Genomic DNA, 55,258 nt, shown 5'->3' with positions numbered 1-55,258 from the left:
GGGCGCAGCGCGACGGCCCGCGCCAGCAGCTCGCCGACCCAGGGGTGGCGCCCGGCGTCGTGCACCACCATCACCAGCGGCCGGCTCTCGTCACCCAGGTCGGGCAGCTCGGGTGCCTCCACGGTGACGACGTGGCCGACGGTGCCGGGCAGCAACTCGGCGAAGGCGCCGATGAGACCGGTGAGCGTGCCCGGCTCGACCGCCTCGCTCAGCCGGGGGGCGATGTCGACGACCAACGGCGGCCCGGAGAGCACGGCCGCAGCGGCCGTGGAGGTCACGCGGATGGCCGCTCGAGCGGTTCGCAGGCCGAGCTCCTCGCCCTCGCCCCCCGCGTCCCTGGCGGCGATGCCCGCCGCCCGCGCCCGCGCGGCGGCGTCCGAGGCGTACCAGCCGGACAGGGCGAGGACGCGGGAGGCGGCCTCGGCCAGCCGGTCCTCGCCGAGCCTGCCCTCCCGTACGGCGTCCACGATGGCGTCGCGCAGCTCGTGGACGTTCTCGCCCCCGGGGGAGGAGATGCCCGCGCAGATCGCGTCGGCTCCGGCCGCCAGGGCGCGGACCGCGATCTCCCCTGGCGGATGGAGGGCCGCGACGGCGCGCATCTCGATGGCGTCGGTGACGATCATGCCGGTGAATCCCATCTCCTCGCGGAGCAGGCCGGTGACGATCCTCCGGCTCAACGTCGCGGGATTCTCCGGGTCGAGGGCGGGGATCAGCAGGTGCCCGCACATGACGGCCCTCACCCCCGCGGCCACCGCCGTGCGGAAGGGCGGAAGATCGCGCTCGGCGAGGAGACGCGGGGAGGCGTGCAGGGTCGGCAGGGCGTGGTGGGAGTCGGTGTGGGTGTCGCCGTGGCCGGGGAAGTGCTTGGCGCAGGCGGCGACCCCGGTCCCCTGAAGCCCGGAGATCCAGGCCGCGGTGTGCCGGGAGACCAGCTCCGCATCGGCTCCGAAGGAGCGGACGCCGATCACCGGATTGACCGGGTTGGCGTTGACGTCCGCCACCGGGGCGTAGTCGAGGGTGATGTCGGCCGAGGCGAGGAGGCGGCCGATCTCCTGGGCGACGAGCCGGGTCGCCTCGACGTCGTCGCCCACGCCCAGTGCCCGGTTGCCCGGCCACGAGCTGCCCCGCGAGGCCTGCAGGCGGGTGACGGACCCGCCCTCCTCGTCCACCGCGATCACCGTGGCGGGGTTCTCCGCGCGCAGCCGGGCGACCAGATCGGCGGTGTGGCCGAGGCCGGTGAGGTTGCGGGCGAACAGCACGGTTCCGCCGAGGCCCTCCTCGCCGAGCGCGCGCAGCAGCCACCCGGGCGGCTCGGTGCCATCGAACCCCGGCTGGAGGACGGTCATGGCCAGCCGGGCCAGGTCGGGGCTGCGATGGGGCATGCGGTCACCTTGATCGAGGTAGGCGTCGGGTGGCGGATGGGCGGAGGAAGGTGTCTCAAGGCAGGCTACACAGCAATGATGATTTCCTTCATTTCCAACGCCCCAAAAGTAGTTTTCTGTCATCCGTGCGCGCTCCCGCGTCCCACCAGGGCGGAAGGGAGGGCTCGGTGGCCCCGGGGTCGTGTTCGCCGCCGGAATCGTCAAGATCGCGAATGAGGTGGCCGGTGTTCTCGCTATCCCGTATACCCTGTAGGAATAGTGGGTTATGCTGGACCGCGTGTCAGGTTACCCATCGGTCGCCGTCGTGGGCGGCGGCGCGAGCGGCACGCTGGCGGCGGTCCACCTGCTCCGCGAGGCGCGGGCACGGAACACGCCGCTGGAGGTCGTGCTGATCGACCAGTACGGGCGGTACGCGCTGGGACAGGCGTACTCGACCACCGATCCGCACCACCTCCTCAACGCCTGCGCGAACAAGATGAGCGGGCTGGACGACGACCCCGGCCATTTCCTGCGCTGGGCCCTCGACGACGGGCTGGACGTCTCCGACTCCGACTACCTGCCCAGACAGACGTACGGGCGCTACCTTCGCGACCTGCTGGCCGACGCCGAGGAGTGGCCCGTCCGTGTGGTGCGCAGGGTGAAGGGCACGGTGAGCGCCCTGACCAGGGAGCGGGGGGTGCGGGTCCACCTGGCGGACGGCGGCGGGATCGACGCCGAGGCCGTCGTCCTCGCCCTGGGCAACCGCGCGCAGTCCGCCAGGCCGCCGATCGTGGACGAGAAAAGCCCCGGCTACGTCGCCGACCCGTGGGCGCCGGACGCGCTCTCGGAGATCCGCGACGGCGCGCCGGTGCTCGTGCTGGGGACCGGGCTGACCATGGTGGACGTGGCGGTCAGCGTGACCCGGGCACACCCGGAGACCGTGGTCTACGCGGTGTCGCGGCACGCGCTGCTGCCGCGCCCGCACCCCCGGCCCGTGCCGCCACCGGTCCCGACGCCGGTCCCGGACGGGCCGCTGAGGATCGGTGACCTGCTCCGCGCCGTGCGTCTGGCCGTACGGGACAACGGGGGCGACTGGTACGGCGTGGTCGACGGCCTGCGGCCACAGGCCCAGAGACTGTGGGCCCGGCTCACCCCTGACGACCAGAGGCGGTTCCTGGGCCTGGCCGCCCGCCACTGGGAGGTTCACCGCCACCGGATCCCTCCCCCCACGGCCGCCAGGATCGCCGACCTCAGAGCCGGCGGTCGCCTTCACCTGCTCCGCGGCCGGCTGGTCCGGGCCACCTCCGGCCCTCGCGGGCTGCGCGCCCAGGTGAGCACCGACGGCGCCGTCCGCGAACTCGACGTCGGCTGGCTGGTCAACGCCACAGGGCCCGGCGCCGACATCGCCGGTGATCCCCTCCTCGCCCGCCTCGTCGCCGACGGCGTGGTCCGGCCGGACCGGCTGCGGCTCGGGTTGGACGCCGATCCCGGCGGCGCGGTCCTGGACGCGTCGGGAGACCCGGATGACAGGATCTTCACGCTCGGCCCCCTGCTGCGCGGAAGCCTGTACGAGACGACGGCGATCCCGGAGATCCGCGCCCAGGCGGCGGCCCTCGCACCGCGTCTGGTGGCGGCGATCGCCCCCGCCACCCGGCGCGCCGCGTCGGCCGGTTAGCCCCGCCCCCCGCGGGTGCCGCGTCGTGGCGGGTCGGCGGTCACGGCTGATCCGGCGTGGCGGGCCCACCTCCAGGGGTGATCGGTGGCACGTGCGCGGCACAGGACGGGCGGGATGCCGGCATCCGGCCCCAGGGAACGCCGGCGACGACGGCTCGTGCCCCGGTGCGGTCGGCGAACTTGACCTTCAGCGTGGTTGAGGTCCGATGCTGTGAGGAACTTCCACGGAAAGAGGATTCCGATGAGTGAGGATCTGGTCGACTTCTGGTTCGATCCCGGCTGCCCCTGGGCCTGGATCACCTCCCGCTGGATTCTGGAGGTGCGCGAGGTGCGCCCCATCAGGATCAACTGGCGGGAGATGAGCCTGGCGGTGCTCAACGAGAAGCAGGACATGCCCCAGGAGTACCGCGAGATCGTCGAGCTCGGCCGGGGCACCATACGGGTGTTCGCGGCGGCACGCGCGGCGGCCGGGGACGCCGCCGTCGGTGAGCTCTACACCGCGCTCGGCACCCGCTACCACGGCGAGGACGGCCTGTTCCGGCGCACCCGCGACACGACGCCCGACGGCGGTCTCGCGAGTCTGCGGGCCGCGATGGAGTCGCTGGAGCCGGTGATCGCCGCCGCGCTGGCCGACGCCGGGCTGCCCTCAGAACTGCTCGCCGCGAGGAGCGACGACACCTGGGACGAGGCGATCCACGCCTCGCACTCCCTGGTGCCGGCGGGGGAGCGGAACCAGGCGCTGATCGGCGTCCCGACCATCTCGGTGAACGGGCACGCAGGCCAGTTCGGCCCCGTCGTCAGCGAGGTCCCGACCGGCGAGCGGGCCGGGCGGCTCTGGGACGCGTTCAGGGTGCTCGCCACCGAGGAGGCGTTCTTCGAGCTCAAGCGGGTCACCGACCGGGCGGCTCCCCGCACCTACCCGGGGGCTCCATAGCGCGGGACAGGCCTTTCCTCCAGCGCCCTCGCCGCCCTTGACAGAGAAATAACCTGCTTTTTCGCGAAGGATACGCTTGATCATGTTCGTCCCCCTGCACTGAGGGCAGGCCCCGAGTGTGATGGAGTGTGAGGTTCGCCGGCACCGCCGTCGCCGCGCTGGTTCGCGGAAGCGTGATCGCCGTTCCGGGGTTCGTGAGCGGGGCGGCTCGACCCGTACCACGAGCGGACCTCCCTCTTCGCGTCACGGTGATGTCGAGTAGCGGTTTGTGTCGGTGAGTTCGAGGGAGCGCCCCGCTGACGGCCGCGACCGCGTGACCGAGGGCGGAACCTCTCTCACTCGTAACGTCGCCTTACGGCGACAGGATGGGGCCGGGAATGAGGATCGTTGGGATCGCGGGAAGCCTTCGCCCGGGGGCGTACGTCTGGAGGCTCCTGGAGGCGGCGGCACGGGAACTGCCCGCGACGGTGGACTTCGAGATCTGGCGGGGCCTGGAGCAGGTGCCGCCCTTCGAGGAGGGCGGGCTCCCGCGGCCGGTGTCCGATCTGTGGCACCGCCTCTCCGCCGCGGACGGCGTGCTGATCACCGCGCCGGCGCACAGTGCGCTCCCGGCGCAGCTGGGACACACGCTCGACTGGATCGTCTCCGCGCGGGGTGGCGCGGTCCTGATGGGCAAGCCGGTGGGTGTGGTGACCGCCTGCCCGCGCGCCCACGAGGGAATGTGGACGCAGATCCAGCTGCGCAGGGCGCTCGGCGCGGCGGGCGCGGTGGTCCGGGGCGCGGAACTGGCCGTCTCCACGACCCCCGTCCCGTTCGACGCCGACGGCAGGCTCGCCGACCAGGACTACCGGGCCCGGCTTCGCGACGTGCTGGACGAGGTCTGCTCCCTCTCCCTCGCCGAGACCGGTTCTTTCGGCAGGTCCGCCGTGTGAGGTCCGCCTGACCGCTCGCCGGGCCCTGCCGGGAGCCGGGACCGGTCCCCGGGATCCGCCGTACGGCTCAGATCCTCCGGGCGCCCCTCGGCCCGGGGGGCGCCCCGCCGGAAGGCGAGCGCCCGGTCGCGCCGCACAGGGACGAGGAAGGGAGGCAGCCGTGGGGAGATCCGGCCAGGAGGTGGCGCTGCGGGCTCTCGGCGCGGCGCTCGACGTGCACGCGCCGACGGCCAGACACGGCGTCAGGACGTTTCCCGAGGGCACGCCGTTCCTGTGGCTGACCGTTCCCGGTGCGGGAGGCGCCACCGTCTTCCTCGACGAGCGCCAATGGATCTGCCTGAGCGAGCCCGAGCGCGGCGGGGTGACCGTCCAGCTCGTCGCCGGCGGGGTCGACGACGATCCCGCCCTCGTCGTGGGCCGCATCATGGCCGTCATGACGCCGGTGCCCCGGCCTCCCGGCGGCCGTCTGTCACGCGCGCTGAAGGTGGGGCTGCTCGGTATCGCCGGGGGTGTGGGAGTGGGACTGCTGGCCGCGCTGCTCATGGCGATCCTCGTGGCGGGTAACGGCTACACCTCACAGGAGACGATCCGCGCGGTGTACGTCCTGGCCGTGTTGATCGGTGTCGCGACCGGGTTGTGGGTGTCCCTGCGCTGGTGGCGGATGGGGCGGGACCCGCGTGATCGGGGCTCCGGTGGGCAGGAGCCGTAGGGACGACCACGTGGAGGAACGACATGGCCCAGCTGCTGGCGATCTACAACGAGAGCGCGGGGAGCGCCGACGAGAAGGCCAGGACCGCCGCACTCGAAACGCTGCGCGGCGGTGGCGCCGACGTGATCGAGGCGCCCGCAGGGAAGAAGGACCTGGACGAGATGCTCGACTCCTGTCCGGGCAGGGACGTGGTCGTGCTGGGCGGCGACGGCACGTTGCACGTGGTGGTCGCCGCCCTGCACCGGCGCGGCGAACTGGAGGCCCGCACGGTGGGGCTCGTCCCGCTGGGCACCGGCAACGACTTCGCTCGCGGCCTGGGCGTCCCGCTGGACCCGCCGGTCGCCGCCCGCGTCGTGCTCGCGGGCCGGCCCCAGCCACTCGACCTGCTGGTGGACGACGAGGACGGGGTCGTCGTCAACATGGTCCACCTCGGCATCGGCGCCGAGGCGTCCGAGGACGCGACGCCGCTCAAGCCGGTGCTCGGGCGGCTCGCCTACGCGGCGGGAGCGCTGCTCGCCGGTGTGCGAAGCCCCGGCTGGCGGCTGCGCGTCACGGTGGACGGCCGCTCCGTCGGCGATGGGCGCCGGGTGCTCATGGTGGGGATCGGCAACGGCCTCACCATCGGCGGCGGCACCCCGCTGGCTCCCCGGGCCAGGCCTGACGACGGCATGGCCGACGTCGTCGTCTCGCTGACGACCGGACCGCTGGACAGGCTCGCCTACGCCCTCCGGCTTCGCAGGGGAACCCATCCCGGCCTGCGCGACGTGATCACCATCCGTGGCAGGGAGGTGACCGTGGAGGGCGACTCCGTCCCGGTGAACGCCGACGGCGAGCTGACGGGACGGATCACCCGGCGCCGTTGGACGGTCCTGCCCGCCGCCTGGCGCATGTTCACCTGAGGCCGCGCCCGCTTTCGTCCAAGGACACCCGCCGGGAGCGGGCCGCCCGGCGGGTGCCTGCCCTCGGGCGCACCCGCCGGGCGTGCGTCGTCGCCGTCAGCCCAGGGAAGCCGAGACCAGGTCGCGCGCCTCCTGCTGCACCCGCTTCAGGTGCTCGGGGCCCTTGAAGGACTCGGCGTAGATCTTGTACACGTCCTCGGTGCCCGAGGGGCGGGCGGCGAACCAGGCGTTCTCGGTGGAGACCTTGAGCCCGCCGAGGGCCGCGCCGTTGCCGGGGGTCGAGGTCAGCACCTGGGTGATCTCCTCGCCGGCGAGGCTGCCCGCGGTGACCTGTTCGGCCGAGAGCCTGGCGAGCACCGCCTTCTCCTCCCGGGTCGCGGGGGCGTCGACGCGGGCGTAGGCGGGGTCGCCGAACCTGGACACCAGGTCGCCGTAGTGCTCGCTCGGTGAACGGCCCGTGGTCGCGATGATCTCCGAGGCGAGCAGCGCCAGAATGAGGCCGTCCTTGTCGGTGGTCCACACCGAGCCGTCGCGTCGCAGGAACGACGCCCCGGCGCTCTCCTCGCCACCGAAGCCCAGCGAGCCGTCCAGCAGGCCCGGCACGAACCACTTGAACCCGACGGGGACCTCCATCAGCGGCCTGCCCAGGTCGGCGGCCACCCGGTCGATCATGCCGCTGCTCACCAGCGTCTTGCCGACCCCGGCACCGGCGGGCCAGCCTGGCCGGTGGGAGTAGAGGTAGGAGATCGCCACGGCGAGGTAGTGGTTGGGGTTCATCAGCCCCCCGTCGGGCGTGACGATGCCGTGCCGGTCGGCGTCGGCGTCGTTGCCCGTGGAGACGTCGAAGGCGTCACGGTTGGCGATGAGCGAGGCCATCGCGTACGGCGACGAGCAGTCCATCCGGATCTTGCCGTCCCAGTCCAGCGTCATGAACCGCCACGTCGGGTCGGTGAGCGGGTTGATCACCGTCAGGTCCAGCCGGTGCCGCTCGGCGATCTCCCCCCAGTACGCGACGCTCGCCCCGCCCAGCGGGTCGGCGCCGACGCGCACCCCCGCCTCCCGGACAGCGTCGAGATCCAGCACCGAGGGCAGGTCGTCCACGTAGTGGCCGAGGAAGTCGTACCGGCCGGTCGTGTCGGCGGCCAGCGCCCGGGTGTACGGGACCCGCCTGACCTCCTTCAGCCCGTCGGCGATCAGCGCGTTGGCCCTGTCCTGGATCCAGGAGGTGGCGTCGGTGTCGGCGGGGCCGCCGTGCGGCGGGTTGTACTTGAAGCCGCCGTCGCCGGGCGGGTTGTGCGAGGGGGTCACCACCACGCCGTCGGCACGCGCCGAGGAACGTCCCCGGTTGTGGGCCAGGATCGCGTGGGAGACCGCGGGGGTCGGGGTGTAGCCGTCCCGGCTGTCGATCATGACTGTCACCCCGTTGGCCGCGAAGACCTCCAGCGCCGACACACTGGCCGGTTCCGACAGCGCGTGGCTGTCGGCGCCCAGGAACAGCGGGCCGTCGACCCCCTGCGCGGCCCGGTACTCCACGATGGCCTGGCTGGTCGCGAGGATGTGGTCCTCGTTGAAGGCGACGTTCAGCGAGGAGCCCCGGTGTCCCGACGTCCCGAACGCCACCCGCTGGCCGATCTCACCCGGGTCGGGATGCAGGGCGTAGTAAGAGGTCACCAGGCGGGCCACGTCGACCAGATCGGACGGCCTGGCGGGCTGTCCCGCGTGTTCGTGCGTCATCGCAGTCTCCTCACATCACACCTGGGCTAACCGTATCTGCCCTTAAATCGGATAAGGCTGCACAACTCATGAGGGCTTGGGGTGAACCGGTGGCTCTGTGCTCCCCGCATACCGTTGACAACGTTGTCATTGCCGTCGTACCTTCAGCCTGTTTGCCCGGTCACTTGGGAAAAGTACCCTTTGTGTCATCGATCACCGGAGGATCCCCTTGCACAGCCGCGCGGTGGCACCGATGGTCATCTGCCCTCCAGCCGCGCTCCGGCATGCCGGGCGGGCCGGCCGGTGACCGCTCTCGCGATCGACATCGGAGGCACCAAGTTCGCCGCGGCGCTGGTCAGGCCGGACGGGACCGTGACACGCAGGGTGGAGGTGCCGGTCGGCCGGGACCCCGAGGCGACACTGGTCTCGCTCGTCCACGACATCCGTGGTACCCGGGACATCCGCCCCGCAGACACCGCCGGTGGCGTCGACGACACCGGCGCCGGGGATCCGGTCGGGATCGGGATCGGCTCCGCGGGCCCCCTCGACGCCGTCGCCGGTACGGTCAGCCCGGTCAACATCCCCGCCTGGCGAGGCTTCCCCCTGGTCGGTGCGGTGAGCGAGCTCCTTCCCGGCCTTCCCGTCGCGCTCGCGGGGGACGCGCAGTGCATGGCACTGGGGGAGTGGTGGCGGGGCGGGCACTCGCGCTCCCGCGCCCTGCTGGGCATCGTGGTGTCCACCGGTGTGGGCGGGGGCCTCGTCCTCGACGGGACGCCGTACGTGGGACCCACAGGAAACGCCGGACACATCGGGCACATCATCGTGGACCGCGACGGAGAGCTCTGCCCCTGCGGGGCGACCGGTTGCCTGGAGACGATCGCGAGCGGCCCGAGCATGGTCCGCTGGGCGCTGGCGAACGGCTGGAGCGCTCCCGGCGCGCATCCGGACGCCCGCGCGCTCTCGGCCGACGCCGCGCGCGGGGTGCCCGCCGCCCAGCTGGCCTTCCAGCGGGCCGCCGACGCGCTGGCCGTGGCGATCCTCACCACGGCGGCGCTCTTCGACATCGACGACGTCGTCATCGGGGGCGGCGTGTCCGGGTCGGGAGAGACCCTGCTCGCCCCGCTGCGCCAGGCGGTCGCCAAACGGGCGGGCCTCGCCTTCCTGCGCCGCCTGACCGTCGAACGGACCTCCCTGGAACGCGACGCCGGCCTGTACGGCGCCGCGGCCCTGGTACTCCCCGTCGCGGGGTAGGAAGCCGCGTTCTCTCCTTCGCCCGCAGGCGAAGGTGTCCTCCACGCCTAAGGAGAACTGATGAGCTCACTCGCCGTCCAGCTGTACTCCGTACGCGAACAGGCGGCCGTCGATCGCCGCGCCGTGCTGCGCCGCATCGCCGGCATGGGGTACGACGCGGTCGAGCCGTTCGACGCGCATCTCGATCCGGGAGGTCTTCGCGAGGATCTGGAGGAGGCCGGGCTCTCGGTGTGCAGCGTTCACGCCCCGCTCCTCGACGAGCGGCGCGCGTCCTCGCTCGCCGGGGCCGTCGCGGTCGGCGCGCGGACCGTCATCGTGCCCGCCGCCCCCGCCGAGTGGTTCGCCGACAGGGAGGGGGTCGAGCTGGCGGCGAGGAACATCGGCGAGGCGGCCCGTGAGGCCGCCGACCACGGGCTACGGCTCGGATACCACAACCACTGGTGGGAACTGGAGCAACGGGTGGACGGCCGTCCCGCGCTGGAGGTGCTGGCGGAACTGCTGGACCCCTCGGTGCTGCTGGAGGTCGACCTCTACTGGGCGGCGACCGGCGGGGTCGACCCCTCGGGGCTGCTGACCCGGCTGGGCGAGCGGGTGAGCCACCTGCACGTCAAGGACGGCCCCGCCACCCAGGAGGGCCCGATGACCGCGGTCGGCGCCGGCCAGGTGCCCATCGTGGACGCGCTGAACACCGCGCCGGACGCGGTGCGGATCGTGGAGCTCGACCACTGCGCCACCGACATGCTCCAGGCGCTGGACGACAGTCACGTCTACCTGACCGGTCTCGTCGCCGCCGGGCGGGTGAGCGCATGACCGGCCCGCTCGGGGTGGCGATCGTCGGGTGCGGCAACATCAGCCACCAGTACCTGGGTAACCTCACCTCCTTCCCCGGCGTGCGCGTGGTGGCGTGCGCCGACCTGGACCTGGCCCGCGCCGAGGAGGTCGCCGCGCGCTACGGCGTGCCGGTGGCGACCTCCCCGCAGGAAGCGATCTCGCACCCCGACGTGGAACTGGTGGTCAACCTCACGATCCCGGCCGCGCATGCCGAGGTGGCGCTCGCCGCCGTCCTGGCCGGGCGACACGTCTACAACGAGAAGCCGTTCACCGTGGACAGGGAGTCCGGCGCGCGGCTCGTCGAGGCCGCCACCGCGGCGGGGGTGCTCCTGGGCAGCGCCCCCGACACCTTCCTGGGCGCGGGGCTGCAGACCGCGGCCAGGCTCGTCTCCGAGGGGGCCATCGGCACCCCGCTCACCGCCCTCACCCTGTTCCAGACACCGGGTCCCGAGGTCTGGCACCCAAACCCCGAGTTCTTCTTCCAGCCCGGGGCCGGGCCGTTGTTCGACATGGGTCCCTACTACCTGACGACCCTGGTGACCCTCTTCGGCCCGGTGGCGCGGGTGGCCGCGGTCAGCCGCAGGGCGAGGGACGAGCGGGTCGTCGGCTCCGGCCCCAAGGCGGGGACGCGTGTTCCCGTGGCGGTGCCCACCCACACGACCGCGCTCCTGGAGTTCGCCGCGGGGCAGGCCGCCACGCTCGTCTTCAGCTTCGACTCGCCGCTGGGCCGCACCGGGTTCGTCGAGATCACCGGTACCGAGGCGACCATGGAGGTGCCCGATCCCAACACCTTCGGCGGTGAGGTCCGGCTGCGCCGGGCCGCCGACGAGGAGTGGACGCCGGTTCCCATCAAGGGCACCGAGGCCGGTCGCGGCCTGGGCGTGCTCGACATGGCCCAGGCCATCCGCGAGGGAAGGCCGCACCGGACCACCGGCGAGCTCGGCCTGCACGTCCTCGACACGATGATCGCCATCGCGGAGTCCGCGGAGCGGGGCGAGTTCGTGGAGGTCGGCAGCACCTGCCCGGTGCCCGTACCGCTGCCCGAGGGATGGGACCCGGCCGCGATCCGTTTCGACTGACGGCCGCAGGGCGGGGGCGGGCCGTCTCGCGGCCCGCCCCCGCGCGCGACTCGCCCGGGAAACGGCCCTCAGGGGCGACGGCGACGACGGTTCGCCCTCGCATGACGCGCCCGAGCCGCTGCCGGACACCTGGGGCACGGCAGCGACTCAGGCGCGTCGCTGCCGGGGCTCCAGGTGTCCGGTCCGGTCGGCGGGAAGGGGGCCGTCAGGACAGGGCTCGGAGTCAGGGCGCCTGGTCGGCGGGGCCGACGGCCCTGGGGACCGGCTCGGAGGAATCCCGGGAGAGCTCACCGGGGGACTCCTCCAGGCGGGCGCGAAGGCGGGCGCGGATCTCTTCCGGGGTGTACGCCTGCCGGCGGCGCTCGGCCCGCGCGATCACGACCCCCGTGGCCGCGACGCCCGCCACACCCGCCAGACCGAGTATCTTCCACCATCGCATGTGCCTACGCTATCGGAATGTCCGGCAAGAGCATCAGCCTCGATGAGGCCGTCAACCTGACCCGCACCGGCGACGTGTGGCTGTTCCGCGGTCGAACGGTGCCCGATCGAGCGATCCAGACCATGACGAACAGCCCCGTCAACCACGTCGGCATGTCGGTCGTCATCGACGACATGCCGCCCCTGATGTGGCACGCCGAACTGGGTCGCTCCCTGCCCGACCTGTGGTCGGGAACCCACCAGCGCGGCGTCCAGCTGCACGACCTGCGCGAGGCGGTGACGGTCTGGGCCACCAGATACGGCCAGCGCGGCTGGCTGAGGCAGCTGGAGCCGCAGGCACCCCGCGAGATGGAGGACGCCGTCCTGCGCACCGTCGCCCGGCTGGACGGCACGCCCTTCCCTTCGACGGCCAGGCTCGCCGGCCGCTGGATGAAGGGGCGGGTGCCCAAGATCTTCAAGCGGGGCGCCGAGGAGAGCGCCCTGGAGAGCGCCTACTGCGCGGAGGTCGTCGCGGTCACCTACGAGGCCATGGGACTGCTGCCCGGAGGGCGGCGGCCGAACTGGTACGACCCCGGCCGTTTCTGGAGCGGTGACGACCTGGAACTGACCGGAGGTTTCCGGCTCGGGGGAGAGATCACCGTGAAGCTGGGGTAGGTCGTACGACGAACGGATCGGCGGGCGCAACCCCCGGCACCCGCCGCTCGAAGACAAGGATGGCGGATTCCCTCACCCGAGGGGTTCCACGGACCCCTGAGGTTTCGTGCCGCCGTCGCCTTGAGGGGGTGCGTCATGCCGGACACGGTGGTGATCGTCGGTGCGGGTCTCGCCGGTCTGGCATGCGCCCTGCGGCTGCGTTCGGCGGGGATGGAGGTCCGCGTCGTCGAGGCGGCGGACGAGGCGGGCGGCCGGGTGCGCACCGACGTCGTGGACGGCTTCCGGCTGGACCGCGGCTTCCAGGTCTTCAACACCGCCTACCCGGAGGCCGCGCGGGTCCTCGACGTCGGGGCTCTGGACCTGCGCCCGATCCCGTCCGGCCTGATCTCCTTCGAGAGGGGGCGGCGGGAGCGGTTCATGCTGCCCTGGCGCCATCCGGGCCAGGCGCTCAGCGGGCTCCTCGCCGACGTGGGCTCCCCGCGTGACAAGGCGGCCCTGGCGGCGCTGACCGCACGGGACCTCCTGCTGCCGGTGAGCCGGTTGCGCGACGGGCGCGAACGCACCACGCGCGAGGAACTGCGGCACTGGGGCGTCTCACCGAGGATGGTCGAGAAACTGATCCGCCCGTTCCTTTCCGGTGTCGTCCTGGAGCGGGAACTGGAGACCTCCAGCCGTTTCTTCCACCTCATCTGGCGCGCCTTCGCCCGGGGAACGGTCGGGGTGCCCGCGCTCGGCATGGGAGAGATCACCCGACAGCTCGCCGGACGCCTTCCTCCGGGGGCGCTCGCGCTGGAGACCCCGGTCCTCGCCGTGACCGAGGAGGGGGTGGAGACGGCCGGGGGCGAGACGATCCAGGCCCGCGCGGTGGTGGTGGCCACCGATCCCGCCATGGCCGCCGCACTCTATCCGGGGCTGGAGACTCCGGCGATGCGCTCGGTGACGACCTTCTACCACGTGGCCTCCCGCTCGCCCATGGACGACCCCACGCAGATCGTCGACGCGGAGGGCCACATCACCGACACCCTGGTCATCAGCGACGCCGCGCCCGCGTACGCGCCGCCGGGCCGGGCGTTGGTCTCCACGTCGGTGCTGGGAGTCCTCTCCGACGCGGACGAGCCCCGGGTCAGGGCACGGCTTTCACAGATCTACGGGACGGACACCTCGAACTGGGACCATCTGGCGACGTACGCCGTCAAGGAGGCGCTGCCCGCGATGGTGCCGCCGTTCTCGTTGCGACGCCCGGTGCGCTTCGCGCCGGGCCGCTACGTCTGCGGAGACCACCGCGACACCGGCTCGCAGCAGGGAGCCCTGGTCTCGGGGCGCAGGGCGGCCGACGCCGTCCTGGCCGACCTGGGGTGATCCTTGGAGGTCGTCTCCTGGCCGGCGGACCGGTCCGGGCGCCAGGCCCCTCAGGCCAACCGGGCGGGGAAGCCGCCGGTGGCGATGGGGCCCCAGCGCTCCGGGGTGACGCGCAACAGCGACTTGCCCTGCCGTGTCATCGCCGCTCGATACTCGTCCCAGTCGGGGTGCTCACCCGAGATGGACCGGTAGTAGTCGACCAGCGGTTCGAGGGCCTCCGGCAGGTCGAGGACCTCGGCCGTGCCGTCCACCTGCACCCAGGGGCCGTCGAAGTCGTCCGACAGGACCACGACGCTCACCCGCGGGTCGCGGCGGGCGTTGGAGGTCTTGGCGCGCTCGGGGTAGGTGGACACCACGATGCGGCCCTCGGCGTCGACGCCGCAGGTCACCGGGGACGCCTGTGGCCTGCCGTCGCGCCGCGCGGTGATGACCAGCGCACGGTGGCGGCCACGGAGGAAATCCAGCAGCCGGTCGCGGGAGACGACCTCGTTGGTTGCGATCTTCGGGCTCATGATTCCCACTCTACGGGGGGATGCGGAGGGCCTTGATTAACGCCCTGTCGAGCGGAAAATAGCTATCTCTCTCGGGAGATATGTGGTCAAGAGTCCTCTAGTGGGGCATTTAGCCTCAAATCTCAGGGAATTGATCTCCAATACAGGACATGAGTGGCTCGGGAACCCGCCGACGGACCCGGATGGCTCATCCGCCCAATCAAGGAGAAAACCGTGAAGCAGAAGTCTCTTCTGGCATCGGCCCTGACCGTACTCGCCCTGACCGCGGCCCCCGCCGCGCAGGCGGTCGCCGCCCCCGGGTGGATCACCTCTCCCACACCGGTCCCGACAGACTCGACCATGCCCACCGAGGGCGCCTCGCCCGAGCCCTCGGGCATGATGACGGAGCCGTTCGGCCCCGGGTGCGCGTCCCTGCCCGCCGAGGGCGAGGGCAGCCTCAGCGCGATGGCCTCGCAGCCGGTCGCCACCGCCGCCGCCTCCAACCCCTCCCTGTCCACGCTGGCCCAGGCGATCGAGCAGGCCGGCCTGACCGAGACACTCAACTCCGCCAAGGACATCACGGTGTTCGCACCCACCAACGAGGCGTTCGCCAAGATTCCGAAGGACAAGCTCGACAAGCTCCTGGCCGACAAGGCGGAGCTGACCAAGGTCCTGACCCACCACGTCGTCGAGGGGAAGAAGACCCCCCAGGACCTGACGACCGGCACGCTGACCACGATGCAGGGAGGGACGCTGACCGTCACGGGCTCCGGTGAGGACTTCACCGTCGACGACGCCAAGGTCCTCTGCGGCAACATCCAGACCTCCAACGCCGTCGTCTACCTCGTCGACACGGTGCTCATGCCGAAGTGACCGCGGCGAAAGCGGTGAACACGCGGCGGTCGTGACGGCCGTCGCGGTCACGACGACCGCGACGGCCGTTCACGATGCCGGCGGCCTCCGTGCCCCGGCGCTCCGAACCGCGACCTGGCCCGCGGTGACCCGGCAGGCCGGCCGAGCCGCGACGCGGCAGGCGTGGTGGCCTGACACGGCGGACCGGGGTGACCCGGTGGGCCGAGCCGTGACCTGACGGCTGACAGCCGGGCCGCGATCCGGCCGAGGGAGGGGTGCCCGCGATGGGGCGCCCCTTATCGGCGTCTCCCGCTTACCGTCCCTCCCGCGCCCTCCTTCGATCAACGGGGCATCGCGCGACTAGTGCCCCGATCCGCGGGTACCTGGCCGTCACACGGCGGGAAGGCGGAGGGCATGAGCATCAAGGACAGGTTCGGGCCGAGGGCGCGGAAGCTGCGTGCCGTGGCCCGCAAGGTCTTCGGCTGGCGTGACCTGCGCCCCGGGCAGCTCGACGCCATGCGTCACCTGCTCGCCGGGGGCGACGCCCTCGTGGTCATGCCCACCGGCAGCGGTAAGTCGGCCGTCTACCAGGTGCCGGCACTGCTGCTCGACGGGCCCACCGTCGTCGTCTCGCCGCTCATCGCCCTCCAGCGTGACCAGGTCGCCGGGCTGGCCGAGGCCGACGCGGGCGGGGCGGTCGCGGTCAACTCCGCCCAGTCCGGTGGCGAGGCGTCCCTGGAGGCCGTACGCGCGGGCGCGGCCGAGTTCGTCTTCCTCTCACCCGAGCAACTCGCGAAGCCGGAGACGGTCGAGCGGCTGCGCGCCGCGCGTCCCTCGCTGATCGCCGTGGACGAGGCGCACTGTGTGTCGGCGTGGGGCCACGACTTCCGGCCCGACTACCTGAGGCTGGGCCAGGTCATCGAGCAGCTGGGGCATCCGCCGGTGGTGGCGCTGACCGCCACGGCCGCCCCCGCGGTACGCGACGAGATCGTCACCGCCCTCGGCCTGAGGAACGTCCGCCAGATCGTGCGGGGTTTCGACCGGCCCAACATCGACCTACAGGTGCGCCGCTTCGTCACCCAGGAGGACCTGAGGCGGGCGCTGGTGGAGGACGCGGCGTCCCGCTCAGGACTCGGGCTGGTCTACGTCGCCACCCGCCGCGCCGCCGAGGAGTACGCCACCGCGCTGCGCGAGGCCGGTCGCAGGGCCGAGGCGTACCACGCGGGGATGAAGGCGGCCGAGCGGCACAGGATCCACGAGATGTTCCGCGACGACGAGCTGGACGTCGTGGTCGCGACCTCGGCGTTCGGCATGGGCATCGACAAGCCGGACGTGCGGTTCGTGCTGCACGCCGCCCCGCCGGAGTCGCCGGACTCCTACTACCAGGAGATCGGCCGGGCCGGGCGGGACGGCGAGCCCGCCGCCGCGGTGCTCTTCTACCGTTCCGAGGACCTCGGGCTGCGCAGGTTCTTCGCCGGGGGACGTGCCGACGAGGAGCTGCTGCTGCGGGTCGCCACGCTGGTGTACGAGCACGGCGGCACCGTACCCGCGGGCGAGATGCGGGCCCTGCTCGACGTCGGCGCCACCCGGCTCACCCGGCTGGTCAACCTGCTGGAGCGGGCGAACGCGATCGAGGTCACCGGCGAGGGCGACCTGCGCCGGGTGTCCGGCGGTCCCGAGCCCGAGGCGGCCACGGCGCGCGCCGTCGAGCTGGACGACACCCGGCGTCGCATCGACGACTCCAGGATCGACATGATGCGCGCGTACGCGGAGACCACGGGCTGCCGCCGCCGCTTCCTGCTCGAATACTTCGGCGAGCCGCGCGAGCACGGCTGCGAGGCCTGCGACACCTGCCGTGCGGGCCTGCCCCAGGAGCCGGAGGCCGCGGACGAGGGGCCCTTCGCGATGCACGCCAGGGTGCGGCACAGCGCCTGGGGGCCGGGGATGGTGATGAGCAGGGAGAGCGACCGGATCACCGTGCTGTTCGACGAGGTCGGCTACAAGACGCTCTCGCTGGAGGCCGTGGAACGCGACGACCTCCTGGTCGCGGGTTAGGTCCTCCTGTCGGAATCTCCTGGAGGCGGGCGGGAGGGATCCGCCGGTCGCGTGCGGGGGGCGGTGCTCGTCAGTCCTTGACCTTGCGGGCCACCCCGCCCATCGTCCACGTCCTGTCGCGGCCCTGCGCGGTGAGCGGGTTGTCGGGGTGCCAGTGGCGTATGTAGACCAGGCCGGGGTCGACCAGTTCCAGCCCGTCGAAGAAGCGCAGCACCTGATCGCTCCGCCGAGAGGCGTCCTCGGTGCGGCCGAGGACCCGCTGGAAGATCTCGACCAGCGGGCCCTTGGCCTCCGGTCGCGTGTCGAAGACGACGTGGCCGATGCCGAAGTGGCTGCCGACCGGCACCGCGTCGCGAAGGATGGCCACGCTCTTGTGCGGGTCGTCCTCGTCGGGGATGAACTGCAGGGCCGACAGGATCAGGACGGCCACCGGTAGCTCCAGGTCGACCAGACGCAGTAGTTCCGGGTCGGTGAGCAGCTCGCGGGGGTGCAGGACGTCACCCTCGACGGCGGTGGTGTACGGGTTGGTGGCGAGCGTGGCGCGGGCGTGGGAGAGCACCACGGGGTCGTTGGAGACGTAGACCACGCGCGTGTCGGGCGCGATCTCCTGGGCCACCTGGTGGACGTTGCGGCGGCTGGGCAGACCGGCGCCGATGACGACGAACTGGGTCATGCCTCGCTCGACGAGATATCGCACCATCCGGCGCAGGAAGGCCTGGGCCTCGTGCGTCATGGTCCTGATCTCGGGCGCGATGGCGAGCACTTCCTCGGCCGCCTTGCGGTCGGCGGCGAAGTTGTCCTTCCCGCCGAGGAAGTAGTCGTTCATTCTGGCGATGTTGGGAACGCTGGTGTCCAGGCCTGCCCCCGGCCGCCGGGACGTGTCGTTCAAGTTCTCACCTCCGCTGTTGCCTGCGACATTAGAGAATCGCGCGTCGCGTGAACAGATGCCGAGGCGCCATGAATGCCGGCAAAACTCGACGATTTCCCAAAAAAGCCTACTCTTTTCGCGCGACTCCGCCGACGACCCAGACGGCATCCGGCCGGTGGGGCATCGCGCCCTCCGGCCGCCATTCGGGAATGTAGACGACGCCCGGTTCGACCGGCTTCAGCCCGTCGAGGAAGAGTTCGACCTCGGCCTTGGTGCGCAGGTTCGCACGGCGGGGACCGGTGATCGACCCGCTGTCCTGGAAGAGGGTGGCGAGCCGCGCGGTCCTGTCCGGGCACAGATCGGAGACCGCGTGGGAGAGGGCCATGTAGCTGCCCGGTGCGACGGCCTTCTGCAGGGCGACGACGGCCTGCATCGCCTCGACGTCGTCGGAGAGGTCGGTCAGGACCGAGAAGAGCAGGATCGCCACGGGCTCGTCGAGGTCGATCAGGTCGGTGAGGCCGGGATGTGCCAGGAGCCGCTCGGGGTCGCGCATGTCCGCCTCGACGACGACGGCCGGGCTGTCGTCCTTCAGGAGGGCCTGGGCGTGGACGACGACCATCGGGTCGTTGTCGACGTAGACGACCCGCGCCTCGGGCGCGATGCCGCGCAGGATCTGGTGCACGCTGCCCTGGGTCGGCAGGCCGCAGCCGATGTCGACGAACTGGCGGATGCCGGCCTCGACCAGGAAGCGCACGACGCGGTCGAGGAATCTGCGCCCTTCCCGCGACATGGCAGGGAGTTCGGGGGCGATGGAGAGCGCCACCTGCGCGGCGGTCCGGTCGCTGGCGAAGTTGTCCTTGCCGCCCAGGAAGTAGTCGGATATCCGGCCCGCGTTCGGGATCGTGGGATCGAACCTGAGGCGCTCAGGTTGTGACGACGCCATGGTGTCCTCCGTCCGGCATGCGGTTCCAGCGGACATTATCGACCTTCTGCCCACAGGGTGATGTGTTTTCTGTCTGAGCCTCCTTCCACTCGGGTAACTTTCCCGGCACTCGACCGTCGGTGACGGGCTCTCGCGTGTCGTCAGTGGCAGGCTTCCAGGTGGCGTTCTCCTGCCGAGGGCAGGGCGAAGGCCGCCCACACCGCCTTGCCCCGGCTCTCCAGCGGCGCCCAGCCCCACGTCTCGCTGACACCGTCGACCAACTGGAGTCCCCGGCCGTTCTCCGCCTCGTAGTCGGGCTCGCGCAGGCAGGGGCCCTGGTCACTGGGGTCGGTGACCGCGCACAGCACCGAGCGCTCGGTGTGGCAGAGGATCACCCTGACCTCGGGGAAGGAGCGGGCGTGCGCGACACCTCGCGTGCCGTGGCGTACGGCGTTGGTCACGAGTTCGGAGACCACGATGCCGGTGTCGTCGATCAGCGGCTCCAGCTCCCAGGTCCTCAGCGCTTTGGTGGTGAACTCGCGGGCGGTCCGCGCCGCGCACGAGTCGTAGCGGAGGCTGCGGACGGCCATCTGTAACTGGCCGACGTGGTCCTCCCTACCGGCCCAGGGGGGCAGGCCGCTCGGGGGGAGCAGGTGATTAAGCATCGACAACCACCGTTCCCACCCTCCGATCTCAGCTCGGATGGGTGTGGCTTCGTGTCTTCGGTAACCAGTCATCGGCGACCTTGGGGAGGGGACGATCGTGTGGCGAGGTTGATCCGTCTGCCATCTTGCCCTCCGTAATGTGCATAGGCAAGTACAGATGCACGTGCATCTGCACAAAAAGCCCTACACTCGGAGTGTTGTTTCCCTCCCTAATCGGTGAGAGGCGAGGATGAACCAGCTGTACAACGGCATGTCGGCCGCCCTGATGCACGGTGTCGTGTGGCGCAAGAGCCACTTCAGCAACCCCAGCGGCAACTGTGTGGAACTCGCGGAACTGCCCGACGGCAGGGTCGCGATGCGCAACTCCCGCGACCCCGAAGGCCCCGCACTGATCTACACCCGCCGCGAGGCCGACGACTTCGTCCGCGGGGTGAAGAGCGGGGAGTTCGACGACCTGATCAATTGAAGATCCGCCACTGTGATTGAAAGATAAAATCTTCTATGGTCTGAGCGCGGCGAGCGGAGTACCGTGAAGGCTCGCGATCGCCACAAAGAGTGGGCGCAGGATCGCGTTCCGCGCCCGAAGGACTGCAGATGATCACACCAAGCGCCGACGGCCGGCCGGTCGGTCCACCCTCTGCGGCCTCCATGACCTCCATGGCCGCACCGCGGGGTAGCTCCACCGTGCTGCGGATCGTCCTGGGCGCACAGCTCCGCCGCCTGCGCGAGCAGCGGGGCATCACACTGGAGGAGGCGGGGCACTCCATCCGCGCCTCGCACTCCAAGGTCAGCCGCATGGAGCTCGGCAGGGTCAGCTTCCGGATCAGGGACGTGGCCGACCTGCTCACCCTGTACGGGGTGACGAGCGACGCCGATCGTGAGCCGTTCCTCTCCCTCGTAGAGAAGGCCAACCTCGCCGGCTGGTGGCACAACTACAACGACGTGCTGCCTCCCTGGTTCGAGACGTACGTGGGCCTGGAGGAGTCGGCCAGCGGCATCCGCAACTACGAGGTCCAGTTCGTGCCCGGCCTGCTGCAGAGCGAGGGCTACGCGCGGGCCGTCGTCCGGCTGGGCTTCCCCTCGGCCTCCCCCGAGGAGCTGGACCGCAGGGTGAAACTGCGCATGGCACGCCAGCGACTGCTGCACCGCCCGGACCCGCCCCATCTGTGGGCCGTGCTGGACGAGGCCGTGCTGCGCCGACCCCTCGGCGGGGCCGAGGCGATGTGCGAGCAGATCGACCACATCCTGCGCGCGCTCGAACTGCCCAACGTGACCGTCCAGATCGTGCCCTTCAGCGTCGGCGGCCACGCCGCGGCCGGGGGCCCCTTCAGCATCCTGCGCTTCTCCCAGCCCGACCTGCCGGACATCGTCTACATGGAGCAGCTCACCAGCGCCGTCTACCTGGAGAAGCGCGACGACGTCGACAGCTACCTGGAGGTCATGGAGCGCCTGTGCATCGAGGCCGAGCCGGCCACGCGCACCCGTGAGATCCTCCTGGAGATCCGCGAGGAGTTCCAGCGGAGGCTCTGAGCCGGAAACGGCGGGTACGGAACGGCGGCGGGGGAACGGTGGGCTGGAAACGTCGGCCGGGGAACGGCGGGCCGAAGGCGCGGTGAACGCGTGGCCGTGAGCCCGTGCGCGGCACATGAAAGGGTCCGGCCGCAACCGCCGGGCGGCGCCGTACGAAAATGTACGCATGAGATGTCTCGTGACCGGCGCGACCGGATACATCGGCGGGCGGCTCGTTCCCGAACTGCTGGACGCGGGGCACGAGGTCCGCTGCATGGTGAGGTCGGCAGGCCGCCTGCGCGACCAGCCCTGGGTCTCCCGGGTCGAGGTCGCCCAGGCCGACGCGGCCGACGCCGAGCAGGCGGCGAAGGCCCTGGAGGGCATCGATGTGGTCTACTACCTGATCCACACGATGGGCGGGGGGAGCGGCTTCGCCGCCGCCGACCGCGAGGCGGCCACCACCTTCGCCGCCGCGTGCGAGCGCGCCGGGGTTCGCCGGGTCGTCTATCTCGGCGGCCTCGCGCCGGACGAGAGGCTCTCGCCGCACATGCGCTCCCGCGTCGAGGTGGGGGAGATCTTCCTGCGCTCCTCGGTGCCCGCGGTGGTGCTGCGGGCCGCGGTCATCATCGGATCGGGCTCCGCCTCCTTCGAGATGCTGCGTCACCTCACCGAGCGGCTGCCCGTGATGACGACGCCGCGGTGGGTGGGCACCAGAACGCAGCCCATCGCGATCCGCGACGTGCTGCGCTACCTCGTGGCCTGGGCCTCCGTCGAGGAGGAGGTGAACCGTTCCTTCGACATCGGCGGCCCGGACGTGCTCACCTACGCCGACATGATGCGGGTCTACGCGGAGGTCGCCGGGCTGCCCCGCAGGCTGATCATCCCGGTCCCGCTGTTGAGCCCCGGCCTCTCCAGCCACTGGGTGGGGCTGGTCACCCCGGTCCCGGCGAGCCTGGCCCGCCCGCTGGTGGAGTCGCTGCGCAACGAGGCCGTCTGCGGCGAGCACGACATCGCCCGCTACGTCGAGGACCCGCCAGGCGGGCTGATCGGGCTGAGGCGGGCGGTCGAACTCGCCCTCCAGCGCGTCAAGGAGGCCAAGGTCGTCACCCGCTGGTCCTCGGCCTCCACCCCCGGGGCGCCGAGTGACCCGCTGCCCACCGACCCCGACTGGGCGGGCGGCAGCCTGTACGTCGACGCGCGGGCCCGTCGGGTCGACGCCTCCCCCGAGGCTCTGTGGGCGGTGATCGAGTCCGTCGGCGGCGAGGTGGGCTGGTACTCCCTGCCCCTGGCCTGGAGCCTGCGCGGTCTGCTCGACCGGCTGGTCGGTGGCGTGGGCCTGCGCAGGGGGCGTCGCGACCCCCGGCGGCTCTGGGTGGGCGACTCCGTCGACTTCTGGCGGGTCGAGGAGATCGAGCCGGGGCGCCTGCTGCGGTTGCGCGCGGAGATGCGCCTGCCCGGCCTCGCCTGGCTGGAGATGCGGGTGCTCACGTACCGGGGTGAGACCGTCTACGGTCAGCGGGCGATCTTCCACCCTCGCGGTCTGGCCGGGCACCTCTACTGGTGGTCGGTCGCGCCCTTCCACAGCCTGGTCTTCGGGCCGATGCTGCGCAACGTGGCGAGGGCCGCCGAGCGCGGCGGCCGGTCCGTCTCGCGGCCCTCCCCGGCCGGTGCTCCCCGTGACGGCGACCCGAGGGACGCCGTCCCTCTCTGACCCTCTCTGCCCCCCTCCGGCCATCCGCGGCCGCTCGTCACCGTTCGCCGGGATCCACGAGGACGTCGACGACATCGGAGTATCCGATCCCCTTGTGGGAGAACTGTCCCGCCACCGCGAGTTCCGCGAGGCCGTGGGCGGTCGAGAACAGGGCCATCACCCTGGCCTTGGGCACCGGCCCCTCCCAGGGTCCCTCCATGCCGAGCGCGGTCATCACCTGGTCGATCGCCGTCTCCAGATCCGGGTGGTGCCCGACGACGAACTCCGAGGCGAACACCAGCCGGTATTCCTCGGGGTGCGCGACGGCGTACTCGACGTAGCTCAGGTAGAAGGCCCGCAGCCGGTCGCGCGGGGCCTCGGCCGCCAGGACCGCGGCGGCGACGTGCGCGCTGAGATCGGCGATGACCCGGACGGCGAGCGCCGCGAGCAGGGCGGTCTTGTCGGCGAAGTGCCGGTAGGGGGCCGTACGGGACAGGCCGGCCAGGTCGCCGACGGCGCGTAGCGTCACGGCGTCGAGGCCCTCCTCGCGCAGTAGTCTCAGCGCGCTCTCGACCAGGCGGGTCCTGGTGCCGTCCACCACGTGGATCCCCTTTCCGGGCAGGCTGTGTTGACAACGTCAACGTATCTGGTTGACACTGTCAACATAATGTTGACGACGTCAACTGGAGAGTTATGAAGATAACGGTAAACGGGCTGCCCGCCACGACGGAGGCCGGCCCCGACGACGCCGCCGTGGACGTCCTGCGCGACGGTCTCGGCCTCACCGGCGCCAAGGCCGCCTGCCGTACCGGGGTCTGCGGCGCGTGCACGGTCATGGTGGACGGCGTGCCCCAGGCGAGCTGCCTGCTGCCGTCCGCCGCGCTGGAGGATCGCGAGATCACCACCGCGGAAGGGCTCGACCACCCCGTCCAGCGGGCCCTCGCCGTCCACGACGGCCTGCAGTGCGGTTACTGCACGCCCGGGTTCGCGGTCGAGGGCGCGGCCTTCGTCGACGCCTGGCGCGCCGAGCACGGCGACGTCGCGCCACCGCGCGAGCGGATCGCCGCGGCCCTCGCCGGTCACCTGTGCAGGTGTGGCGCGTACGAGGGCATCTACGCCGCGATCGCCGCCGCCTGCCGGGGAGAACACGACGGCGCCGCGGGGACACCCGCCAGGGTGGAGGCGATGGACAAGGTCGCGGGCCGCGCTCGCTACACGACCGACGTGCGCCTCGAAGGCCAGCTGGAAGGCGTGGTCATCCGTTCCACGAGGGCACACGCCCGCGTCACCTCGGTCACGGTGGACGCAGCCCACGTGGTCGACCTGCTGCCGCCCGACCGCACCGTCCGCTACGCGGGCCAGCCCGTCGCCGCCGTCGCCGCCCCCACCCGCCGCGAGGCACTGGCGATCGCGGAGGCCGCCGAGATCGGCTACGACCCGAGGCCCGCCGCGCTCGACGACGCGCCGGACGCCCCGCCCGTCTACGACGAGGAGTCCAGAAAGCACGTCCCCAGCTCCAGTGAGGGGATGGAACTGCCCGGTGCCTGGAACGGCAACGTGCGTGGTCCCTTCACCAGGGCGAGCTGGCGCGGGCGCACCGCCGCCAAGCGGATCGAGGCCGCCAGGCGCGACGCCGACCCCCGCCTGGTGACCGGCACGTTCACCACCGCCGTGCAGGTCCACACCCCGCTGGAACCGCACGCCTGCGTCGCCCACTGGGACGCCGAGGGCGACCTGCACCTGCACCTGTCCACCCAGACCGTGACCATCGCCGCCGAGCAGGCCGCCAAGCGGTGGGACCTGCCGGTCGAGCGGGTCCACATCGTCGCCGACCACGTCGGAGGCGGTTTCGGGGCCAAGGTCGGCGTCACCGTCGAGACGATCGCCGCCGTCGAGCTCGCCCGGGCCCATGGTGCGCCGGTGCGCGTGGTGCTCAGCCGAGCCGAGGAGCTCACCGACGCGGGCAACCGCCCAGGCACCCGCACCACCGTCGAACTGCTCACCGACGACCGGGGCGACCTCGCCGCCCTCACCATGGACGTCCACGGGCACGGCGGCGTGGCCATCGGGTCGGCCGTCGCGCTGATGGCCCGCCTCGTGTACGGCACCGCGCCCCGCAGGCTCCGCGACTACGACGTGGTCACCAACGAGCCGCCGGGCACCCCGTTCCGCGGGCCGGGGGCACCCCCCATGCTCTGGGCGCTGGAGCAGGCGGTGGACGAGGCCGCCCACCGCAGGGGCGAGGACCCGATCGCGCTGCGGCGCCGCTGGGACGGCAACCGCAAACGGCACGCGCTCTACGACCTGGCCGCGGCCCTGCCCGAGTGGACGTCCAGGCCGCCCACCGGCTCCCAGACGGGGCGTTTCCGCCGGGGCGTCGGGGTGGCCGCCGCCAACTGGCTCTACATGGTCGACCCCGCCACGGAGGTGGAGCTGCGCGTCGAGGGTGACGTGGTCGTGGCCTCGACCGCGACCCAGGACATCGGGACCGGTGTCCGCACCGTCATCGCCGGCGTCGTGTGCGAGGAGCTCGGACTGCCCGCCGAGCGCGTCCGCGTCGAGATCGGCAGGACGGGCACCGTGCACGGGCCGCCCTCGATCGGCAGCCGCACCACGGCCTCGGTGGCCCCCGCCGCGCGCGACGCCGCGCGGCGCCTGCGGAAGCTGGGCATGACCGACGGCGCCAGGGTCGTGGGCGGGCGCCGCCGCGACCGGCGCGGCTACGTCACCCCCTTCCCGATGAGCGGCATGGCGATCGGCCGGGGGTTCAGCGGTTCCGTCCACGTCACCGAGGTCGAGGTCGACACCCGCCTCGGCACCGTCAGGCCGCTTCGGGTGTGGGCCGGGATCGCGGCGGGTCACATCTACGCCGAGCGGCCGGCGCGCAGCCAGTGCGAGGGCGGTGTCGTGCAGGGCATCGGCTACGCCCTGTACGAGGAGCGGCTGGTCGACCCGGTCACCGGAAACGTGCTGACCGCCAACCTCGACGACTACCGCATCCCCGGCATCGGCGACACCCCCGAGATCACCGTGCACTTCCACCGCGACGGGTGGGACCACGTCAACGGCAACGGCGTCGGGGTCGGAGAGATCTCCACGGTCGGCGTGGCCGCCTCGGTGGGCAACGCCGTCCACAACGCCACCGGCTGGCGCCCCCACGACCTGCCCATTCGTCCCGACCGGCTCCTCGAAGGGATCACCCGTTGACCCCCTCCGCGCGGACGTGGCCGGACCCGTACCCGGATCCCGGGAGGGGGCGGCCGACGGCCACCTCCCTGGAGCACACCCCCCGGATCCCCACACTGGAAGGCGTTCGATGACCGTACTCACCGACCTCGGCGAAGCCGTACGGCGCGGGGGCGAGTTCCGCGCCGGAGGCACCGACCTGATGGGCCGCCGGGCGGCCGGACCGCACGTGGACCTGCGAGGCCTGCCCGATCTGTCCGGCGTGACCTGGCAGCCGGACGGCTCCGTCAGGATCGGCGCGCTCACCACGGTCTCGCGGGTGGCCCGCGACGCGCGCCTCGGCGCCGCCCACCCCTGCCTGGCGCTGACGGCGGCAGGTCTGGCCACACCCCAGATCCGGGAGGTGGCCACCGTCGGGGGCAACCTGCTGCAGCGCAACCGCTGCGCGTACTTCCGCAACCCGGCCTTCTCCTGCCACCAGAACGGCGGCGACCACTGCCCGGCCCGCGCCGGGCTCTCCCCGAACGCCGCGATCCTCGACAGCGGCCCGTGCGTCGCGCCGCACCCGTCGTCGCTGGCGGTGGCCCTGCTCGCCTGCGACGCCTCCGCCGAGACGCACGGCAGGGCCCCGTTCCCCATCGCCGACCTGTACGGAGACGGCTCCGACCCCTCCCGGGACCACCTGCTTGACCCGGGGGAGATCCTCACCTCCGTCGTCCTGCCGCCGCCCGTTCCCGGGGAGCGGGCCGCCTACCACCGCGCGATCGGCAGGTCCGAGGCCGAGTGGCCGCTGGTGGAGGCCGCGGCGCGGCTGGGCGCCGACGGCGGGAGGATCACCTTCGCCAGGGTGGCCGTGGGAGGTGTCGCCCGCGTCCCCGTACGCCTGCCCGAGGTCGAGGAGGCACTCATGGCGGGCGAGCCCCTCGACCGGGCGGCCGGACTGGCGGCCGCCCGGTGCGCTCCGGCGGCCCGCAACCACTACAAGATCGCGCTGCTCGCAGGGACCGTCCTGGAGGTCCTGGAACGCGCGAGCGGAACCGGCGAGACCCGCTGAGTGGGGCCGGCGCCCCTCCGTGCCGTCCGGGCGCGGCGGTGGCGCCGGTGGGACGCCTCCCCCCGTACGCTCGACGACCTCCTCTTCCGTCAGGCCGCCTCGACGCCGAGGTGCGTGCGGTGGTGCTTGGGGGCGTCGATCTCGTCGAGCAGCGCGATCGCGAAGTCGGCGTAGGAGATGCGGCCGGCCGCCTCGGCGGGGGCCACGCGGTAGCGGCCGGTACGGGTGCCGCGGTGGTCGAAGTCACCGGCCGGGCTGACGACCAGCCAGTCGAGCGCGGCGGGGGCGGTGCGCAGCACCTCGTTTCCGGCCGCGTGCCCCAGGTAGAACGACCGGTACTCCTGCGGGTAGCCGGGCGTGTCCATGAGGAGCGTCCCCGAGGCGGTCTCCAGCACCGACGCCAGGCCGACCACCAGCAGCCTGGTCACTCCCGTCCTCGTCAGCCCGTCGAGCAGGGCGCGGGCGGCGTCGGCGAAGAAGACCTCGTGCGCCGCGCCCGCGTCGTAGACGGAGCTGATCGCGGCGTCGTGACCCTCGGCGAGCCGCGCGACGCCGTTCGCGTCCGTGACGTCGCCGGCGACGAGCCGTACGCCGTCCGTCGCCAGGTCACTGTGCCCGGCCGGGTCACGCACGACCGCGGTGACCTGGTGACCACGCCGGAGAGCCTCGTGGACGGCCGCCCGGCCGCCCCTGCCGCCGGCACCGAAGACGATGATCCTGCTCATTCGCACCCCTCGCGTCCAGGGCCGGACCTGATCGCCGGCCGCTGCCGGGAGGGTAACCGGGCAGCTGGTTACCATCGGGATACCCGGCCACCGGGTGGTTCGGTGTGACGGTCGGCGGTGTTCCCCGACGGGATCCCCGGCTACGGTGGAGCGGTGACAGAGCCCCTCGATCCGGATATGTTCGACCCGGTCTGCCCGTCCGATCTCACGCCCATCCGTTTCGGTGACAAATGGGCAGGGATGATCATCCGCTGTCTCGAGGACGGGCCGCGGCGGTTCTCCGAGCTTCGCATCCCCCTGCGCGGCATCACCGCGAAGGTGCTCACGCGGTCGCTCCGGACACTCGCGCGCGATGGCCTGATCGTGCGCACCGCCCATCCCGCGCAGAGGGTCGAGTACGCGCTGACGCCGCTCGGCCGCAGCCTGCTCGAACCGATGAACGCCGCGTGCGCCTGGGCGCAGGAGCACTGGGAGGAGCTCCTCGACGCCCGAGAGGCGTCCTCCGCCGCTCCGCCGTACGGGCTCGGCCGTACGGGGTAGGTGCCCGGCGGATCCAGGGGGGCCGGTGGCGCGGGCAGGCGAGGTCGGTGCCTCCGGGAAGCGTCCCGGAGGCACGACGCCAGGATGGGCCACTCCTGGAACGGCATCATGAGCGGGACGGGCGCGCCGGGGCCAGGGCCATCTCATGAGTGACGGGGGTCAGTTTGTGATCTACTTTGTAAAGGCGATGGGGCGGTGAAAATCCTCCGCCTGAAGATCTAAACCCTTCGCCGGTCATGGAGGCGAACGCGGAACCGGCGGGGAGACCTCACCTCAGGGTGGTCGCCAGGTGCTTGGCGAGTCCCTCGGAGGCGGCCTTGACCATCTCCAGCACCTCGGTGAAGCCCTCGCGCTCGCCGTAGTAGGGGTCGGGCACCTCGGCGCCCTCAGGGGCGGCGGGATCGAAGGAGCGGAACAGGCGCACGTCCGCGCCCGCTGGGGCGAGGCGGCGCAGGGCGCCGAGGTTGTGGGCGTCCATGGCCAGCACCAGGTCGACCCGGTCGTACCAGTCGCTCAGGAACTGCCTGGCCCGGTGCTCCGAGCCGTCGTAGCCGTGGTCGGAGAGCGTCTCGGCGGCCCGCGCGTCCATCGGGCCGCCCTGGTGCCAGCCGCCGGTGCCCGCGCTGTCGACCGTGACGAGGTCACCGAGGCCGTGGTCGTCGAGGGTTCTCCTCAGTACGACCTCGGCCATGGGGGAGCGGCAGATGTTTCCCAGGCACACCACGCATATGTGATAACTCATGCTTATCAGGATGCCGCCTGCCCGGGGTGCGACGGCAGGGAGAACGGCCACTTCCATGTCGATTGCCGGTCGATCGGCTCCCGGCGGAGTGGCGCGCGGGATCCTGCGGGGCCGCGAGGGGGAGCGTGATCACCCCTGGCCGGTGACCGGGTCCGGAGGCGGACGCGGCTCGGGGTTAGCAACTGCTCAAGATTTTATAGACAAACATAGTCATGTATAGCCGTGTATCATGGATGCGTGAAGCTTTCGGAGTGGGCGCGCCGGCAGGGCGTGAGTTATCAGACCGCTTGGCGGTGGGTGAAGGACGGCAAGATGCCCGTACCCGTCCGCCAGGCGCCCTCCGGCACGTGGATCGTCGAAGAACCACTCAAGCATGTTTCCGGCCACGTGGTCGCGTACTGCCGGGTTTCGTCGGCGGATCAGAAACCGGATCTTGACCGGCAGGTCGCTCGCGTTGTCACCGAGGCCGCAAAGCGTGGCCTGCCGGTGGGCGAGGTCGTCACTGAAGTCGGCTCCGGCCTGAACGGCAAGCGCCGCGAGTTGCACCGCGTTCTGTCCGACCCGCGAGCCACCGTGATTGTCGTGGAACACAAAGACCGCCTCGCCCGGTTCGGTGTCGAGCACCTGCAAGCCGCCCTGTCCGCAACCGACAGGAAGCTGATCATCCTCGATCCGCGGGAGAACACCGACGACCTGGTGCGCGACATGACCGACATGCTCACCTCCATGTGCGCCCGCCTGTACGGGCAACGGGCGGCGAAGAACCGTGCCGCCAGAGCCATCGCCGCAGCGACCGCGAATGAAGGCCAACGATGAAATTCGAGCCGCGGCCCGGTTTCGTGGTTCAGGCATATCGGTTCGCCCTGGACCCGAACGCGACCCAGGAGGCCGCGCTGCGTTCACACTGCGGCGCGGCCAGGGCCGCCTACAACTGGGCTGTCGGCTGGGTGTCGGCGGCGTGGTGGCAGCGTAAGGCCGAGTCCACCTACGGCATCGGGGACAGAGACCTTCGCAACGCTGGCTCAAGGCCAACGCTGAACGCAACCGGGTGCACCACCGCGTGAGCAACCTGCGCGCTAACGCGCTGCACAAGCTCACCACCGGCATCCGTGCCGAGTACGGCACGGTGGTGGTTGAAGACCTGAACGTCGCCGGTATGCTCCGCAACCGGCGCCTGGCACGCAAGATCGCTGACGCCGGGTTCGGGGAGATCCGGCGTCAGCTCACCTACAAGGGCCAGTGGGCAGAGGGCCACACTGTCGTGGCGTCGCGCTGGTACCCCTCCTCCAAAACCTGCTCGGGCTGCGGCGCGGTGAAAGCCAAGCTGCCGCTGCACGTTCGAGTGTTCGACTGCGACAACTGCCCCCTTGTGATGGATCGGGACGAGAACGCAGCCCGAAACCTTGCCGCCCTCGCGGCGACCTGCACCACTGGTACCGGAGTGGCCGGAGACCAGGGAGCGTAAGCTCCGAAACCGCGTGGAGCCGACCAGAAGACCCGCGCTACCACCCGCAGCCGCAAGGCCACGGGTGGGCGGGCAGGTGGCGCAAAACCGACCCATGGTCGGAAGGAAACGCGAGACCGTACTCAGGACACCGAAGCGCAGCCCGCGCTCTGGTGACACCGCGACGGACCTTCCGGGCCGTAATGCCCGGATTACTGATATCCGACTACGGAATCAGCAACGGCTAGCATGTCGCCCGGTAGAGCGGAATCGGGGAAGGGTCGGCTGTTGAAGGATCTCGGGGAGGACCTCCGCGCGTTCTGGCGGGAGCGTCATCTGTGCACGATGACCACCGTGCGCGCCGACGGCACGCCGCACGTCGTTCCGGTGGGGGTGACGCTGGACGCCGACTCGGGGATCGCGAGGGTGATCACCTCGGGTGGCTCGCACAAGGTTCGCCATGTGCTCGCGGCGGGTGACGGTGGGGCGGCCGTCGCGGTCTGCCAGGTGGACGGGCGCCGCTGGTCGACCCTGGAGGGGCGTGCGGTGATCCGTACCGACCCCGAGTCGGTCGCCGACGCCGAGCGCCGCTACGCCGAGCGTTATCGGGTGCCGAGGGAGAATCCCGCCCGTGTCGTGGTCGAGATCCGCCTCACCCGGGTGCTGGGCAATGTCTGAGCCCCCCTCCGCCGATTCCACCGCCGTCGATCCCGTCGATCCCGCCGTTGTCGTCGTCGGGATCGGAGACGACGGCTGGGCCAGTCTGTCGCAGGCGGCGCGACGCGAGCTGCGCGCCGCCGAGGTTCTGATGGGTAGCGCCAGGCAACTGCGGCTCGTCCCGGAAACCGGCATCGAACGCGCTGCCGGGTACGGTGGCGAGTCGGAGGTCGGGCATGGCACCGGCTGCGGTGTCGAACGCGCTGCCGGGCACGGTGGCGAGCCGGGAACCGAACCCGGTGGCGAGCACGGTGCGGGGTTCGGTGGCGAGTCGGGCGTCGGGCAGGAGGCCGAGCCCGGTGTCGACTCCGGTGTCGGCTGCGGTGTCGAGCGCGTCGTCTGGCCCTCGCCGCTCCTGCCCGCGCTGCCCGCGCTGCTCGCCTCCCACCGGGGCCGCAGGGTTTGCGTACTGGCCAGCGGCGACCCCATGTTCCACGGCATCGGCACGACCCTGGTGCGGCTGCTCGGCGCCGGGCGGGTGCGGGTCCTGCCACACCCGTCGTCGGTCTCCCTCGCCTGCGCGAGGCTCGGGTGGGCGGCCGACCGTGTCGAGGTGGTCAGCCTCGTGACGCGTCCCGTCGAGGTGCTGCATCCGGTCGTCCACGAAGGGCGTCGCGTCCTGGTCCTCAGCGCCGACGGCCGGACTCCGGCCCGGGTCGCAGGGCTGCTCGCCGCCCGAGGTTACGGCGCGAGCACGGTGACGGTCATGGAACGGCTGGGCGGCGCCGGGGAACGCGTGGTCTCGGGTAGGGCGGACACCTGGTCGCCGCCCGTGACCCACGATCTCAACGTCGTCGCCGTGGAGTGCCGCGCCGACGCCGGGACCGTCGCGCTGCCGCGCCTTCCCGGCCTGCCCGACGAGGCGTTCGAGCACGACGGGCAGCTCACCAAGAGCGAGGTGCGCGCGGTCACCCTGTCCCGGCTGGCTCCCGTTCCCGGAGAGCTGCTGTGGGACGTCGGCGCGGGGGCGGGCAGCATCGGCATCGAGTGGATGCGCGCGCATCCGGACAACCGGGTCGTAGCGGTGGAGTCGCGTCCGGACAGGGCGGCGGTGGTGGCACGCAACGCCGCGGCGCTGGGCGTTCCCGGTCTTGACGTGGTGACCGGTGTCGCTCCGGCCGCGCTCGCCGGGCTGGAGACGCCCGACGCGGTCTTCGTCGGCGGCGGGGTGACGGTTGCCGGGATGGTGGAGGCGTGCTGGGAGGCGCTGAGGCCGGGGGGCAGGCTGGTGGCGAACGCGGTGACCGTCGAGTCCGAGGCGGTCCTGGCCCGCTGGCACGGCAGGCTCGGTGGCGACATGGTCCGGCTCGCGGTCAGCAGGACCTCCCCGGTCGGTGGTTTCACCGGCTGGCGGCCCATGATGCCCGTCACGATCTGGGCCGTGCTCAAGCCGCCCGCCCTGGAGGAGAAGCGATGACGGTACGTTTCATCGGCGCCGGGCCGGGCGCCGCGGATCTCATCACCGTGCGGGGAGCGCGGGCGATCGCGTCCGCACCGGTGTGCCTGTACGCGGGATCGCTGGTCCCGGCCGAGTTGCTGCAGTCGTGTCCGCGGGGCGCGCGGCTGGTCGACACCGCGAGGATGACCCTGGAGGAGATCGTCGCGGAGATGGTCGCCGCTCACGGGGCGGGGGAGGACGTGGCCAGGCTGCATTCCGGTGACCCGTCGGTGTTCAGCGCGATGGCCGAGCAGATGCGGCGGCTCGACGCAGAGAAGGTGCCGTACGAAGTGATCCCGGGGGTGCCCGCCTTCGCCGCGGCGGCGGCGTCGCTGGGGCGTGAGCTGACGGTGCCCGGGGTGGGGCAGACGGTGGTGCTGACCCGCACCTCGGTGCGCTCCACTTCCATGCCCGAAGGTGAGGACCTCGGCACGCTGGGCCGTAGCCGGGCCACGATGGTCCTGCACCTGGCGGTGCAGCGGATCGAGGCCGTCGCGGCGGAGCTCGTCCCCAACTACGGTGCCGACTGCCCGGTGGCCGTGGTGGCGAGGGCGAGCCGCGACGACGAGGTGATCCTGCGCGGCACCCTGGCCGACATCGCCGGGCAGGTCCGCGACGCGGGGATCCTCCGCACCGCGGTGATCGTCGTCGGACGTGTGCTGACCGCCTCGGAGTTCCCCGACAGCCACCTGTACTCCGACGCGCGCTGCCGTGACTGACCCCGCGCTGAAGGTCCTGATTCTGGGGGGCACCGACGAGGCCAGGCGGCTGGCCGCCGCGCTCGCCGATCGCCCGCGGACGCACGTGGTGTCCTCGCTGGCGGGCCGGGTACGTGATCCGAAGCTGCCGGTGGGGGAGGTGCGCGAGGGGGGTTTCGGCGGTCCCGGCGGGCTCGCGGCGTGGCTGGCGGAGCACGGCGTCCAGGTCGTCGTGGACGCCACGCACCCGTTCGCGGCCAGGATGAGCGCCTCGGCGGCCGAGGCGGCGGCCCGTACGGGCCTGCCGCTGCTGATCCTGCGACGGCCCGGCTGGCAGGCGGCTCCCGGTGACGACTGGCGCTGGGTGCCCTCTTTGGAGGCCGCCGCCGAGTTGCTGCCCTCGCTGGGGGAGCGGGTGTTCCTGACCACAGGACGCCGTAGCCTGCCGGCCTTCGCGGGTCTCGACGGGCAGTGGTTTCTGGCCCGTTCGGTGGACCGGCCGGGGCCGGTGGTGCCGCGACGTCTGGAGGTGCTGCTGAGCCGGGGGCCGTTCACGGTGGACGGCGAGCTGGCGCTGATGCGCGAGCACCGGGTGGAGGTGCTGGTCACCAAGGACAGCGGCGGTGAGATGACCACCGCGAAGCTGCTCGCCGCTCGCGAACTCGGGTTGCCGGTCGTGATCGTGCGCCGTCCGCCGCTGCCGGAGGGGGTGGCCTCGGTGGCGACCGTCGAGGCGGCGCTCGCCTGGCTGGAGAGCGCGACCGGTCCCGCTGCGGGTGCGGGGGGCGGTTCGGGGCGTCGGCTCCGGCGTGCCGGCGAGCTGTGAAGGCCGGTCGGCGTGGCGGTCCCGTGACAGGGGGTGGCGTGATGGGCCGGCTCATTCGCTCGCCGTCGGTGCCATGGAGATCTCCCAGAAGTCGGCGTAGCGGCCACCGCGGCGCAGCAGGTCGTCGTGGTGGCCCTCCTCCACGATCCGGCCGTCCTGCAGGAGGACGACGCGGTCGGCGCGTTGGACGGTTCGCATCCGATGTGCCACCATCACCACCGTCCGGCCCGCCATCAGGCGTTCGATGCCGTCGTTGACGGCCGTCTCGTTCGCCGGGTCCAGGGCGGAGGTCACCTCGTCGAGCAGCACGATGGGCGCGTCCTTCAGCAGTGCTCGCGCGATCGAGACCCGCTGGCGTTCGCCGTTCGAGAGCAGTGTGCCGCCCTCGCCGACGTTCGTCGCCCATCCGTTGGGCAGTCGCTCGATCACCTCGTCCAGTCGCGCCGCGATCGCCGCCTGTCGCACCTCGGCCTCTTCGGCGTCGGGGCGGCCGAGACGTACGTTGTCCTCGATGGTGCCGTCGAAGAGGTAGACGTCCTGGAAGACGATGGCGATGCGTTCCATCAGTGTCTCGGTGCGGATCGCGCGCATGTCCACGCCTCCCACGCGCACGGCGCCCTCGGCCACGTCATCGCGTAGACCGTGACCGCGGCGCCGAACGCGGTGAGCCAGGGCCAGGCGTCGGCGGCTTCGCCTCCGAACAGTGCTCGTAGCACGGGGACCAGCAGCGCGTAGGACAGGCCTTCGGCTATCGCGGTCGTCGTCATCAGGGCCACGGTTCGTCGCATCGGCCGGGCGTACTCGTGTCCGAGTACGCGCAGCAGTGTTCGGATCATCGGGGCTCGTCTCCTCGCGGTGCGCCGTCGTGGGGTTCGATCGTGTCGGCGGTGGCGGATCGGCGGGACCGCCAGAACGCGGCGAACTTTCCTTCGCGTTTCAGCAGGTCGACGGGCCTGCCGTGTTCGGCGATCGTCCCGTTCTCCAGCACCACGACGGTGTCGGCGTCGGCGACCGTCTCCGGGCGGTGGGCGATGATCAGAATCGTCCGATCATCGCCCAGGGTGGCCAGGGCTCGGCGCACCGCCTGTTCGGTCCGCGGGTCGGCGAAGGCGGTCGCCTCGTCGAGCACCAGGACGGGGGTGGCGGCGAGCAGGGCGCGTGCGATCGAGATCCGCTGCGCCTCTCCGCCAGAGAGTTCGGCGTCTTCGCCGATCACCGACTCGTATCCGTTCGGCAGTTGGAGAATTCGATCGTGGATGTTGGCGAGCCGGGCGACGCGGATCACGTCCTCGCGGTCGGCGTGCGGTACCGCCAGCGCGATGTTGTCCGCGACCGACGCGCGCAGCAGGCGGACGTCCTGGAAGACGAAGGAGATCAGCCGGTGGAGTTCCCGGCCGTCGATCTCGCGGAGGTCGACTCCGCCCAGGAGGACCGAACCGTGGGTGGGTCGAAGAAGCGGGGCAACAGCCGGACCAGCGTTGACTTTCCGCTTCCCGAGGGGCCCACGATCGCGGTGACCGTTCCGGGTTCGAGTACCAGGTCGATCCCGCGCAGCACCTCGTGGTCGTCGGTGTAGGCGAATCGGACGTCGCGCAGTTCCACCCGGTGTCCTCGCGGCGTGACCGGGTGCACGGCGCCGACGTCCTGTCCCACCGTCTTCGTCAGCTCTCCGGTCCTGCGCCGGGAGAGCCAGCCGATCGGTACGCGTCCCAGTCGTGCGGCCAGTCGCCGGCGAAACGACAACTGCACCTGGTCGTCGAGAACGTGTCCGATCGCGGCCGACGCGGCGGTGAACAGCAGCCGGACGAGCAGGCCGGCCGCGCCCGCGATCACGATGGTCCGGATATGGGCGTGGTCGATCGGTCCGGGCGAGAGCAGGGTGCGGCCCAGTTCGACGACTGCGAGCAGCGGTGCCAGGCCCGCGACGGAGCCGATCATCCGCAGGAGGACGACGGCGGCGAAACTCCATCGGTAAGGCCGCAGCAGCTCTGCCAGGCCAGGTCCGGCATCGGCCTCCGGTGGTGGGGTGGACCGTTTCTTCGCCGTGGCGACGGCGGTGGCGTTCATCGCCCTCCCGTCTTCGTCGATCGTGTCGTGACCGGCGCCCGGTCGGTGGGGGCCGGTGGTCGACGGTGGTGGTCGACGGTGGCCGGCAGGCGAGTCCGGTCGGCCACCGTCGGTCGCGAAGGTCTCACTCGGCCAGGGCACGGCGCAGGGCCGCGGCGAGCTCGGCCAGTTGCCGCTGCGAGATCTCGGCGGACAGGATCGCCTGCGATCCGTGGAAGGTGCCGGGCCACTGGTGCAACTCGACCGAGACGCCCGCCTCCAGCAGGCGCAGCGCGTAGCCGATCTCCTCGTCGCGGTTCGGGCAGAACTCCGCGGTGGCGATGTAGGCGGGGGGCAGACCGGACAGATCGGTGGCGCGCGCCGGGGCGGCGTACGGCGAGGCGGGTGTGGAGCCCAGGTAGTGCCGCCACGCCGCGGTGACCTTGTCGCGGGTCATCCAGGGCGTGTCGGTGAAGTGCCGCGCCGACCACGTCTGCTGCCGGTCGTCGAGGCCGGGCTGGTTGAGCAGCTGGAAACGGATTCGCGGCCCTTGCTGGTCTCGCGCCCGCAGCGCCACCGCGGCCGCGAGCCCCGCGCCGGCGCTGTGACCTCCGACCGCGATCCGCTCCGGGTCGATGCCGAGTTCGGCCGCGTGCTCGGATGCCCAGGTCAGCACGGCGTAGGTGTCGTCCAGGGCGGCGGGAAAGCGGTGTTCGGGGGCGAGGCGGTAGTCCACCGAGATCACCACCGCGCCGGCGCCGTCCGCGAGCCGGACGGCCCACGCGTGTTCGGTGTCGAGGTCGCCCATGACGAATCCGCCGCCGTGCATCCAGACGATGGCGCCTTGGGCCCGGGAGGGGCGATAGATCCGCACCGCCACATCCGGGTCGGCGGGTGGACCTTCCGGCACTCGCGCGGGCCTCGGCGGGCCTGGCCGAGTGCGTGACCGGGATCCGGCTGCACGGTGCGGGGCGGGTGTTTCGCATGTCGCCCGACGGCAGTCAGGTGCCCGCCCCGGCGCCGCCGGTGTCCACCATGATGATGCCGATCACACTCGACGGGGAGGAGATCGGCACGGTGTGGCTGGAACGCCCCGGCCCGCCCGGACCTCTCGACGAGCTGCTGCTGGACCGCCTCGCGATCGCCGCCGCGGCGGTCGTGGAGAGGTACGGCCCGGCCCGCACCACCATGGCCGATCCCGCGCTCGTCGAGCTGGTGATCAGCTCCGACAGCGATGAGGCCGCCAGGGCACGAGCCCTGCGACTCCTGGGTTTCGCCGCCGACCTGCCGATCCGCGTCATCGCGGTGCGGTCGCGGCGTCCGCTCGACCAGGTCGGTGGCCTGGTCTGCCCGGCCCGTCCGGTGAAGGCGGCGCCGGTCGCCGACGTGGGCGTCATCCTGGCCACCACCGTGGATCCGGCCGGGTTTCCGGCGGGCGTACGCGCGGGCATCGGTGCCGCGGAAAGCCCTGACCGTTCCTGGAGGGAGGCCCGCACCGCCCTTCGCTTCACCACCGCGCGCCGGCCGGTCGTCCACCACGACGACCTGGGCGCTCTGGCGCTGCTCGCGCGGATACCCCCGGACGCCGCGCGAGACAACGCCGACGTGAGCGCGATCGCCAGACTGGCCGGCAATCCGGAAGATCTGGACACCCTGCGCCTACTGCGCCACCGGGTCCCTACGCCGGGCCGCCGACCTTCTCCACCTGCACCACAGCAGCGTCTCCCGCCGACTCGAACAGATCGGAAAGACCCTGGGCGTCGAACTCACCGAGCCCGCCGGGCTGATGCGGGCCGGACTCGCCCTCACCACGTGGCGGCTCCTCGACGACTGAGGAGGAGCCGCCACGTCCGGGTCAGGCGGGATAGCGGCGGGGGGTGAACACCACCCGGTCGCCGTCACCTCGCTCGACCACCCGCGTGGTGGACGAGCCCACCAGCAGCAGGCAGCGCATGTCGATCGTGCCGGGGTCCAGGTCGCCGAGGGTGGTGACGGTCATCTGCTCTTCGGCCCCGCCGACATCGCGGCCGACGACCACGGGCGTCTCCGGCGCCCGGTGCTCGAGCAGCAGGTCCCGCGCGGCGGCCACCTGCCAGGTACGGCTCTTCGACGCCGGGTTGTAGAGGGCCAGGACGAGATCGGCCTTCGCCGCGGCGCTGATCCGCTCGGCGACCACCTCCCAGGGTTTGAGCAGGTCCGACAGCGACAGCACGCAGTAGTCGTGGCCGAGGGGCGCACCGGCCCTGCTCGCCACCGCGTGCGCCGCGGTCAGGCCGGGCAGCACCCGTACCGGCACGTCCGCGAACCTCGGCTCGCACGCCACCTCCAGCACCGCGCTGGCCATCGCGAACACCCCGGGGTCGCCCGAGGAGACCACGGCCACCCTCGACCCGGCCGCGGCCAGTTCCAGCGCGTGCGCGGCCCTCTCGGCCTCCACCCGGTTGTCGGTGGGGTGGCGGCGCTGGCGCGGGTTGGGCGGGACGCGGTCCAGGTAGGGGCCGTACCCGACGAGTTCGTCGACCTCGGCGAGCGCCTCCTGCGCCTGCGGGGTCAGCCACGGACGCCCGGCGGGGCCGAGTCCCACCACGACCACCTCGCCGCGCGTCCTCGCCTCGCCCGGTGTCCCGGTTACGGCGGCGGGCGCGGGGTTCGACGCGTTGACGGGGCTCGGGATCAGCGCCAGCGAGAAGTACGGGACGCTGCCGGGGTCGACCTCGGCCAAAGGCGCCAGGCGCTGCTGTCCGGTGGTGGCGCGCTCGACGTACCAGGCCTCGTCGAGACGCCCGGCCTCGGCCAGCGCGTCGCGGACCTTGGTGAAGGTACGGCCGAGCTTCAGCACCGCGGCCGAGTCGGTGGCCGCCAGGCGCTCGGCGAGCACCTCGGCGGGAAGCGTCCCCGGCAGCACGGTCAGGACCTCGTCCCGCTCGACCAGTGGGCGTCCCAGCACCGCCGAGGCACCGCTCACCGACGTCACGCCCGGCACGACCTCGGTGACGTAGCGGTGCGACAGACGCTTGTGCATGTGCATGTACGAGCCGTAGAAGAGCGGGTCGCCCTCGCACAGCACCACCACGTCGCGTCCGGCGTCCAGATGGGCGGCCAGCCGCACCGCGCAGGCGGCGTAGAAGTCGTCGATCGCCCCCTGGTAGCCGCCGGGGTGGTCGGTGGTCTCGGTGGTGAGCGGGTAGATGAGCGCCTCCTCGACCTGCCCCTGCCGCAGGTAGGGGGCGGCCACCGAGCGGGCGATGCTGCGGCCGTGGCGGGCACTGTGGAAGGCGATCACGTCCGCCTGGCCGATCAGGCGGGCGGCCTTGACGGTCACCAGCTCGGAGTCACCGGGGCCGAGCCCCACGCCCCACAGCCGTCCGGTCACGCGTGCGTTCACGTCGTCGCTCATTCGTCCTCGCTCGCCATCGCGTTGACCGCGGCGGCGGTCATCGCGCTTCCGCCTCGGCGTCCGTTCACGACGAGGTATTCCAGCCTCGCCGGGTGCTCGGCGAGGGCCTGCTTGGACTCGGCGGCGCCGATGAAGCCGACCGGGACGCCGAGCACGGCGGCCGGGCGGCCCGCGCCCTCCTCGACCATCTCCAGCAGCCGGAACAGCGCGGTCGGCGCGTTGCCGATCGCGACCACCGAGCCCTGGAGCCTGTCGCGCCACAGCTCCAGCGCCGCGGCGCTGCGGGTGGTGCCCAGCTGGGCGGCGAGCTCCGGCACCCGGGGGTCGCCGAGGGTGCAGATCACCTCGTTGCCTGCGGGGAGGCGTCGCCTGGTCACCCCCGAGGCGACCATCATGGCGTCGCAGAGCACCGGGGCGCCCGCCTGGAGCGCCTCGCGCGCCGAGGCCACGACACCGGGCGACCAGCGCAGATCGCCCACCAGGTCGACCATCCCGCAGGCGTGGATCATACGGACCGCGACCCGGGCGACGTCTGCGGGCAGGCCGTCCAGGTCGGCTTCCGCGCGGATGGTGGCGAAGGAGCGGCGGTAGATCTCCGCGCCGTCGCGGACGTAGTCGATCACAGTTCCCCTCTGGCGGCCGCTACCGCGGCCGCGGTCTCCTCGATGCCGGAGCAGGTCAGGGCGGTGCCGTCCAGTTCCAGGCGGTAACCGTCACCGGTGGCGATCATGTCCGCGACCCGTCCCCTCGGGCGGCCACAGCGCCTGGCGCAGCCCGCCCAGTGCACGGGGAGCGTATCGGTGCCCGGCCCCATCGTGGACGGCGGGGCCACGAACGGTTCGCTCCCGGACGGTTCGCCCCTGGACGGCTCACTCCTGGACGGTGAGGCCACGCCGAGTTCGTCCCCGGACGGTGAGGTCGTGGACGGTTCGCCCTTGGACGGCGGCTCACCCCCGGGTGGCGAGGCCGTGGAGGGCTCGCTTCCGGAGAGCTCTCCTCCGGAGAGCTCGCTTCCGGACGGCGAGGTGAAGCCGATGGCGGTGGCGGCGTCGGCCTGGACGTCGGCGAGGGACTTGGCGCAGCCGGGGCGGCCGGTGCAGGCCGTCACACCGATCCAGGGGGAGGCGGGGTCGACGACCAGTCCGGCGGCCTCCAGGCGGGCGGCCGTGCCCGTGACCTCGGCGCGGTCCAGGCCGGGCAGGACCACACCGCGCCATGGCGTGAGCCGGATCTCCCCGCCCGAGGCGGCGTCGGCGAGCATCGATGCCAGCGCGGAGGTCAGCCGCCCCAACGGGATCGCCACCCCGAGCGCCGCCCGCGTGCCCTCGTTTTCCGGACCGCCCGTGTCCCTGTCTCCGTGGCCTGCGGCGTCTCCGGGACCCGCCTCTCCTGTGGCGCCGGTTCGGTTCCCCGGCCCGTCCGAGCTCTCGACGACGCCGACCGGCCCGGAGGTCACGACGCGCGGTCTCACCGGTTCGAATGGGGGTGTGTCGGGGAGTCCGAGAGTGGTTCGTATCCGGGCGGTGATCAGGGGGGGGCCGTCGGGAAGTTCGGCGATCCGCCAGGCGGTGACGTCCCGGGTGGCCAGCTCGTCGAGGAACGCCTCGGCGGCGGCGAGCAGGACGGTCACGGCTTCGTCGAGCGGTACGCGCAGGCCGGTGTCGGTTCCGGCGAGGAGCAGCGCCGCCTCGTCCGGCGCCGTGGGCAGGATCGTGGCGTCCGCGCCCAGGCCGGCCACGTCCCCCCGGCCGTCGTCGAGGGCGAACATGAACCGTCCCGGCAGGGCGGCGAGGGCCGGGCGAGCACACAGCCGTCGATCCAACTCGCCGATCAGAGGGGTGACGTCGGCGATCCCACGGCCGTCCGGATGGTTCGTCCCTTTCATGCCGTTCGGTCCGTTCGGCCTGCTCGGCTCGTCGATTCCGCCTGATCCAGCCGGTCCAGGTGGTCCGTCGAGTTCGCTCGGTTCGGCCGGTCCAGCCGGTCTGTCGAGTCGGGCCGGTCCGGCCGGTCCGGCCGGTCCGTCCACTCCGGTCAGGGGGGAGGCGAGGATGTTGCGGATCCGCTCGTGTGTCGCCGAGGGCAGCAGACCCGCTCTCGCCATCCTTGCGGCGAACCCGTTTCCCGTACCGCTTCCTGGATCCTCCGGCCCGAGACCGCGTACCTGGACGTTCGCCCGGGAGGTGAGCTCGATGACGCCGGTGCCGTACGCCGTGGCGGCGTCGGCGAGTTCGCGCAGCTGGGAGGGGGTGAGACGACCTCCGGGTACGCGGACGCGGGCCAGGCCGCCGTCCGCGGCGGCGTGGACCTGGAGCGCTCCGGGGCACGCGTCGAGTCGCGATCGTCCGGAAAAGTCGGCAATGGACACTCAGAGGATGTTAATGCCAGTTTCTTGCAATGCCCCGGACTGCCGTAGTGTCATCGATGGCGACGGCAAGGGAGGAAGCCGGTGTGAATCCGGCGCGGTCCCGCCACTGTAACCGGGGAGCGAACCCCACCCGGGCCACTGTCCGACGAAGGACGGGAAGGCCGGGGTGAGCACCGATCCGGGAGCCAGGAGACTCCAGCCGTCGTGGCCGACGACGACCCGGGGCGAGGACCCCGAGGGAGGAAGCTCCGTGCGCTCTTCGCCGTTCCCCCGTTACACCGCGACATCGCCGTTCCCCCGCTACGACGCGGCATCGTGGTCTTCCCGTCACGACGCGGCATCGGGGTCGCCACATCATGGTGTGACACCGCCGTTCCTGCGTCACACCGCGACGTCGCGGCTCTCCCGCCGCATCGCGGCTCCCGCGGGCCGTACCGCCACTCCTCTCCCGGAGTGTGGCGCGTGATCCTGCTGCTCTCGACCTCCGACACCGACCTGCTGAGCGCCCGCGCGAGCGGCGCGGACTACCGGCTCGGCAACCCCGCCAGACTCGCCGCCGCCGACCTCCCGCCGCTGCTGGAGGGCGCCGACCTGGTCGTGGTCCGCCTGCTCGGCGGGCGCCGCGCCTGGGAGGAAGGGCTGGACGCCCTGCTCGCCGGACCTCGGCCCGTCGTCGTCCTCGGCGGCGAGCAGGCGCCGGACGCCGAGTTGATGGAGCTGTCCACCGTGCCCGGCGGGGTCTGCGCCGAGACGCACGCCTACCTCGCCCACGGCGGCCCGGCCAACCTGACCGAGCTGCATCACTTCCTGTCCGACACGCTGCTGCTCACCGGCCACGGGTTCGCCGCGCCCGAGCCCACCCCCACCTGGGGAACGCCGACGCGCGAGACGCGCGGCCAGGACGGACCCGTCGTCGGGGTGCTCTACTACCGGGCCCACCACGTGGCGGGGAACACCGCCTTCGTCGAGGCGCTCTGCTCGGCGATCGAGGACGCGGGCGCGCGGGCACTGCCGGTGTACTGCGCCTCGCTGCGCACCGCCGAACCCGGCCTGCTGGAGGTCCTGCGCACGGTGGACGCCCTGGTGGTGACCGTGCTCGCTGCGGGCGGCACCCGCCCGGCGACCGCGTCGGCGGGCGGGGACGACGAGGCCTGGGACGTCGGCGCGCTCGCCGAGCTGGACGTGCCGATCCTGCAGGGATTGTGCCTGACGAGCAGCCGGGCCTCCTGGGAGGAGAACGACGACGGCCTGTCCCCGCTGGACGCCGCCACCCAGGTCGCGATCCCCGAGTTCGACGGGCGGATCATCACTGTGCCGTTCTCCTTCAAGGAGATCGACGAGGACGGGCTCACCGTCTACGTGGCCGATCCCGAGCGGGCCTCGCGGGTGGCGGGCATCGCGGTGCGCCACGCCGCGCTGCGGCACATCCCGCCCGCCGAGCGGCGGCTGGTGCTGATGCTGTCGGCCTATCCCACCAAGCACGCGCGCATCGGCAACGCCGTCGGCCTGGACACCCCGGCCAGCCTGGTACGGCTGCTGGCCGCGCTCCGCGAGCGCGGTTACGACATCGGCGCCGAGGACGAGCTGCCCGGGGTGAGCGGGCAGGACGGCGACGCGCTCATTCACGCGCTGATCGCCGCGGGTGGGCAGGACCAGGACTGGCTCACCGAGGAGCAGCTCGCGGGAAACCCGGTGCGCATCGCGGCGAGCCGGTACGCCGAGTGGTACGCCACCCTCCCCGCGGACCTGCGCGCCCGGATGGAGGAGCACTGGGGCCCGGCGCCCGGCGAGCTGTTCGTGGACCGCTCGCACGATCCCGAGGGCGAGATCGTGCTGGCCGCGCTGCGTTCCGGCAACGTGGTGGTCATGGTGCAGCCGCCGCGCGGCTTCGGCGAGAATCCCATCGCGATCTATCACGATCCCGACCTGCCGCCCAGCCACCACTACCTGGCCGCCTACCGCTGGCTGGCCGACGGCTTCGGCGCGCACGCCGTGGTCCACGTGGGCAAGCACGGCAACCTGGAGTGGCTGCCCGGCAAGTCGGCGGGCCTGTCGGCCTCCTGCGGCCCGGACGCCGCGCTCGGCGACCTGCCGCTCGTCTACCCGTTCCTGGTGAACGACCCGGGCGAGGGCACCCAGGCCAAGCGCCGCGCCCACGCCACCCTGGTCGACCACCTCGTCCCGCCGATGGCCCGCGCCGACAGCTACGGGGACATGGCCAGGCTGGAGCAGCTCCTCGACGAGCACGCCTCCATCGCGGCGATGGACCCGGCCAAGCTGCCCGCGATCCGCGCCCAGATCTGGACGCTCATCCAGGCCGCGAGGCTCGACCACGACCTCGGGGTCACAGGCCGTCCCCACGACGCCGAGTTCGACGACTTCCTGCTGCACATCGACGGCTGGCTGTGCGAGGTCAAGGACGTTCAGATCCGCGACGGCCTGCATGTGCTGGGAGCCGCTCCCGAAGGGGAACCGCGCGTCGACCTGGTCCTGGCCATGCTCCGCGCCCGGCAGATGTGGGCGGGCGGCGAGGCGCTCGTCGGGTTGCGCGAGGCCCTGGGCCTGGCCGAGGACGGCAGCGCGGGACGGATCGGCGTCGACGACGCCGAGACCCTGGCCCGCGCCCTGGTCGAGGCGATGGAACACCGCGGCTGGGACCCGGCCGCGGCAGGGGAGGTGACCGCCGAGGTCCTGGGCCGGGCCGACGACACCGGCCACAACGACTCCAGCGCCTCGACGGGCTCGGCCGGAGTGACCGGTCGGGACGGCGGATCCGGGGCGTCCGTCGCGGCTGACGCACGCGGCGCGGACCTGGGGGAGGTGGAGCGGATCCTGCGGTTCGCCGCCGTCGAGGTCGTGCCCCGGCTGGCGCGCACCACCGACGAGATCGACGCGATCCTGCACGCCCTAGACGGCGGCTACGTGCCCGCCGGGCCGAGCGGTTCGCCGCTGCGCGGGCTGATCAACGTGCTCCCCACCGGCCGCAACTTCTACTCGGTCGACCCCAAGGCCGTGCCGAGCAGACTGGCGTGGGAGACCGGCCAGGCGATGGCCGACTCCCTGCTGGAGCGCTACCGCGCCGACACCGGTGACTGGCCGCGTTCGGTCGGGTTGTCGGTCTGGGGGACCAGCGCGATGCGCACCGCGGGCGACGACGTCGCCGAGGTGCTGGCGCTGCTGGGCGTGCGGCCGCTCTGGGACGAGGCCTCGCGCCGCGTCACCGGCCTGGAGCCGATCCCGGCCACCGAACTGGGCCGTCCGCGCGTGGACGTCACCATCCGGATCAGCGGCTTCTTCCGCGACGCCTTCCCGCACGTCGTGGCGATGCTGGACGACGCCGTACGGCTGGCGGCCGGGCTGGCCGAACCCGAGGAGATCAACTACGTGCGGGCGCACGTGCTCGCCGACCAGGCCGAGCACGGAGACGAGCGCAGAGCCACCATGCGCATCTTCGGCTCCCGGCCCGGGGCCTACGGCGCCGGGCTGCTGCCGCTGATCGACAGCCGCAACTGGCGCGACGACGCCGATCTGGCCGAGGTGTACGCGGTCTGGGGCGGCTTCGCCTACGGCAGGGGCGTCGACGGCGTTCCCGCCAGGCAGGACATGGAGACGGCCTACCGCAGGATCGCCGTGGCGGCCAAGAACGTCGACACCCGCGAGCACGACATCGCCGACTCCGACGACTACTTCCAGTATCACGGCGGCATGATCGCCACAGTCCGGGCGCTCACCGGCAAGGCCCCGGCGGCCTACATCGGTGACAGCACCAGGCCCGACGCGGTCCGCACCAGGACGCTCTCCGAGGAGACGTCCAGGATCTTCCGCGCCAGGGTGGTGAACCCCCGCTGGCTGGCCGCGATGCGCAGGCACGGCTACAAGGGGGCCTTCGAGCTGGCCGCCACCGTCGACTACCTGTTCGGCTACGACGCCACCACCGGCGTCGTCGCCGACTGGATGTACGACAAGCTGGCCGCGACCTACGTGCTGGACCCGGAGAACCAGGAGTTCATGGCCAGGTCCAACCCGTGGGCGCTGCACGGGATCGCCGAGCGGTTGCTGGAGGCGGCAGGGCGGGGCATGTGGGAGCATCCCGACCCCGCCGTCCTGCGCGATCTGCAGGAGGTCTACCTCAAGTCCGAGGGAGATCTGGAGGGCGGCGTCTGACCGGGGCGGCTCCGCGGTTTCACCGGGCTCCACGGGTTTCACCGTTTCGGCGATGTCCGGCGAGAACCCTTGGCGTGCCTCCCACACCCGGGGGCGTGGGAGGCACGCCAAGGGGGAGCGGCTCAGCCCAGGGCGTGGTCGAGGTTGAACGCGGCGCTGATCAGTGCGAGGTGGGTGAAGGCCTGCGGGAAGTTGCCGAGCTGCTCGCCGGTCCGCCCGATCTCCTCGGCGTACAGGCCGAGGTGGTTGGCGTAGGTGAGCATCTTCTCGAACGCGAGCCGTGCCTCGTCCAGGCGCCCGGCCCGGGTGAGCCCTTCGACGTACCAGAACGAGCAGATCGAGAACGTGCCCTCCTCGCCGCGCAGCCCGTCCGGGCTGACCTCGGGGTCGTAGCGGTAGACCAGCGAGTCGGACACCAGGTTCGCGCCGAGCGCGTCGAGGGTCGACAGCCATTTGGGGTCGGTGGGGGAGACGAACTTCGTCATCGGCATCATCAGCACCGAGGAGTCGAGGACGTCGTCGTCGAAGTGCTGGACGAACGCCCGCAGTTCCTCCGACCAGCCGCGCCGCATGATCTGCCGGTAGATCGCGTCGCGGGCCAGTTGCCAGCGGGGCGTGTCGGCGGGCAGCCCGCGGTGGGCGGCCATCCGCATGGCCCGTTCGATCGCCACCCAGCACATCAGCCGCGAGTAGACGAAGTCCTTGCGCCCGCCGCGCGTCTCCCACACGCCCTCGTCGGGCCGGTCCCAGTTGTCGCAGACCCAGTCCACCAGGATGTGGACGTCCTCCCAGAGGGCGCTGGATATCGGCCGGTGCCACTTGTCGTAGAGGTAGACCGAGTCGAGGAGGGCGCCGTAGATGTCCAGCTGGAGCTGGTCCACCGCGGCGTTCCCGACGCGCACCGGAGCCGAGCCCCGGTAGCCCTCCAGGTGGGCCAGCTCGATCTCGGGGAGCTCGGTGCGCCCGTCGACGCCGTACATGATCTGCAGAGGACCCGAGGGGCCGCCGTCGTCGTCGCGGCTGACGTGCCGTGACAGAAACCCCATGAAGGCCTCGGCCTCCTCGCCGAAGCCCAGCCGCAGCAGCGCGTACACGCAGAATGCCGAGTCGCGGATCCAGACGTACCTGTAGTCCCAGTTGCGCTCCCCGCCGATCTGCTCGGGCAGGCTGGTCGTCACGGCGGCCACGATCCCGCCGGTCGGCGCGTAGGTGAGGAGCTTCAGCGTGAGCGCGGACCGGTGCACCATCTCCCGCCACCGGCCCCGGTAGGTCGAGGAGGACAGCCAGCGGCGCCAGTACGCCACGGTCGCGGTGAACTCCTGCTCGGCCTCCTCGATCGGGCACGAGCGCGGCGCCACGTCGTCGCCGAACCTGTCGAGGGCGAACACCGCGCACTCGCCCTCGTCGAGCTCGAACTCCGAGCGCACGTCCTGGCCGTCCGCCTCCAGGACGGTGCTGGACGACAGGGCCAGCGACAGCGACGGCGACTCGAAGACCGCCCGGTCCTGGGACAGGCTCAGGACGTGCGGCTGCCTGCCGTAGTCGAAGCGCGGAGCCACCCGGGCGCGGAACGACAGCGACCCGCGCACGCATCTCACCCGCCGGATCAGCCGGTGCCGGGCGTCGTCGCACGTGCCGCCGACGATCGGCATGAAGTCCTGGACCTCGCCCACCCCGTCGGCGGCTGAGAAACGGGTGATCAGCACGTTGGTGTCGGGGAAGTAGAACTGCTTGGTGCTCGCCGGTGCCCGCGTGCCCAGTTCGAACGATCCGCCCCGGCTCGCGTCCAGGATCGAGCCGAACACGCTGGGCGCGTCGAAGCGGGGGCAGCAGTACCAGACGATGGTGCCGCCGGTGTCCACCAGCGCCGCGGTTCGCAGGTCGCCGATGAGTCCGTGGTCGGCGATGGGCCGGTATCCGCAGGCGCCCGCCGGGTCCTGACGGGCGGATTCCGCTGCCGTCATGCCGGCCTTCTCACGTCGCGAGCGGGGCACCTCACGCCCTCAAGTTACGTGGCCCGGACACCTGCCGGGGCCCCTCCGGCGTCAAGGAGTCGGCAGGTTTCGTGCGGGGGAGGGCAAAGGCGCCCCGGTGAGGGCCACGTCACCGGGCGCCGGTGTGCGTGACGGTATGTGGCAGGCCCCCGTTCAGGCGCTCTCCGAGCGTCCCAGCCGCCAGTAGCCCATGAAGGCCACCGAGGAGCGGTCGACGCCGACCTCCTGCACCAGGTGGCGGCGGAGCAGCTTGACCATGCCCGCCTCGCCGGCCAGCCAGGCGTACAGTCCGTCGCCCTTCGAGGACTCGGGGACCTCCCAGAGGATCTCCGCGTCGACGTCGACGTCCTCCAGCGGGTTCGCGGCGCCGGTGACGGCGCGCTCAGCGGTGAGCGCGCCCAGGGTGTCGCGTACGGCCGGGATGAGCAGGTCGCCGTGGCGGGCTCCCCTGCGGGGCAGCCAGGTGACCTTCACGCCCGGACGGACGTCGAGCCGGAGCGCGTCGGCGGCCTTGGGGATCTCCAGCAGCGCCGTGGTACGCACGGAGCCGGACAGCGACTCGACGATCGCGGCGATGGCGGGCACGGCCGTCTCGTCCCCGGCGAGCAGCAGGTGCGACGCCCCGGCGGGCGGGGCCCACTCCTGGCCGCCGGTGGGGCCGGGGTGTGCGGCGTTGGGGCCGACCACCACGACCCGGTCGCCGGGGGAGGCATGGGTCGCCCACCGGGAGGCGGGGCCGGTCTCGCCGTGCAGGACGAAGTCGACGTCGAGTTCGCGCAGGTCGGGCCGCACGGCGCGAACGGTGTAGGTGCGGATCGGGTTGCGCAGCTCGTCGGGGAGTGCCCGCCACCGCTGGTACCAGTCGGCGCCCTCGCCCAGGGGGGTGATGCTGCCGTCGGGCAGCGGGAGGATCACCTTGATCCGCTGGTCGAAACCGTTGTCGGCGAAGCCGGCCAGATCCTCGCCGCCGAAGGTGACCCGGACGAAGCTCGGGCTGAGCCGCTCCGTCCGCAGGACCGCCACCTGGTGGCCGCGATAGGCCGGGACCTCCGCCGCGCGCTCAAGGGTCTGCTCGCCGCCCGCTGTCATCGTGCCGCCTTCGCCGAGGGAATACCGTCCTCAGCAACTTAGCTTTGCCTAACCTTATTGGGCAACCCGTCGTGACCCGGAGCATGCCCATCCGATGCTGTCTGAGCCTGTTCGATCCCTTTCATTCCTGCAGGTGCCTGCGCGTGCCCAGGTGATCCTGTCGGGCTTCGCCCGTTGGCCGAGGAGGATCGGTCACGCGGCCCGCGCCTCCTCACCCTCGTGTGCCTCCAGCGTGCCGCGCCGCGGCCTCCCCTCCGGGCCCGGCCCGGCGATCCGGGTGCCGACGCGGCCGAAGACGCCGTCGGCGCGTTCGGGCAGGCTCGCACGGTACGGCTCGTACGCCCAGCTCGGCCTGCTCACCCGGATCGTCCCGCGGATCCGGGGCGCGTCATCCGGCCGGTCGTCCGGATGGGACACCACGGTCGAAGGGAGCGCCTTCCAGTCCGGAGGTGTCTGCGCGAGAGGGAGTGTCTCGGTGACCGGAGGCATCATGCCGATCCACGGATCGGCGTGTTCCCCCCGCCCGTTCCTCCTGCGGTGCCGCCCCGCCGGGACGCGGGAGGCGCGAAGACGCAGCCGGGACAGGACGAACGTCGTACCGAGGATGAAGACGAGCAGTCCGGCGATCGCGGCGGTCTCCATGGAGACGGGAGACGTTCCAGGCGTTTCCGCAGGGGTGGTCGCGCCGGGGGCGGGCGCGGGACGGACCTCGATCCGCCCGGCCACCTGCGGAACGGTGCCGTCCTCACCCGAGATGGCCGTCAGTTTCTCCTTGACCTTGCGGGGCAGGCCGTAGCCGACGACCTTGCCCTGGTCGCGGGTCTTACGCTTCAGCCAGACCCGGTCGACGTTTCCCTCGATGGTGTGGATCGTTCCACCGTTCACGCTTTCCACGATGCCGACGTGGTCGATCCCCTTGATGTCCTTGCCACCCGACCAGTCGAAGAAGACCAGGGCCCCCGGCTCCGGCGTCCGCGTCCACGCGCCGTGGTTCTCGAACCAGCGGGCCTGCGAAGGGGTCCAGGCGAACTGCCCCACGTACTCCTGCACACCCGCCTTCTCCGCCGCCCAGGCGATGAACATCGCGCACCAGGGGGCCGTCCTGTACTGCGGGTCCTGGGCCACGTTGACCGCGTACCACTCGCCGAACTTGCTGTGCTGGCCCGGCCCCTCCCGGTACCCGAGTTCGGGCTTGATGGTCCTGAGCAGATCGTCACCGATCGGATCCATGGCTGTGAGCCACCCCGTCCACTCTCCTCCACCCTTCAGAGAAGGGGGCGCCGTCCGACAAAACTGGACTGTATGCGCAGAAAAATTGAGAAGTAGGGCTATTTGTGGAAAAAGCCGAGCTGAGAGGCTGTGTCATACCGGATCCGGTGAAAAGCGGGAAACGCGTCGCCGCAGCACGTACCATCGTCTGGCCGTCCGCCCCGGTCCCGGCGCGACACCACAGCCCGATGTCCGGCGACGGGTGAGGTCCGGGACGTCGGCGGCTCTCTCTCACTTTCCGGGCATATCTCGACTCACCCCGCGCTCACCGGTCACACCGGTACGCGTCCCGCCTATCAGAGTCCATCGGGTCGAATAGCATGTGATCGCACGTGCGCGGCATGCGTGGGTGCCGGCGCCGAGACCTTCCCCCTTTTCCTCCCGGTCCGGTGACACTGGAGACGCGAAGGCGGAATGGGTTTTCCATGTTCGACGACAAGACGCAGGAGACCCTCCGCCGCCTCCTGGACCTCGCCGAGCACCCCGCGACCCCGCAGGCCGAGCGCGCCCTGGCCGTCGCGCGGGTCCGTGCCCTCATCATGGTGCCCGAGGGCGACGCCCGCCGGGCACCGGTCACCCCGGCGATGGAGGCGGGAATCCTCAGCAGGGTCAGGCCGCTCGCCCACCGGGTCGACGAGGACCTGGTGAACGAGATACACGGAGACCTCTACGCCTTCAGCACCCGCTACCGGGTGATCGGTGAACTCGCCGAGGAGATCGCCCTCCTGCTGGAGCGCTGGAGCGCCGTCGTCCCGCAGAAGCGTCACCGCCACGAGGAGGCCGTCAGGACCGCGGTCTCGAAGCTCGTCTACCTGCTGGAACGCCGAGACCTGTTCCGCAGGCCCAGATGGGGCAACCGCCCGAGGACCAGATAGGCATCTGGGCGGGCGAGTCAGCGGTCCTGCCCGCCCGGCCGGTCGGCCCCGCGGTCCGGGCGCTCGGCGAGCAGTGGCAGCAGCGGGTTCCAGACGGTCCCGTCCCGGGCGTCGCGCCGCCGCCGCGCGATGGCGCTCAACGCCTCAAGGACCACGCGGTTGGCCAGCGCGGCGGTGATGTCGGCGTGGTCGTAGGGCGGACTGACCTCCACGACGTCGACGCCGACGACCGGCAGCTCCAGGCAGATGCGCCGTACGGAGTCCAGGAGCTGGCGCGCGGTGATGCCACCTGGCTCCGGGGTTCCCGTGCCAGGGGCGTGACCCGGATCGCACACGTCGATGTCGACAGACAGGAAGACGCCGTCACACTCGTCGACGGCGATGGCGAAGGCCTCGGTCAGGCACTCGTCCAGGCCGCGGTGCACGATCTCGGTCATCTCGTACGAGCGCATCGCCCGTTCGGCCATCCAGTCCAGCGTCTCCGGCGGCGGCCAGTAGCCGCGCAGGCCAACCTGCAGGAAGCGGTCGCCGCGCAGCGCCCCCGACTCGATGAGCCTGCGCATCGGCTGCCCGTGGCCCCACAGCGAGCCGAACTCGATGTCGCCGGTGTCCGCGTGGGCATCAAAGTGGATCATCGAGATCCGGCCGTGCCCGAGGACGTTGGCCACTCCCTTGGCGTCGGGGAAGGCGATCGAGTGGTCACCGCCCAGGATCACCGGGATGGCCCCCGAGCGGGCGACCTTCTCGACGGCGGACTCCAGGGCGGCCAGTGACGTCGAGATGTCGCCCGGTGGCATCTCGACGTCACCCGCGTCCAGGACGCGCAGGTCGCGCAGGCCGTCGGTGCGCAGCGCCAGGCTGGGGCGCGCCCCGTCGTGCGGCAGGTAGTCGGTCATCCGGATCGCCTGTGGTCCGAAGCGCGCGCCGGGCCGGTGTGAGGTGCCGCCGTCGAACGGCGCGCCCACGATCACGACGTCGGCGCCCGCGTAGCTCGCGGGATCGTCCAGCGAGCACCGTTCTACGCCGAGGAAGGTGATGTCAGGCCCGAACTGGGGTCCGTAGCGGTTCGTCACTGTTCCTCCGGCGGGAAGGTTCCGGCCCGCGCGTGCCGCGGTCCGTGGCCGCCGGGTACGGCTCGCGAGGTGGCTCCGGCCACCCAGCAGGAGATCGTCATGGGGAACTCCACCCGCTCATGTCCATCGGACCAGTCAGCATAACCGGACAAGTCAGGACATGCGTTAACCGTGCTGTCTGTCCAGAGGGCTCCGGCGATCCCGGGCGAGAGGCCGAAAGGCATGCTGAGGCGCGGTGGCGCGGTGGCGCGGTGAAGGCGGGAGGTGAATGGTGGCCGTGACCCGGGGAGACTTTCCGCCCACGCGAGGCACGACCTCGCGCGATCCGGCGATTCGTCCCGGGGCCACGGCGTGTGAACTGGCAGATCCCGGATGCACGGCGAGGAAGGGAAGCCGGTCACCGAGAGATGAATGGGACCCGCCAGAGCTCTCCGTCGACGCGCTGACCGGGAGTGCGACCGCGACGCTGCGGTACGCACAACCGTGACGGTAAGCAGCCCTGGGCGGGTGCCTCAATGATGTTGCCGGATGTTGCGCGGAATCCGCCCCGGCGCGGCGGACACCGCCTCGGGGGTTCACCGCCGATCGATATGTTCCTCGGGCGGCTCACGGCCGCTCGATACGCCGAAAAGAACCCTCACGACGGAGCCGCCAGGCCAGGGGGCGGACTCCGTCGGTGTCATGGCGGCCGGGCGGGGCCAGTCGGGGGCAGTCGGGGGCAGGGCCCGTCCGCGGTGTCACCTGCCGGTGGGCTCGCCGGTGGGGTCGTCGGCCTCGCTCTCCGGCGCGGGATCGTCGCCGGCGCCAAGCTCCTTGCGCAACCGGTCAAGATCCATGTTGTGGCTGCTGTACTTCAGCTCACGGGCAACCTTCGTCTGCTTAGCCTTGGCTCGGCCCCGTCCCATTGGCTGTACTCCCTCGCGCAGGCCGTGCTCGGCCCCTCGTCACTGTCGCATCGCCGGCTGGCGCGCTCTGACGCCGCAGGTCAGCCTGCGGTAGCCGTACCAAGTATCCCGCTTCGCGGTCGATCCGTCATCGATCGGGCTCGAACCGGCCGCGGGCCCTGGTTGAAAACGGCCTTCGCCATCATAGCCAACGTCATTACGATTTGAAGAATTGTGCAATTTGCCACATCATGAGGAACGGTGTGCCGATAAAACCAGACGCCGGGGAGTGACTTGATCCACGGGAGATGGGGGACATGAGCGAGTTCGCGGCGGAGCTACGGGCACGCATCGCCGATGTCGACGGCGAGCTGGAGCTCATGCGCCAGGCCTTCGACGACCACGCGATCGAGGTCCTGTCCGGGCGCCTGGAGAACCTGTTGCGCATCGCCGACCAGCACGGCGTCGACGTACGACACGCCGGTGGCGGGCCTGCCGCCGGGGCTGCCTGATCATGCCGGTGCCGCTGCACCAGGCCAAGGCCGAATTCTTCCGTACCCTCGGCCATCCGGTCCGCATCCAGGTCCTGGAGCTCCTCCAGGACGGCCCCCGGCCGGTGCGGGACCTTCTGAGCGCCATCGACGTCGAGGCCTCCAACCTCTCCCAGCAACTCGCCGTGCTGCGCCGCGCGGGAGTCGTGACCGCCACCAGGGACGGCGCCACCGTCGTCTACGCCCTGTCCACCAGGGACCTGGCCGACCTGATGTCCGTGGCGCGATCGATCCTGGCCGAGGTTCTCGCCGAGCAGGGCGAACTGCTCGCCGAGCTGCGTGCCGAGGCCGGCAGATGAACGGGGCCCCGCCGGAGCGCGGCGGCGAGCCTCGCCGAGGCTTCGCCTACGGGTGAGCCCGCCTGTCAGGCCCGCCGTGTCCGCGGCCGGGATCACCGTTTCAGTCCGCCACGGCGGTCTCGGGGTCATGGCCGTAAAGCCAGGCGCTCTGCCGGAGCGGAGTGCTGGCGGCCAGGGCCGCGTCGCGTTCCAGCTGGGCGGGCCCGTCGGGCAGATGGTTCAGCACCTCGCGGCCCCGGCTCATCAGCTGCACCTGCGAGGCCCGGGGCCTGCGGATCCTCTCGTAGCGGGCCAGCGCCTCCGCCGCCGTCTCACGGGTGGCCTCGCGCAGGCAGATCGCGAGCACCACCGCGTCCTCGACCGCCTGGGCGGCGCCCTGACCGAGGAAGGGCAGCATCGAGTGGGCGGCGTCCCCCAGCAGGGTCACCCGCCCCGACGTCCAGCGTTCCAGGGGAGAGCGGTCATACAGGGCCCAGCGCTTGGTCTCGGTGGCCGCGGCGATCAGCCCTCTCAGCCGAGGGTCCCAGGTCTCGAACTCGCCCCTCAGGTCCTCAAGCCGCCCGTCGGCCGTCCACGACTCGACGCGCCACTCGCCCGCAGGCACGATCGCGACGACGTTGATCAGCTTTCTGTCCCTGATGGGATAGTGGACGAAGTGGCGCCCCGGCCCCAGCCAGAGTGTCTGCACCCGGCGCACCGCCAGCTCAGGGGCCCGCTCGGCGTCGATGAGGCACCGGTAGGCGCAGAGCCCGGAGAAGCGCGGGGGCTCCTCGTCGACGATCGTGGGCCGGACCGCCGAGTGGATGCCGTCGGCGCCGATCACCGCGTCGGCGACCACCGTCGCCCTCGCGCCTGTGGCCGTGCCGAAGGTCAGCTCGACCCCGTCGGGGGCCTGCCGTAGCACCTCCAGTCGCCGATCGGTCCTGATGACGTCCTCGGGCAGCGCCCTCAACAGCATGTCGAGCAGGTCGGCGCGGTGCGCGACGTAGAAGT

52 protein-coding genes, 1 pseudogene and 1 riboswitch (2 of these 54 only partly in view) are annotated in these 55,258 nt (G+C 71.9%); of the genes and pseudogenes, 30 read left to right on the top strand and 23 right to left on the bottom strand.

The features are described 5' to 3' along the window. Window positions 1–1,382, bottom strand: partial view of a glycoside hydrolase family 3 N-terminal domain-containing protein gene (locus ABZ664_RS19630; RefSeq protein ID WP_362511324.1) — the 5' portion only. It extends 124 nt beyond the left edge of the window; only the first 1,382 of its 1,506 coding nucleotides appear in the window; the start codon lies at window positions 1,380–1,382; its stop codon lies off the left edge, out of view. Between the two features lie 277 nt (window positions 1,383–1,659). On the opposite strand from ABZ664_RS19630, the gene ABZ664_RS19625 reads away from it, so the two are divergent. The 5 genes from ABZ664_RS19625 (at window position 1,660) to ABZ664_RS19605 (ending at window position 6,509) form a co-directional block, all read left to right on the top strand. After that, window positions 1,660–3,036, top strand: coding sequence for an FAD/NAD(P)-binding protein (locus ABZ664_RS19625; protein WP_362511321.1), 1,377 nt, complete (start codon window positions 1,660–1,662; stop codon window positions 3,034–3,036). Window positions 3,037–3,276: 240 nt separating this feature from the next. Then, entirely contained in the window at window positions 3,277–3,969 is a 693-nt protein-coding gene (locus tag ABZ664_RS19620) for a DsbA family protein (RefSeq protein WP_362511318.1), read from the top strand. Between the two features lie 377 nt (window positions 3,970–4,346). After that, a complete protein-coding gene (locus tag ABZ664_RS19615) occupies window positions 4,347–4,901 on the top strand; it encodes an NAD(P)H-dependent oxidoreductase (protein WP_362511315.1) in 555 nt (184 codons plus the stop codon). A 160-nt stretch (window positions 4,902–5,061) separates the two neighbouring features. After that, complete coding sequence (locus tag ABZ664_RS19610; RefSeq protein ID WP_362511312.1) at window positions 5,062–5,610, top strand: hypothetical protein; 549 nt, start codon at window positions 5,062–5,064, stop codon at window positions 5,608–5,610. A gap of 23 nt (window positions 5,611–5,633) precedes the next feature. Continuing rightward, window positions 5,634–6,509 (top strand): diacylglycerol kinase family protein, encoded by an 876-nt coding sequence (locus ABZ664_RS19605; RefSeq protein WP_362511309.1) that lies wholly within the window; start codon window positions 5,634–5,636, stop codon window positions 6,507–6,509. Between the two features lie 96 nt (window positions 6,510–6,605). On the opposite strand, the gene pgm is transcribed toward ABZ664_RS19605, so the two are convergent. Then, window positions 6,606–8,243 (bottom strand): phosphoglucomutase (alpha-D-glucose-1,6-bisphosphate-dependent), encoded by a 1,638-nt coding sequence (gene pgm / locus ABZ664_RS19600; protein WP_362511306.1) that lies wholly within the window; start codon window positions 8,241–8,243, stop codon window positions 6,606–6,608. 282 nt (window positions 8,244–8,525) lie between these two features. Between pgm and ABZ664_RS19595 the strand changes: the two genes are divergently transcribed. From ABZ664_RS19595 to ABZ664_RS19585, 3 genes are read left to right on the top strand one after another with little or no spacing between them, the layout of a single operon-like run. Continuing rightward, window positions 8,526–9,473 carry an ROK family protein gene (locus tag ABZ664_RS19595; protein WP_362511302.1) on the top strand — a complete coding sequence of 316 codons (948 nt, stop codon included), beginning with the start codon at window positions 8,526–8,528 and terminating at the stop codon, window positions 9,471–9,473. A 60-nt stretch (window positions 9,474–9,533) separates the two neighbouring features. Then, complete coding sequence (locus ABZ664_RS19590; protein ID WP_362511299.1) at window positions 9,534–10,283, top strand: sugar phosphate isomerase/epimerase; 750 nt, start codon at window positions 9,534–9,536, stop codon at window positions 10,281–10,283. Beyond that, complete coding sequence (locus tag ABZ664_RS19585) at window positions 10,280–11,383, top strand: Gfo/Idh/MocA family oxidoreductase (RefSeq protein WP_362511296.1); 1,104 nt, start codon at window positions 10,280–10,282, stop codon at window positions 11,381–11,383. Before ABZ664_RS19590 ends, ABZ664_RS19585 begins: the two co-directional genes overlap by 4 nt. A gap of 223 nt (window positions 11,384–11,606) precedes the next feature. On the opposite strand, the gene ABZ664_RS19580 is transcribed toward ABZ664_RS19585, so the two are convergent. Further along, a complete protein-coding gene (locus ABZ664_RS19580; protein WP_362511293.1) occupies window positions 11,607–11,822 on the bottom strand; it encodes a hypothetical protein in 216 nt (71 codons plus the stop codon). A gap of 17 nt (window positions 11,823–11,839) precedes the next feature. On the opposite strand from ABZ664_RS19580, the gene ABZ664_RS19575 reads away from it, so the two are divergent. Both ABZ664_RS19575 and ABZ664_RS19570 read left to right on the top strand, forming a co-directional pair. Continuing rightward, window positions 11,840–12,475, top strand: a complete 636-nt coding sequence (locus ABZ664_RS19575) for a hypothetical protein (RefSeq protein WP_362511289.1) — start codon at window positions 11,840–11,842, stop codon at window positions 12,473–12,475. Window positions 12,476–12,610: 135 nt separating this feature from the next. Continuing rightward, the gene (locus ABZ664_RS19570) at window positions 12,611–13,834 is read left to right on the top strand and encodes an NAD(P)/FAD-dependent oxidoreductase (RefSeq protein WP_362511286.1); all 1,224 of its coding nucleotides are present in this window, start codon (window positions 12,611–12,613) and stop codon (window positions 13,832–13,834) included. A 50-nt stretch (window positions 13,835–13,884) separates the two neighbouring features. Here ABZ664_RS19570 and ABZ664_RS19565 read toward each other — a convergent pair whose 3' ends face one another. Continuing rightward, window positions 13,885–14,346 (bottom strand): PPOX class F420-dependent oxidoreductase, encoded by a 462-nt coding sequence (locus ABZ664_RS19565; RefSeq protein ID WP_362511284.1) that lies wholly within the window; start codon window positions 14,344–14,346, stop codon window positions 13,885–13,887. A 213-nt stretch (window positions 14,347–14,559) separates the two neighbouring features. Here ABZ664_RS19565 and ABZ664_RS19560 point away from each other — a divergent pair, with 213 nt between their 5' ends. Next, window positions 14,560–15,198 (top strand): fasciclin domain-containing protein, encoded by a 639-nt coding sequence (locus tag ABZ664_RS19560; protein WP_362511281.1) that lies wholly within the window; start codon window positions 14,560–14,562, stop codon window positions 15,196–15,198. A 393-nt stretch (window positions 15,199–15,591) separates the two neighbouring features. Continuing rightward, complete coding sequence (locus ABZ664_RS19555; RefSeq protein ID WP_362511278.1) at window positions 15,592–17,232, top strand: ATP-dependent DNA helicase RecQ; 1,641 nt, start codon at window positions 15,592–15,594, stop codon at window positions 17,230–17,232. A gap of 70 nt (window positions 17,233–17,302) precedes the next feature. On the opposite strand, the gene ABZ664_RS19550 is transcribed toward ABZ664_RS19555, so the two are convergent. The 3 genes from ABZ664_RS19550 to ABZ664_RS19540 all read right to left on the bottom strand — a co-directional run bounded on the left by ABZ664_RS19550 (window position 17,303) and on the right by ABZ664_RS19540 (window position 19,687). Then, window positions 17,303–18,121 (bottom strand): SAM-dependent methyltransferase, encoded by an 819-nt coding sequence (locus ABZ664_RS19550; protein ID WP_362511275.1) that lies wholly within the window; start codon window positions 18,119–18,121, stop codon window positions 17,303–17,305. A 106-nt stretch (window positions 18,122–18,227) separates the two neighbouring features. Beyond that, window positions 18,228–19,043 carry an SAM-dependent methyltransferase gene (locus ABZ664_RS19545; RefSeq protein WP_362511272.1) on the bottom strand — a complete coding sequence of 272 codons (816 nt, stop codon included), beginning with the start codon at window positions 19,041–19,043 and terminating at the stop codon, window positions 18,228–18,230. Window positions 19,044–19,183: 140 nt separating this feature from the next. Beyond that, window positions 19,184–19,687: an ATP-binding protein gene (locus ABZ664_RS19540; RefSeq protein ID WP_362511678.1), complete on the bottom strand. Its 504-nt coding sequence runs from the start codon at window positions 19,685–19,687 to the stop codon at window positions 19,184–19,186. Between the two features lie 229 nt (window positions 19,688–19,916). Between ABZ664_RS19540 and ABZ664_RS19535 the strand changes: the two genes are divergently transcribed. From ABZ664_RS19535 to ABZ664_RS19525, 3 genes are all read left to right on the top strand, one after another. Beyond that, window positions 19,917–20,153, top strand: a complete 237-nt coding sequence (locus ABZ664_RS19535) for a DUF397 domain-containing protein (protein ID WP_362511269.1) — start codon at window positions 19,917–19,919, stop codon at window positions 20,151–20,153. 182 nt (window positions 20,154–20,335) lie between these two features. Continuing rightward, window positions 20,336–21,217 carry a helix-turn-helix transcriptional regulator gene (locus ABZ664_RS19530; RefSeq protein WP_362511676.1) on the top strand — a complete coding sequence of 294 codons (882 nt, stop codon included), beginning with the start codon at window positions 20,336–20,338 and terminating at the stop codon, window positions 21,215–21,217. Window positions 21,218–21,383: 166 nt separating this feature from the next. Next, on the top strand, window positions 21,384–22,907 hold the full coding sequence (locus ABZ664_RS19525; protein WP_362511266.1) for an SDR family oxidoreductase: 1,524 nt from the start codon (window positions 21,384–21,386) through the stop codon (window positions 22,905–22,907). A 37-nt stretch (window positions 22,908–22,944) separates the two neighbouring features. On the opposite strand, the gene ABZ664_RS19520 is transcribed toward ABZ664_RS19525, so the two are convergent. After that, window positions 22,945–23,484 (bottom strand): TetR/AcrR family transcriptional regulator, encoded by a 540-nt coding sequence (locus ABZ664_RS19520; protein ID WP_362511262.1) that lies wholly within the window; start codon window positions 23,482–23,484, stop codon window positions 22,945–22,947. Window positions 23,485–23,579: 95 nt separating this feature from the next. Between ABZ664_RS19520 and ABZ664_RS19515 the strand changes: the two genes are divergently transcribed. Both ABZ664_RS19515 and ABZ664_RS19510 read left to right on the top strand, forming a co-directional pair. Continuing rightward, entirely contained in the window at window positions 23,580–26,093 is a 2,514-nt protein-coding gene (locus ABZ664_RS19515) for a molybdopterin-dependent oxidoreductase (RefSeq protein ID WP_362511259.1), read from the top strand. 109 nt (window positions 26,094–26,202) lie between these two features. Next, complete coding sequence (locus ABZ664_RS19510) at window positions 26,203–27,126, top strand: FAD binding domain-containing protein (protein WP_362511256.1); 924 nt, start codon at window positions 26,203–26,205, stop codon at window positions 27,124–27,126. 89 nt (window positions 27,127–27,215) lie between these two features. Here the strand turns inward: ABZ664_RS19510 and ABZ664_RS19505 are convergent, their stop codons facing one another. Beyond that, window positions 27,216–27,851, bottom strand: coding sequence for an NAD(P)H-binding protein (locus tag ABZ664_RS19505; RefSeq protein WP_362511253.1), 636 nt, complete (start codon window positions 27,849–27,851; stop codon window positions 27,216–27,218). A gap of 153 nt (window positions 27,852–28,004) precedes the next feature. Here ABZ664_RS19505 and ABZ664_RS19500 point away from each other — a divergent pair, with 153 nt between their 5' ends. Then, the gene (locus ABZ664_RS19500; protein WP_362511250.1) at window positions 28,005–28,391 is read left to right on the top strand and encodes a helix-turn-helix domain-containing protein; all 387 of its coding nucleotides are present in this window, start codon (window positions 28,005–28,007) and stop codon (window positions 28,389–28,391) included. A gap of 268 nt (window positions 28,392–28,659) precedes the next feature. Here the strand turns inward: ABZ664_RS19500 and ABZ664_RS19495 are convergent, their stop codons facing one another. Then, complete coding sequence (locus ABZ664_RS19495; RefSeq protein WP_362511246.1) at window positions 28,660–29,133, bottom strand: low molecular weight protein-tyrosine-phosphatase; 474 nt, start codon at window positions 29,131–29,133, stop codon at window positions 28,660–28,662. Window positions 29,134–29,370: 237 nt separating this feature from the next. Between ABZ664_RS19495 and ABZ664_RS19490 the strand changes: the two genes are divergently transcribed. The 7 genes from ABZ664_RS19490 to ABZ664_RS19460 all read left to right on the top strand — a co-directional run bounded on the left by ABZ664_RS19490 (window position 29,371) and on the right by ABZ664_RS19460 (window position 34,256). Continuing rightward, window positions 29,371–29,949 carry an IS607 family transposase gene (locus ABZ664_RS19490; protein ID WP_362511243.1) on the top strand — a complete coding sequence of 193 codons (579 nt, stop codon included), beginning with the start codon at window positions 29,371–29,373 and terminating at the stop codon, window positions 29,947–29,949. Beyond that, a complete protein-coding gene (locus ABZ664_RS19485; protein WP_362511240.1) occupies window positions 29,946–30,197 on the top strand; it encodes a helix-turn-helix domain-containing protein in 252 nt (83 codons plus the stop codon). The genes ABZ664_RS19490 and ABZ664_RS19485 overlap by 4 nt, the downstream gene beginning before the upstream one ends. Beyond that, window positions 30,182–30,598, top strand: coding sequence for an RNA-guided endonuclease TnpB family protein (locus ABZ664_RS19480; RefSeq protein WP_362511237.1), 417 nt, complete (start codon window positions 30,182–30,184; stop codon window positions 30,596–30,598). Before ABZ664_RS19485 ends, ABZ664_RS19480 begins: the two co-directional genes overlap by 16 nt. A gap of 228 nt (window positions 30,599–30,826) precedes the next feature. Next, the gene (locus tag ABZ664_RS19475) at window positions 30,827–31,255 is read left to right on the top strand and encodes a TIGR03618 family F420-dependent PPOX class oxidoreductase (protein ID WP_362511234.1); all 429 of its coding nucleotides are present in this window, start codon (window positions 30,827–30,829) and stop codon (window positions 31,253–31,255) included. Beyond that, window positions 31,248–32,711 (top strand): precorrin-6y C5,15-methyltransferase (decarboxylating) subunit CbiE, encoded by a 1,464-nt coding sequence (gene cbiE / locus ABZ664_RS19470; protein WP_362511231.1) that lies wholly within the window; start codon window positions 31,248–31,250, stop codon window positions 32,709–32,711. The genes ABZ664_RS19475 and cbiE overlap by 8 nt, the downstream gene beginning before the upstream one ends. After that, window positions 32,708–33,451, top strand: coding sequence for a precorrin-4 C(11)-methyltransferase (cobM, locus tag ABZ664_RS19465; protein WP_362511228.1), 744 nt, complete (start codon window positions 32,708–32,710; stop codon window positions 33,449–33,451). The genes cbiE and cobM overlap by 4 nt, the downstream gene beginning before the upstream one ends. A 7-nt stretch (window positions 33,452–33,458) precedes the next feature. Further along, window positions 33,459–34,256, top strand: coding sequence for a cobalt-precorrin-6A reductase (locus ABZ664_RS19460; RefSeq protein ID WP_362511673.1), 798 nt, complete (start codon window positions 33,459–33,461; stop codon window positions 34,254–34,256). Window positions 34,257–34,307: 51 nt separating this feature from the next. On the opposite strand, the gene ABZ664_RS19455 is transcribed toward ABZ664_RS19460, so the two are convergent. The 4 genes and pseudogenes from ABZ664_RS19455 to ABZ664_RS19440 form a co-directional block, all read right to left on the bottom strand. After that, window positions 34,308–34,847 (bottom strand): ATP-binding cassette domain-containing protein, encoded by a 540-nt coding sequence (locus tag ABZ664_RS19455; RefSeq protein WP_362511224.1) that lies wholly within the window; start codon window positions 34,845–34,847, stop codon window positions 34,308–34,310. Then, window positions 34,820–35,092: a hypothetical protein gene (locus ABZ664_RS19450; RefSeq protein WP_362511221.1), complete on the bottom strand. Its 273-nt coding sequence runs from the start codon at window positions 35,090–35,092 to the stop codon at window positions 34,820–34,822. Before ABZ664_RS19450 ends, ABZ664_RS19455 begins: the two co-directional genes overlap by 28 nt. Next, a pseudogene (locus ABZ664_RS19445) lies at window positions 35,089–36,194 on the bottom strand (ABC transporter ATP-binding protein). The gene ABZ664_RS19450 and the pseudogene ABZ664_RS19445 overlap by 4 nt, the downstream one beginning before the upstream one ends. Window positions 36,195–36,447: 253 nt before the next feature. Further along, window positions 36,448–37,176 carry an alpha/beta hydrolase gene (locus ABZ664_RS19440; protein ID WP_362511218.1) on the bottom strand — a complete coding sequence of 243 codons (729 nt, stop codon included), beginning with the start codon at window positions 37,174–37,176 and terminating at the stop codon, window positions 36,448–36,450. Window positions 37,177–37,935: 759 nt separating this feature from the next. Here ABZ664_RS19440 and ABZ664_RS19435 point away from each other — a divergent pair. Continuing rightward, window positions 37,936–38,136 (top strand): helix-turn-helix domain-containing protein, encoded by a 201-nt coding sequence (locus tag ABZ664_RS19435; RefSeq protein WP_362511670.1) that lies wholly within the window; start codon window positions 37,936–37,938, stop codon window positions 38,134–38,136. A gap of 21 nt (window positions 38,137–38,157) precedes the next feature. Here the strand turns inward: ABZ664_RS19435 and ABZ664_RS19430 are convergent, their stop codons facing one another. From ABZ664_RS19430 to ABZ664_RS19420, 3 genes are read right to left on the bottom strand one after another with little or no spacing between them, the layout of a single operon-like run. Next, window positions 38,158–39,675 carry a precorrin-2 C(20)-methyltransferase gene (locus ABZ664_RS19430; protein ID WP_362511667.1) on the bottom strand — a complete coding sequence of 506 codons (1,518 nt, stop codon included), beginning with the start codon at window positions 39,673–39,675 and terminating at the stop codon, window positions 38,158–38,160. A gap of 20 nt (window positions 39,676–39,695) precedes the next feature. Continuing rightward, a complete protein-coding gene (locus ABZ664_RS19425; protein ID WP_362511215.1) occupies window positions 39,696–40,322 on the bottom strand; it encodes a precorrin-8X methylmutase in 627 nt (208 codons plus the stop codon). Next, window positions 40,319–42,067 (bottom strand): precorrin-3B synthase, encoded by a 1,749-nt coding sequence (locus tag ABZ664_RS19420; protein WP_362511212.1) that lies wholly within the window; start codon window positions 42,065–42,067, stop codon window positions 40,319–40,321. Before ABZ664_RS19420 ends, ABZ664_RS19425 begins: the two co-directional genes overlap by 4 nt. Window positions 42,068–42,088: 21 nt before the next feature. Then, window positions 42,089–42,284: riboswitch (cobalamin riboswitch) on the top strand. A gap of 236 nt (window positions 42,285–42,520) precedes the next feature. Here ABZ664_RS19420 and cobN point away from each other — a divergent pair. Further along, window positions 42,521–46,231 (top strand): cobaltochelatase subunit CobN, encoded by a 3,711-nt coding sequence (gene cobN / locus ABZ664_RS19415; RefSeq protein WP_362511209.1) that lies wholly within the window; start codon window positions 42,521–42,523, stop codon window positions 46,229–46,231. 122 nt (window positions 46,232–46,353) lie between these two features. Here cobN and ABZ664_RS19410 read toward each other — a convergent pair whose 3' ends face one another. The 3 genes from ABZ664_RS19410 to ABZ664_RS19400 all read right to left on the bottom strand — a co-directional run bounded on the left by ABZ664_RS19410 (window position 46,354) and on the right by ABZ664_RS19400 (window position 50,544). Next, the gene (locus ABZ664_RS19410) at window positions 46,354–48,195 is read right to left on the bottom strand and encodes a glycoside hydrolase family 15 protein (protein ID WP_362511206.1); all 1,842 of its coding nucleotides are present in this window, start codon (window positions 48,193–48,195) and stop codon (window positions 46,354–46,356) included. Between the two features lie 183 nt (window positions 48,196–48,378). After that, window positions 48,379–49,314, bottom strand: coding sequence for a siderophore-interacting protein (locus ABZ664_RS19405; protein ID WP_362511203.1), 936 nt, complete (start codon window positions 49,312–49,314; stop codon window positions 48,379–48,381). 192 nt (window positions 49,315–49,506) lie between these two features. Further along, complete coding sequence (locus ABZ664_RS19400) at window positions 49,507–50,544, bottom strand: CHAP domain-containing protein (RefSeq protein ID WP_362511200.1); 1,038 nt, start codon at window positions 50,542–50,544, stop codon at window positions 49,507–49,509. Between the two features lie 464 nt (window positions 50,545–51,008). Here ABZ664_RS19400 and ABZ664_RS19395 point away from each other — a divergent pair, with 464 nt between their 5' ends. Then, the gene (locus ABZ664_RS19395) at window positions 51,009–51,458 is read left to right on the top strand and encodes a hypothetical protein (protein ID WP_362511197.1); all 450 of its coding nucleotides are present in this window, start codon (window positions 51,009–51,011) and stop codon (window positions 51,456–51,458) included. 17 nt (window positions 51,459–51,475) lie between these two features. On the opposite strand, the gene speB is transcribed toward ABZ664_RS19395, so the two are convergent. Together speB and ABZ664_RS19385 are read right to left on the bottom strand one after the other, a co-directional pair. Continuing rightward, on the bottom strand, window positions 51,476–52,531 hold the full coding sequence (gene speB, locus ABZ664_RS19390; protein ID WP_362511194.1) for an agmatinase: 1,056 nt from the start codon (window positions 52,529–52,531) through the stop codon (window positions 51,476–51,478). A 737-nt stretch (window positions 52,532–53,268) separates the two neighbouring features. Next, on the bottom strand, window positions 53,269–53,436 hold the full coding sequence (locus tag ABZ664_RS19385) for a DUF3073 domain-containing protein (protein ID WP_362511191.1): 168 nt from the start codon (window positions 53,434–53,436) through the stop codon (window positions 53,269–53,271). A gap of 296 nt (window positions 53,437–53,732) precedes the next feature. On the opposite strand from ABZ664_RS19385, the gene ABZ664_RS19380 reads away from it, so the two are divergent. Next, entirely contained in the window at window positions 53,733–53,927 is a 195-nt protein-coding gene (locus ABZ664_RS19380) for a hypothetical protein (RefSeq protein WP_350946211.1), read from the top strand. A 2-nt stretch (window positions 53,928–53,929) separates the two neighbouring features. Next, complete coding sequence (locus ABZ664_RS19375) at window positions 53,930–54,265, top strand: metalloregulator ArsR/SmtB family transcription factor (protein ID WP_350946379.1); 336 nt, start codon at window positions 53,930–53,932, stop codon at window positions 54,263–54,265. A gap of 100 nt (window positions 54,266–54,365) precedes the next feature. On the opposite strand, the gene ABZ664_RS19370 is transcribed toward ABZ664_RS19375, so the two are convergent. After that, window positions 54,366–55,258, bottom strand: the 3' portion of a protein-coding gene (locus ABZ664_RS19370) for an FAD-dependent monooxygenase (protein WP_362511186.1). 295 nt of this gene lie beyond the right edge of the window; 893 of the gene's 1,188 nt are visible here — the last part of the coding sequence; its start codon lies beyond the right edge, outside the window — the gene reads right to left on this strand; the stop codon is at window positions 54,366–54,368.

Origin of the sequence: Streptosporangium sp. NPDC006930, from assembly GCF_040635605.1 — a bacterium.
Classification (GTDB): domain Bacteria; phylum Actinomycetota; class Actinomycetes; order Streptosporangiales; family Streptosporangiaceae; genus Streptosporangium.
Note: the sequence above shows the minus strand (reverse complement) of the source record. Positions and strands in the feature narration are given on the sequence as shown.

What these genes read in the sequence shown, in the direction of transcription:
- ABZ664_RS19530 (WP_362511676.1), top strand. Translation starts at nt 20,336, where the DNA reads ATGACCTCCATGGCCGCACCGCGGGGTAGCTCCACCGTGCTGCGGATC.
- ABZ664_RS19385 (WP_362511191.1), bottom strand. Translation starts at nt 53,436, where the DNA reads ATGGGACGGGGCCGAGCCAAGGCTAAGCAGACGAAGGTTGCCCGTGAG.
- ABZ664_RS19375 (WP_350946379.1), top strand. Translation starts at nt 53,930, where the DNA reads ATGCCGGTGCCGCTGCACCAGGCCAAGGCCGAATTCTTCCGTACCCTC.
- ABZ664_RS19590 (WP_362511299.1), top strand. Translation starts at nt 9,534, where the DNA reads ATGAGCTCACTCGCCGTCCAGCTGTACTCCGTACGCGAACAGGCGGCC.
- cobM (WP_362511228.1), top strand. Translation starts at nt 32,708, where the DNA reads ATGACGGTACGTTTCATCGGCGCCGGGCCGGGCGCCGCGGATCTCATC.
- ABZ664_RS19410 (WP_362511206.1), bottom strand. Translation starts at nt 48,195, where the DNA reads ATGACGGCAGCGGAATCCGCCCGTCAGGACCCGGCGGGCGCCTGCGGA.
- cbiE (WP_362511231.1), top strand. Translation starts at nt 31,248, where the DNA reads ATGTCTGAGCCCCCCTCCGCCGATTCCACCGCCGTCGATCCCGTCGAT.
- ABZ664_RS19510 (WP_362511256.1), top strand. Translation starts at nt 26,203, where the DNA reads ATGACCGTACTCACCGACCTCGGCGAAGCCGTACGGCGCGGGGGCGAG.
- ABZ664_RS19395 (WP_362511197.1), top strand. Translation starts at nt 51,009, where the DNA reads ATGTTCGACGACAAGACGCAGGAGACCCTCCGCCGCCTCCTGGACCTC.
- ABZ664_RS19475 (WP_362511234.1), top strand. Translation starts at nt 30,827, where the DNA reads ATGTCGCCCGGTAGAGCGGAATCGGGGAAGGGTCGGCTGTTGAAGGAT.
- ABZ664_RS19620 (WP_362511318.1), top strand. Translation starts at nt 3,277, where the DNA reads ATGAGTGAGGATCTGGTCGACTTCTGGTTCGATCCCGGCTGCCCCTGG.
- ABZ664_RS19525 (WP_362511266.1), top strand. Translation starts at nt 21,384, where the DNA reads ATGAGATGTCTCGTGACCGGCGCGACCGGATACATCGGCGGGCGGCTC.
- ABZ664_RS19535 (WP_362511269.1), top strand. Translation starts at nt 19,917, where the DNA reads ATGAACCAGCTGTACAACGGCATGTCGGCCGCCCTGATGCACGGTGTC.
- pgm (WP_362511306.1), bottom strand. Translation starts at nt 8,243, where the DNA reads ATGACGCACGAACACGCGGGACAGCCCGCCAGGCCGTCCGATCTGGTC.
- ABZ664_RS19495 (WP_362511246.1), bottom strand. Translation starts at nt 29,133, where the DNA reads ATGAGTTATCACATATGCGTGGTGTGCCTGGGAAACATCTGCCGCTCC.
- ABZ664_RS19565 (WP_362511284.1), bottom strand. Translation starts at nt 14,346, where the DNA reads ATGAGCCCGAAGATCGCAACCAACGAGGTCGTCTCCCGCGACCGGCTG.
- ABZ664_RS19450 (WP_362511221.1), bottom strand. Translation starts at nt 35,092, where the DNA reads ATGATCCGAACACTGCTGCGCGTACTCGGACACGAGTACGCCCGGCCG.
- ABZ664_RS19545 (WP_362511272.1), bottom strand. Translation starts at nt 19,043, where the DNA reads ATGGCGTCGTCACAACCTGAGCGCCTCAGGTTCGATCCCACGATCCCG.
- ABZ664_RS19400 (WP_362511200.1), bottom strand. Translation starts at nt 50,544, where the DNA reads ATGGATCCGATCGGTGACGATCTGCTCAGGACCATCAAGCCCGAACTC.
- ABZ664_RS19405 (WP_362511203.1), bottom strand. Translation starts at nt 49,314, where the DNA reads ATGACAGCGGGCGGCGAGCAGACCCTTGAGCGCGCGGCGGAGGTCCCG.
- ABZ664_RS19615 (WP_362511315.1), top strand. Translation starts at nt 4,347, where the DNA reads ATGAGGATCGTTGGGATCGCGGGAAGCCTTCGCCCGGGGGCGTACGTC.
- ABZ664_RS19580 (WP_362511293.1), bottom strand. Translation starts at nt 11,822, where the DNA reads ATGCGATGGTGGAAGATACTCGGTCTGGCGGGTGTGGCGGGCGTCGCG.
- ABZ664_RS19505 (WP_362511253.1), bottom strand. Translation starts at nt 27,851, where the DNA reads ATGAGCAGGATCATCGTCTTCGGTGCCGGCGGCAGGGGCGGCCGGGCG.
- ABZ664_RS19485 (WP_362511240.1), top strand. Translation starts at nt 29,946, where the DNA reads ATGAAATTCGAGCCGCGGCCCGGTTTCGTGGTTCAGGCATATCGGTTC.
- ABZ664_RS19455 (WP_362511224.1), bottom strand. Translation starts at nt 34,847, where the DNA reads ATGCGCGCGATCCGCACCGAGACACTGATGGAACGCATCGCCATCGTC.
- ABZ664_RS19570 (WP_362511286.1), top strand. Translation starts at nt 12,611, where the DNA reads ATGCCGGACACGGTGGTGATCGTCGGTGCGGGTCTCGCCGGTCTGGCA.
- ABZ664_RS19575 (WP_362511289.1), top strand. Translation starts at nt 11,840, where the DNA reads ATGTCCGGCAAGAGCATCAGCCTCGATGAGGCCGTCAACCTGACCCGC.
- ABZ664_RS19585 (WP_362511296.1), top strand. Translation starts at nt 10,280, where the DNA reads ATGACCGGCCCGCTCGGGGTGGCGATCGTCGGGTGCGGCAACATCAGC.
- ABZ664_RS19515 (WP_362511259.1), top strand. Translation starts at nt 23,580, where the DNA reads ATGAAGATAACGGTAAACGGGCTGCCCGCCACGACGGAGGCCGGCCCC.
- ABZ664_RS19380 (WP_350946211.1), top strand. Translation starts at nt 53,733, where the DNA reads ATGAGCGAGTTCGCGGCGGAGCTACGGGCACGCATCGCCGATGTCGAC.
- ABZ664_RS19605 (WP_362511309.1), top strand. Translation starts at nt 5,634, where the DNA reads ATGGCCCAGCTGCTGGCGATCTACAACGAGAGCGCGGGGAGCGCCGAC.
- ABZ664_RS19555 (WP_362511278.1), top strand. Translation starts at nt 15,592, where the DNA reads ATGAGCATCAAGGACAGGTTCGGGCCGAGGGCGCGGAAGCTGCGTGCC.
- ABZ664_RS19540 (WP_362511678.1), bottom strand. Translation starts at nt 19,687, where the DNA reads ATGCTTAATCACCTGCTCCCCCCGAGCGGCCTGCCCCCCTGGGCCGGT.